This window comes from Olsenella porci, assembly GCF_009695875.1.
Taxonomy (GTDB): domain Bacteria; phylum Actinomycetota; class Coriobacteriia; order Coriobacteriales; family Atopobiaceae; genus Olsenella_H; species Olsenella_H porci.
This window is the reverse complement of record NZ_VUNC01000004.1, coordinates 171,823-229,493: the sequence shown is the minus strand read 5'-3', so window position 1 is coordinate 229,493 and position 57,671 is coordinate 171,823. Positions and strand designations below refer to the sequence as shown.

The window sequence follows — 57,671 nt, the reverse complement described above, 5'->3', positions numbered from 1 at the left end:
CCGCTCGTCCTCCACGGTGGCTCCGGCAACCCCGACTCCGAGGTTGCCGAGGCGGTCAGGATTGGCATCCAGAAGGTGAACATCTCCTCCGACTACAAGAGCGCCTTCTTCACCAAAGCCCGCGAGATTCTGGCACAGCCCAACTCCGGCTGGGATCCCAACAACTTGTTCCCCGAGTGCATCGAGGCCGGTAAGCAGGTTATCAAGCACAAGATGGAACTCTTCGACAGCAAGGGCAAGGCGGCGCTGTATCGTGAGAGTGGCGTGAAGCAGTGGAGGCAGGACCAGGAGTAGGACCTTCCCCATACGGCCCCGCCGGCGGTTGTTGGCGGGGCCGTTTTTTGTGGGAGGGTGTGGTCCCACGGAAGAGAGAGGCGGTTCTGATGGCAAGGATTGGCGCCGTTGAGGCGGGTGGCACCAAGATGGTGCTGGCCATCGGCGACGAGGCGGGTCACGTCACCGAGCGCGAGGAGATTCCCACGACCACGCCCGACGACTGCGTGGCTGAGATGGTCGAGTGGTTCAGGACTCGCGACGTCGACGCGCTGGGCATAGGCGCGTTTGGTCCCACGGCGGTGAACCCCAGTGACCCGAGGTTTGGGCAGATCCTCGAGACCCCCAAGACGGCTTGGAAGTACTACGACCTGCGTGGCGCCTTCGTCCGCGGGCTCAACGTTCCCGTGGGCTACGACACCGACGTGAACGTGGCCTGCCTGGGGGAGGTCGTGTTTGGCTCCGCAAAGGGCCTCTCCAACGTGGTGTACGTCACCATCGGTACCGGAATCGGCGCGGGCGTGATGGTGGAGGGCAACCTGCTCCATGGCATGCTCCACGCGGAGGCGGGCCACATCATCGTCCCGCGCGTCCCCGGTGACGACGCCACCTGCGTGTGCCCGTACCACGACTGCTGCTTCGAGGGCATGGCGGCCGGCCCCGCGATCGAGCATCGCTGGGGGAAGAAGGGCTACGAGCTCGCCGACCGCGACGAGGTCTGGGAGCTGGAGAGCACCTACCTTGCCGAGGGCGTCTCGACCTACGTGTTGTGCTACTCTCCGCAGAAGATCGTGCTGGGCGGCGGTGTCATGAAGCAGGAGCAGCTGTTCCCACTCGTGCGCCAGAAGACGCTCAAGATGCTCAACGGGTATCTGGTTACTCCCGAGCTGCAGGACATCGACAACTACATTGTCCCCGCTGGTTGCGGTGGCGACCAGGGCATTCTGGGTTCGCTGGAGCTGGGTCGCCGCGCGCTCGCCGCAAAGTAGTGCTTCGCGTCGCAGTCGGGTGCCACACAGAAGAGAGAGGAAGAGGTATGGGTTTCCTGAGCAACAAGAACGTGATGCTGGAGCAGCACGAGGAAAGTCGTCTGGACGTGCTCCGCGCGGTGGCAAACAAGGCTGCCGAGCTGGGTGTGACGGAGGATCCCGATGCCGTGTACCAGGCGTTTCTCGACCGCGAGGACATGGGTGCCACGGGGATGACCGAGGGGTTTGCGATTCCCCACGCAAAGAGCCCCGCGATCACCGCGGCGACCGTCGTGGTGTTCAAGAACGACAAGGCGCTGGAGTGGCCGTCGTTTGACGAGCAGCCGGTCGACATCGCCATCGCCCTCCTGGTGCCCGACGGCGAGGCGGGGACCACGCACATCAAGCTGCTGTCCAAGACCGCAGTGCTGCTGATGGACGACGCTTTCAAGGAGATGGTCCGCAGCTCAAACGACGCGGACCAGATTGCCGCGGCAATCAACGAAAAGCTCGAGGAGGAGTAGGGCCGAGGCAGCTCTCCCTTGCTGGCGGGTCGGGGGCCTTTGCTCCCCGGCCCGCTTTTTTCATGAGCCTCCGCGCTTACTTGGAGCGGCCCGTATGGTCGAGAAGCCCGTACTCCTCGTACAGCGAGAGGACCGCGCGATACGTGAGCCGGTTTGCCACCAGCTGTCGGTAGGTTGCCGTGCGCGTGAGTCCCTCCGAGCGCAGGCGGTCGAGCTCGATGCCCTCCTCGCTCTCGCGGCGCTGGACGTCGGCGAGCATGGTCTCAAATGCCTCCAAGCGGTCCATCTTGCCTCCTCTTGCGGTAGTGCGGTCGGAAAGGCGGGGGAGAGGGGCGCTGCCATTGGGCTGTCCGGCTGCCTCCACGGTTGTCACCAGGTGGCGAACTCGACGTTGTCGAGCGACCAGTGCACGTCGCGGATGTAATCCTGGAGCGCCTTGCCGTCACCCGCCTCGAACAGTTCGAGGATGTGACGGTGCTCCTCGTTTGCCGCCCGCATGTTCTGCAGCGCCTGCGGGTCGTCGCGCTGGTACGAGCGGGACGACAGCTGGCTCATGAGCTCGCCGAGCGCCTTCATCAGGCGCCTGTTGCCGCAGCGGTCGATGTAGTGCTGGTGAAACTCGTGCTGCAGGTCGTAGTAGCGTGCGGTTAGCCCGCCCGCGATGGCAAGCTCCATCGACTCGCACAGAAAGCCCATGTCTGCCAGGTCGTCCCCGTTCATGTTGGGGAGGGCGAGGAGTGCCGCGCGCCCGTCGAGCGGACCCAGCATCTCAAAGACCTCGCGCGCGCTCTGCTCATCAAAGCTCCGCACGCGGAAGCCGCGGCGCGGGATGCCCTCCAGGTACCCGTCCGCCTCCAGCTGTATCAGGGCTTCGCGCACGGGGGTGCGGCTCACCCCCAGGGAGTCGCACACGGCAAGTTCCGCGACCCTCTCGCCTTCCTTAAGCTCCCCGCGCTCAATCCGTGCCCTCAACTCGTCGTACACGCGCTGCTTAAGCGACGTCGATGCCTGTCCTGCCATGCCGCCTCCTTTGTCAGCAAGATTGTATACATGTATGAAGTAAGACACAAGCAATGCGTGAGCGATTGCACAACCATTTGTGGCTCACAAGTAACCGCTCGTAAAACAGATGGTAGACAGAAACGGAAGTGCTTGACTGAGGCGAATTGTATTTTGTATACATAACTCAGCAAGGCAAGCAGGCGAGAGGTGCGGCCCACGTCGCGGCAACCAGCTCCGTGAATCGCGCCTCATGTACAGAAGGGACTCACCATGGCAAGCAACTTCACCCACGCTATCGTCCGTCGCCCCTCCCACTCCGTGATCGACGGCATCGCGGACTTCACCGACAAGGGCAAGCCCATCTACGAGAAGGCGATGGAGCAGCACGACCAGTACGTCGAGGCGCTCAAGCAGGCGGGGCTCGAGGTCACCGTGCTCCCTGCGCTCGAGGACTACCCCGACTCCGTGTTTGTGGAGGACACCGCGGTCATCACCCCCAAGGGCGCCATCTCCGACCGCCCCGGCGCGCCGACTCGCCGCGAGGAGGCCGCGCTCATGCTGCCCACGCTGCACGAGTTCTTTGACGACGACCAGATCAAGGTCATCACCGACCCTGCGACCCTCGAGGGCGGCGACGTCATGATGGTGGACGACCACTATTACGTGGGCCACTCCCAGCGCACCAACGACGAGGGCTTCCGCCAGTTCAGCGGCTTCCTCGCCGAGTGGGGCTACACCGCCGAGCAGGTTCCCGTGGAGCACATCCTGCACCTCAAGACCGGCGGCACCTACGTGGAGGACGGCAACCTGCTGGTGTGCGGCGAGTTCAAGACCAAGCCTGCCTACCACCGCGGTCAGTTCAACCTGTTCGAGGTCCCGGACGAGGAGGCCTACGGTGCCGACTGCGTGCGCATCAACGACTACGTGGTCATGGCCAAGGGCTATCCGCGCGTCAAGGCCCAGCTCCAGAAGTGGGGCTACAAGATCATCGAGGTCGAGATGACCGAGTTCGAGAAGATCGACGGCTCCATCACCTGCCTCTCGCTCCGCTGGTAGCCATAAACCCATGGGGGCGGGCGTCGTTCGCGGCGCTCGTCCCTCTCTCCCACGAACGGAGGCAACATGTCTGACGCAGCCGAAGGCAAGGCAGGCGAGAGACAAGGTGGCATCGGGTTCTTTGGCCTGGTCGGCCTGGTTGTGAGCTCGTGCATCGGCACCGGCGTCTTCGCGCTGACCGGCCAGCTGGCCGGGGTGGCGTCCCCCGGCGGCGTGCTGGTCTCGTGGCTGGTGGTGGGCGTGGGGTTCCTCATGCTTGCCTTCTCACTCAACAATCTCGTGAGCAAGAAGCCCGAGCTCAACAGCATCTACGCCTATGCGCAGGAGGGGTTTGGCCCCTTCACCGGTTTCGTCTCGGGCTGGGGGTACTGGCTCTCTGCCTGGCTGGGCAACGTGGCGTTTGCGACGATCCTGGCGTCCACCATCGGATACTTCTTCCCGTACTTCCTCCCTGGCAACAACATCGGCTCCATCCTCATGGGCTCCCTCATCAACTGGGTGCTTGTGGCGCTGGTCATCCGTGGCGTCGAGAGTGCCTCGTTCCTCAACGCGCTCATCATGGTCGTCAAGGTCGCTGCACTGGCGGTGTTCATCGTGCTGTGTGGCGTGAGCTTTGACGCGGGAATCTTCACGGCGGACTTCTGGGGCAACGTGTACAACAACGCCGTCGCGGCGGGCACTGCGGGCGATGGGGCGGTGTCTCTCGGCAGCCTCTCCACGCAGATTCAGAACTGCCTCATCACCATGATGTGGGTGTTCATCGGCATTGAGGGCGCGAGCGTCGTCACCTCTCGCGCCCGCAAGCGCTCCGAGGCCGGCACCGCGACCGTGGTGGGCCTCCTCATCGTTGTCGCCATCTACCTGGGGGCCTCGCTCCTGCCATACGGCGTGATGCCGTACACCGAGGTCGCCAAGCTCAACTATCCTGCCATGCTCTACGTGTTCGAGAAGGTCGCCCCTGGCTGGGGTGGTGCGTTCATCGCCATCGCGATGCTGATCTCGGGCTTTGGCTGCTGGCTCTCGTTCACCCTGCTTCCCGCCGAGGTCACGCAGCGCATGGCGGACGACCACCTGCTGGGTTCGTGGTGGGGCAAGCTCAATGCCAACCGCGCGCCGCGCAACTCGCTGATCGTGGTTGGCATCTGCACGCAGCTTTTCATGGCGTCGCTGCTCTTCACCGAGGACGCCTACAACTTCGCGCTGTCCATGTGCACCGTCTCTATCGCCATCACCTGGGCCCTTGCGGCGGCATACCAGGTCAAACTCTCCGTGCAGCGTCACGAGGCGGGGCAGGCGATAATCGGCCTCATCGCCACGGTGTTCCTCGTGGCGGGAACCGTGCTCAGCGGCTGGCAGTACCTGCTCATGTGCTGCCTGGGCTACATTCCCGGCCTGTTTTTCTTTGCTGCCGGTCGCAGGGAGAACGGCAAGAGCGTTTTCGGTCGGCAGGACGTCGCGGTCGCCGTGGTGATTGTCGTCGCAGCCGTTGCGGCGGTGGTTCTCCTCGCCATGGGGGTCATGAGCTTCTAGCGAGTAGGGGAGAGGAGCGATTCTCTTTCGGTGCGGCGGCTGCCTTCGGGTTGCCGCCGTTCCCTGTTTGTATGCAGTTCGTGGCCGAAAGGGACTGGGACTCTCGCGTGAATAGAAAACTCTAGTTAGAGGTAAAAGCAGAACAATGAAGCGACGAATGATGAGGAGGGGAGAGCATGGAAGAGGGGCTCAACGAGAAGTCGGGTGACGTGACCGAACCCACTGCCGCTGGGATGACGCGCCTGGATTCCCAGCTGGTGATCGGGCTGCATCGCGTCGTGCAGGACCTTGACCGTCGTACGGCTTCGATTGCCCGGGCACATGGGCTCACGGTTTCGCAGTTCGCCGTGCTGGAAGCGCTTCTCAACAAGGGGCCGCTCCCGATGGGCGAGCTGAGGGAGGCGGTTCTCAGCAGCGAAGGCACCATCCCCGTGGTGGTGCGGCACCTCCAGGGGCGCGGCCTGGTCGAGCGGCGGAGGGATGACCTCGATGCCCGCCGTAGCATTGTGAGTCTGACGTCGTCGGGATGCGAGCTCGCCGAGCAGGTGTGCCCGGACAACGCGAGGGAACTGGAACGGTCACTCGCGGCATGGTCGCCAGAGGAGCGGAGCGAGGTAGTTCGTCTCGTCCGTGCGTACCGGAGGGGAAATCGGTAGTCGCTTTTCTCACTTAGTAAAGCCTCTATGTAGAGATAAAAATTCGTAACTTTGTGCCAACGGGCGCAGAATAGGAGACAACAATGCTTCGCAAGGTCACGAAGGCAATCAAGGGCGTTCCGGTGCAGGATGGCGCGGGCGTCAAGCTCACGCGCGTGCTGGGAAATTGGACCACCGATGCGTTCGACCCGTTCCTGATGCTCGACGCATTTGATTCGACCAACCCCGACGAGTACATGGACGGGTTTCCCATGCACCCGCACCGCGGAATCGAGACGGTCACGTTCATCTCGCGTGGGTCGATGGTTCACCAGGACCACCTGGGCACCAAGGCAACCGTCACCGACGGCGAGGCGCAGTGGCTCACCGCTGGCTCGGGGGCGTTCCACTCCGAGATGCCCGGTCGCTCGCCCCATTTTCTGGGCGTGCAGTTGTGGCTCAACCTTCCCGCGCGCGACAAGATGACGGCGGCGCCCTTCTATCACGGGATCACGCGCGACCAGATCAGGGAGTTCGACCTCGATGGCGGAAAGCTGCGGCTTCTGACGGGGAGCTACGGAAAGGCGCATGGCTTCCAGGGAAAGTACCTTCCGCTCGACTACTACGACATCCTGCTGGAGCCCCATGCAAAGGTCACGCTGGACGTTCCCGGTGACCGCTCGGTCATGGCGTTCACGCTGGTGGGGGATGCCACGGTGAGTGGCACTCCGGTGGGGGAGAAGACCGCTGTCCGTCTTGGCGAGGGAGACCAGGTGATGATTGAGGCTGGTGATACGGCAATCGAGTTCCTGCTGATGAGCTCCGTTCGCCTGAGCGAGCCGGTGGCGTGGCTCGGCCCCATCGTGATGAACACGGACGAGGAGCTTGCGGAGGCGTTCAACGACATCGACGCGGGAACCTTCGTTCGCCAGGAGGCGGGATACGACAACCGTCGCTGAGTGAGAGGTGCGTCGAAATCGTAGGAGCGAGAAACGCATCGGAAGGCGAGCCGCAACCTTTGGAAGGGGGAGGGAACAGGCTTGGGAAAGTTCCTGCTGCGCGTCACGGAAGCGCGTCGGTGATGGCTGAAGGTGTCTTCGAGTCGCTCCTCGTGGCGTTACCTGCTGGGGAAATGCGACCTGTGGCAATCAGGAAGCGTTGGGGACCCAACGGCTGCTGAGGAAATGCGACCTGTGGCAATCAGCGGGGTCCCAAGGGGTCTGCCTGCCGATGAATCATGAGTTGTGGCAGCGATTCGGTTGCTTCCGCAGCCCGAAAGCCGACGTTTCTCAGTCGGAGCGGCCTTGGGATTGCCACAGGTCGCATTTCCTCAGCACCCTCGGACACGGACCTCGCCCTGCCGCCCCAACCAACCCCACAAAATAGGAGCCCCGCGGGCCAGACGGCCCGCGGGGCTCCCCTCGCTTGGGTTCGTGGCCTGCGCCGTGACCCTCGCTACTGCTTCACGCCGTACCAGGCGATTCCCTCCTGGTTCCAGCCGGCGTTGGCGAGCATCTCGTCCTCTGCCTTGTTGGTCGTGAAGTTGTGCGCGCCGGCCTTGGCGTTGGGGTTGTACTCGCGGTACACGGGCTCGCCCTTGGCGTCGTCGGAGTACCAGCCGATGCCCTCGTACCTCCAGCCGGCCTTGACCAGCGAGTCCTTCTCGGCCGCGCTGGTGGTGTAGTGGTGGTCGCCCGCGTTGGGGTTGTACAGGCGGTACACGGGGGTGCTGGAGCTGGTGGGCGCCATCCAGCCGATGCCCTCGTACCTCCAGCCGGCCTTCACGAGCGAGCCCGCCTCGTAGGAGCTTGCGGTGTAGAAGTGCTCGCCGGAGTTGGGGTTGTACAGGCGGTACATGGAGCCGGCAGGCTCGGGCTCGACGGGCTTGGACACGCTGATCGTCGCCACGTCGGACTCGGTGGAGAGGCCGCCCTCGTTGGTCACGACGACCTTGTACTGGGCCTCGCCCTCGTCGGTGGTGGCGGGGGTGTAGGTGTCAGACGTCGAGACCTTCTTCCAGGTCTTGCCGCCGTCGGTGGACTTCATCCACTGGTACGAGAGGCTCGTGCCGGCGGGTTCGGTCGCCTGGACGGACAGTGCGGTCGCGGCGTCCTTCTGTACGTAGCTGGCGCTCGCGGGCTGGGTGGTGATGGTGGGCGCGACGACCTTGGACGCGTACTGCAGCGGGTCCTTGAGGGTCTTGTTGGTCGCGTCGTAGTCGCTCGGGGTGAAGGTGGTGGAGCCATCTGCGTTCTTCTGGCCGTTGTTGTAGAAGTCGCGCATCTCGGTCAGGAGCGTCTGCAGCTTGGCGTAGGTGGCCTTGCTCACGACGTCAAACGCCTTGTTGGCCAGGTCGGTGCGGCCGGAGGCGTCGGTCGCCTGCATCTTGGCGTCCACGACCTCCTGCTGGGCGATGATCTCCTTCTGCAGCGCGTCCAGGTAGGCGCGGGTGCCGGAGGCCATGGTGGAGCGGTTCTGGAACGCCAGCGTGTTGATGTCCATCAGCACGTAGTCGAGCGGCATGCCGTTGACGTCGCCTGCGAGGGCGGACGAGACAAGATCCTGCTCGTAGTCGTTGTTGGCGTTGTAGGTGGAGTCGAGCGTGTTCCAGGTGCTCGCGTCGTCCTCGGGGAAGATCGTGGTGTCGACCTGGGTCAGGAGCGCGGAGTAGCTGGGCAGCGCGACGCTGAACTCGGCGCGGCTCAGGGCCTCCCACTGCACGGTGGCGATGGAGGAGTCAAGCCCGGAGCGGATGTCGAACATGTGGGTCTCGACGGTGTGGTCGTTACCCACGGGCCAGATGCTGGCGTTCTCGTTGGAGTTGAGGCCAGAGACGTTCTCGCCGCGGGTTGCGTAGGAGCGAAGCGCGGTGAACAGGCTGATCTTGTCGCCGCTGGGGGTGAAGAACAGCTGCGGGTCGGTCAGCGTGGCGACGCCGGACCAGCCGTCGGAGCCCTTGCCCAGGGTGTAGTCGGTGCCCTCGGTCAGCGAGTCGCCAAAGTACAGGTGAGCCTGCACGTAGCGGGAGTACTGCGCCGCGCCGGGGTCGGCCAGCCCGAAGGAGGTGCCCACGTCCAGCTGCCCGTCGTCAAAGTACGTGGCGCTGCCTGCGGTCTTGGCGGTCTCCTCCAGGTTGGCGGAGTGCAGGCACACGCTGGTGTCGCTCAGGTTCACATCGTACTTTAGGTTGCCCATGTTGGGGTCGACCGAGACCTTGTCGGGGGCGACCTTGGTCATGTTGACCGCGCACCACTGGGTGCCAGAGACCATGAAGAAGTCCCAGGTCTCGTTGGCGTCCGCGATGATGATGGAGTTGCAGTCGTAGGCGCCCTTCTCGTCGATGATCTTGCCAAGCAGCTCCACGCCCTCGCGAGCGGTGGAGGCACAGCTCAGCACGATGTCAGCGGCGTTGTACTCGCCCAGGCCGGTGTTGGTGCCCTTGTCGGCGCCGGTTGGGTCAACGGCCTTGACCTTGTCGTTGTAGTCGCCGGTGTCGGTTGCGGAGACGCTCACACCCTTCTCGTTGGTGCCCGCCTCGCCGTAGGCATCCGTGTGGTTGTCCCAGCCGGTGGGGCTGTCGCGCACGAACGTGTAACGGTACGTGGTGCCCTCGTAGGTCCAGACAAAGTCACCGTCGTTCCAGTTCTCGTAAGAGCTGAAGGTGGGGTTGGTCTGGGGCTGCTTGATGCCAAACACCTTGGAGTGACGGTCGGAGTAGTCCTCCGAGCGGCCCACGTAGGTGTCGCCAGAAGCGGTGGTCTGCGGACCCATGTAGATCTGGGTGCAGGCGAGGGCCGCTGTGGGCATGGCCACCATGATGGATGCGGCGACGGTCACCGCCTTCCCAAAGTTGAGGAACGCCCTCTTGGCGCCCCCGAGTCTGAAGTGCCTCATAGCCCTTTCAGTCTCCTCCCTTTAAACGGATAATATGGACAAAACAACACATGCATATTCTGCGATTGGGATATTTTGGGTTCAATGGGTTTAATCCTGGTTAACTTAAAGTTAATGCAGAATACCTGCAGGTAACAGCATAACTACCGTTGGCGGAAAAAGTTGCTCATCTCGCCTGTAAATTGCTGTTACGTCCGCAAGAATAGCCCGTTAAGACGGATTGTTTGACGATGCCCCCCCCACTCTGAAACAACGATTAGAAAACCTTTAGTTCTGCATATAGATTAGTTTCAGTTTGAGCTTGTCACATGGTCAGGTGCGATTGTCAACCAATCTAGCCATTACCACTATATGCAATAAAGTGAGTAAAACTTTACATTAAGATGAGAAGTGCGGCACCATCCCTTTGACGCGTTTCGTCGGCAGTCTCGGGCCTCTTGCCTGTTGCCTTGCGGGTAGATTCGCCGGGCTTGTCTCCGTTGGCTGCACGGTGATGGGCATGTCTGTAGCGGCGTGCGTGCGGAGGAATAAGCACAGCAACGGATAGCGTAGGAAGATGAGAAAAGCCCGGGGTGCAACCGGGCTTTTCGAATCGATGCGCCTGCGCCGCCCACATCAGCCTTAACAGAGGACGGGCATCGCTGGTGTACCTACACCATACCCGACGGGCGGACCCATAATCCAACCCTTCGAGGTTTGGAATGCGCTGCTTGTTTGGGCTTGTTTCCTGATGGCTTTCCAGGAGGGTATCCGTCACACCGACTACCAGGTAGCAGGTGGTATGACCGCAGGGGAGGGCGAGGACCTGTTCGTGCGTGGCGAGCTCTCCTTAAGATGCGTGGGGCTGCCGTGGCTGCGAGAGCTCAAGCATACGCGGCAATGCGAACGCGCGTGAGGCATCCCTACCGCAGCGCTTCGGTGACGCGGCTCCGCAGGTCGGGGAGCACGTCCTCCTCAAACCAGGGGTTCTTGCGCAGCCAGATCTGGTTGCGCGGCGACGGGTGTACGAGCGGGAAGTACTCGGGCAGGTAGGCCCTGTAGCCGTGGACCACGTCGGTGAGGCGATCCTTGCTGCTCAGGTGCAGGTACCTGCGTGTGGCGTAGTTGCCCACCAGCACGGTCAGGCGCACCTCGGGCATGCGGGCGAGAAGGACGGGATGCCACTTCTCGGCAAACCCCTTCCGCGGCGGAAGGTCTCCCGACTTCCCCGCACCGGGGAAGTAGAAGTCCATGGGCATGATGGAGACGCGCTGCGGGTCGTAGAAGGTCTTGCGGTCGATGCCCAGCCAGTCGCGCAGCCGGTCGCCGCTCTTGTCGTTCCAGGGGATGCGCGTGTCCTGGGCGATGCGCCCCGGCGCCTGCCCCACGATCACGATGCGCGCGTGCGACCCCGCCGTGAACAACGGGTCAATGCCCCGCTCCGTGTAGTCGCGGTTCTGCTCGTCGTTGCGGATCGCCTGGAACACGTCCGCAAACTCCTGCCCCAGGTCGGGGGCCTCCTGCTCATCCATTGCCATCTCTTCTCTCGCTTGGCTTGCCGCACGTTATCGTAGGCGGCTATGCCCCAAAGTGGTCCCTCGCAAAGCCCATGCGCTGGACCACTTCCAGGGTCCCAAGGTAGGCGCCCGAGCGGTCGCGCACGGCCATGTACCGCACCAGCACGGGCTCGCCCTCCTTCTGCATCCACACGTCAACCGAGTCCTGGCTCCCGCTCCGGAGCGTCTGGATCACCGAGCGCACCATTGGCTGAATCTTGGGCGGGTGGCACGACCAGACCTCGCGGCCCAGCGCCGAGGGCGGACGCTTGAAGAGCTTCTTCTCTCCGTCGTCGTTCCAGTAGCGGTTGATGTCGTCGCCGTCCACAAACGTGACCTCGAGCGGCAGCGTGTTGAGCATCGCGTCCAGCTGCGCCACGGTCAGGCTTCCCGATGCCAGGCGGACCTCGCCGGGCGTCGCAACGCCGTCGGAGTCGCTGGCAGGCGAGACGCCCATGCCACCCTCGGCCGCCTTGGACCACTGCGTCAGGTACCTCTCACCCGTCTGCCAGGTTCCCGCGTCCTTGATCAGGCACAGGTCGTACCCCCTCATGTCGACGTACATCTGCAGCCACTCGTCGTCCGTGAGGTTCTGGGCGCACAGCGGGAGCAGGATGTTCGCCTCCTTGTAGGTCATCTCGTCAATGCGTGTGAGCAGGGCGTTCGCGCGCTCGAGCCAGCTTGCGTCGCGCTCGCTGGCGGCAAGCAGCGAGCCCAGCTCCGCGCGGATCTCGTCGTCCACGCCCCACATGACGTCGGAGGGGCCGGAGTAGCCGTGGCGCAGCTTTAGGATGGGGTAGATTAGGTCGCCCTTCTTGGCGTAGTGGATTCCTAGGGCCGACAGCGTGCGCAGCTCGTCTGTGGCGGCATCGGTCCCAAGTGCCTTGCGGGTGCGTGTCGACTGGCTTGCGATTGCCTCGTTCTCCGCCGCAAGCACGTGGACGGGGTGGCCGGGGATGGCGGAGAGGACCTTGGTCTTGAAGTCGTCCGCGCCCGATCCGCTGGCGAGCGACCCCATCACCGCCTCCTCGGCGTTGGCGATGCGCTCCTCGCGCGTGGAGCCGTGGAACAGGGCGGAGTGGACGTCGCACAGGCGCTGCACGTCGTCGATCCTGGCGCCGCCCTCGATCAGCGACTGCTCCGCGCGTGCGATCTCTCCCGCGTCGACGTCCGCGAAGTTTGCCACAAAGTCAGCGCGAACCGACTCCAGCCGCTCGCCTGCCGAGAGCCTGGCCACATAGCTCTCCAGCAGCTTGGCGCGACCGGCCTCGTCCAGGCCCTCGACCTTCTCGCCCGTGGCAGGAGCGTTGTGGGACGCGGCGTCCGAGGGACTGGGGGAGAGGGACGTGGGCGCAGGAGCTGCTGATGCCGATTCCGTTGGCGCCGCGTCGTCCTGGGCCGCAGCCGGGTCTGCCGCGCTGCCAGCGGAGGCGGATTCTGCGGAGGTGCCCGCGGGCTTCTCGCCTGTGGTGGAAGGGGTGGCGCCTGACGCCTCGCCGCCACGTTCGCCCGCGTTCACCACCGTGAAGCCGGCGTCCTCGAACGCCCTCACGGCGTCGTCCAGGCTAATGCCCTTGATGGCGCAGCCCCTGGGCACGGTCATGACCCGCCCGACGGTCTCGAGCGCGGCGGGCTTGGTGATGTCGGTGAAGCCGATGCTGGCCATCACCTGCGTGAAGCCGGGGTTCTGGCTGGCGAGGTCGTGGACGCTCCTGCTGAGGTCGAGTTCTTGCGGCATGTGAGCCTCCCTGTTCTGTCGTGACGGGCTGCGCGCCCGCGTTGTTCGCGGTTGGGGCGCGTTTGGGCAAAACGGGTCCAGGCGTGGTGGCCTTGTCTTGCATGCGCCCCCTGTTTGGCAAGAATCCTAGTGAGATTAGCCGTGGCAAACTGTTGTGATTACAACAAAACTGGCATCCAGTAAAATTAGGCGCGTTTAGACCCTTCCTAAACGCGCCAATCCTTACGAGACTCCTTGGCGGGAGGGGGCTCTCCAGCCCGAATGTCCGGGCGCGCCGAAGTACCTCCTGGGCGCATCACCCCACCGGGGGCTCTGCTGGGATCGGGGCCGATGAGATTTGCAGCGGTTGAGGACACGACCGAGCGTGGCAATCCTTACGAAGTTCGGAATCAAGTGAGACTTGCCACGGCGACGCGGGGAAGCGGCGAGGGACGAAGCGGGGGAAGGGTCGCTCCGCCCCATCACCAACGAAATCGTACGTTGCGTGTTAGGCCAGAGGGCGGATCGACTTTGGAATCGACCATCTCCCTACATTTGTTTAAGTGGGCGTTCGGCCTGCAATAGTTTCCCGGCCAAAGCCGCAGATGTCTTTGCGTCTGAGAGAGGGGCGCCGGTGGCTGGTGCCGTGTCCTCGAATTGTTTTTGGCAGCACAAAACGGGGCTATCCCTGATGGGGTGCATTAGGTGGCCGTCGGATACGCGTTGGGCCGCGCGCGTGGTCTCGTGGCTCCTTGAGTGGCAAGCCGCTCGCCAGAAACGACGCGGAGGAACAGCTAGACATCCAAATGCATAAATGTCTGGAAAATGCCTGAAACAATCATAAGGTTGCATACAGATTACAGCATAACAACCTCAGAAGAATCTCCGCTCAGCGAATGTAAACAGGCTATGAAATGGTAAAACTCACTCCTTTGTTAGACTCAGACCTGTGTGTTTCCGTACTATTTCGTCAACGTTTTAGGAGGAGAGAATGCGCAAGAAGTATGCCGAGAGGCTGCGTCTCTTGCTCAGCGTCGCGCTGAGCCTGAGCCTTGGCTTCGCGGGAATGCCCGTCCGGGCAATCGCGGAGACGCAGGCCGTCCTGGCGGAGCAGGCGGGCCAGCAGGACGAGGCCACCCAGGGGGAGCAGGCTAACGACAGCTCGGCAGCCCCAGAGTCCAAGGCGGCGGGGGAGAGCAACGACGCCTCTCAGCCCCAGGCCGATTCCGCCGGCAGCCAGCCTGCCGCCGACGCCAGCGAGCCCGAGGCGGAGGTCCCCGCGCCCACCTCAGACATCGCCGCGACCGACGACCCCATTACCGTCGCGCAGCTCAAGTCCGCCCTTGGCCAGCAGCCCGCGGAGGGTGACGACCAGCAGCAGGCGACTCTGGGAACCGCAATCGACGCCGTAATCGGCAGCGTGAACCTTGGCGAGGACCTCACCGGATACAAGCCCGAGGACAACCGCGGCCTTGCCATTAACATGGGCATCGTGGACTACGGCACGGACCTCTCCGCCCCATGCACGGGCAAACAGTTCCTCAAGATGAGGGAGACGGTCAACACGTTCAAGGCCGCCGCCCACGCTCAGGTGAAGAAGCCCCTCTTCCTCAACGGCATGGCGCAGCCCATCTTCCCCTTCACCACTGGCGCGGTGGAGGAGGACAAGTACTCCAACGCCGACTCCAACATTATCCGCTACAGCGTGTGGGTCGAGACCAACTACGACACGGACGGCGACGGCAAGCAGGACATGGTTAAGGCCGTGGTCCAGCTCCCGCGCGCCGCCGCCCGCGGCGACTACAAGGCGGCCACCATCTTCGAGGCGCGCCCCTACATCTCTGGCTGCACCCCGTTCGGTGATATCTCCGAGGTCCCCGGCGGCGACGGCTACGACATGGCCAAGCTCCACAACAAGGGGGCGGCGCACGTGCCGAGCAGCTCCACCACCACCATGGAGGCTGCCGCCAAGGCAAAGTCCTCCGAGTGGTACTACGTCAGCCCCTACGAGTCCGGCTACGACGACAAGGGCAACCTCACCGATCCGTTCATGGACTACGAGACGCTTGACTGGTACGACTACTACCTCTGCCGCGGCTATGCGGTCGTCGAGGCGGCCGGCCTGGGTACCCGCGGCTCCGACGGCTTCGAGACCTGCGGCTCCGACGTCGAGATCGACGCATTCAAGTGCGTGATCGAGTGGCTCCACGGCGATAGGCAGGGCTTCGCCGATCGCGAGGGCACCTGCCAGCTCTCCGCCGACTGGTCCAACGGCAACGTGGGCATGACCGGTCGCTCCTATGGCGGCACCACCGACTTCGGCCTCGCGCAGACCGGCGTCGAGGGCCTCAAGACCATCGTCCCCGTATCGGGCATCGCCAGCTGGTACGACTACTACAACTGCCAGGGCACCAGGACCTCCGACTTCCCCGGAGACCAGCTGAGCTCGCTCGCGGTCTACTGCGCCGGCCGCTACATCGACCATGACGACTGGGAGACCATCGAGAAGGGCTACGGCAACTACCTGCACCAGCTCCAGGACGACACGCTGCGTGGCGGGTCGGACTACTCCGACGTGTGGGCAAACCGCGACTACACGGTGGGCAACAACAACAACTTCAAGTGCCCCGCCCTTGTCGTTCACGGCCTCAACGACCAGAACGTGACCACCAAGCACTTCGAGATGATGTATCGCAGCCTCAAGGCGGCGGGGGTCAACACCAAGCTCCTCCTCCACCAGGGTGCGCACATGACTCCCAACTCCAACAACAGCTACCTGGTCATGACCGGTGACCAGAGCTACGACGATCTGCTCAACCGCTGGTTCACGCACTACCTGTATGACCTGGACAACGGTGCCCAGGACATGTCCGAGGTCCTTGCTCAGAGCAACCTTGACGCCAACGTGTGGAACGCGTACGACAGCTACTCCACCAACACGGCGCTTAAGCTGGGCACTTCCGCCGACAGGGACACCATCTCGCTTAGCTCCGACTACGCTGGCGCGGGCCTGACCCTGGACGCGTCCTCGCCCGACTCCTGGCGTCCGTTCCACGAGAAGGTCGCCAACGCCTCCAGCCCCGTCAACGCCACCTTCGTCACCCCGGCGCTCGACCAGGACGTGACCATCAAGGGCACCGTGAGCGTGAAGTTCGACGCCGCGTTTGGGGATGTCATGGGCGAGAAGGACGGCGCCTCTCCCCGCAGCGCAGCCACCACGCCGGAATCCGACAACATGCCTGTGACCGCGATGCTGCTCGACGTGTCCGACCAGGACTTTGGTGCCTACGACTCCACCAGCAGCCGCTGGGGCAAGGTGCCCGTTCAGACTGTTAAGGCCAACGACTACTTCATGGCGTGCGGCCTGGACATCATCGATGTTAAGCAGTTCTCCGCCACTCCCACCAAGGCCAAGGTTATCGAGCGCGGCTGGGTCGACCTCGCCAACCCCCAGAGCGGATTCGAGAGCCAGACCGCCAGTGGCTCCATCAAGCTCGAGAAGGGCAAGTACAACAGCTACACCCTGTACCTGCAGCCCAACGTCTACACGGTGGCGCAGGGGCACCGCATTGCGCTCGTCCTCCTGCCCTACGACCAGGAGTACGTGAGCCACGACGGCAACTACACGTTTGATATCAACGCCGCCTCGGTCAGCGCGAGTATCCCGACCAACGGGTTCGACGGCAGCCTCACGGCAGGCTACCTGCCCACCGCAAGCAAGCCCGACAATGGGAACTCCGGCAACAACAACGGTGGCACCACGGACAACCCCAACATCAACAGCAACCCCAACCACAACGAGGGCGGTGCCGAGGACGAGAACAACGGCAACGCTCCCGCCAAGACCACCACGGGTGGCAAGGCGGCCAAGGGCACTGGCCTCCTGCCCAAGACCTCCGATCCCACCAGCCTAGCCGCGTGCGTCGCGCTGGCTGGGCTTGGCGCAGGCTCGGTCGCGCTCGGCGTGCGCGCCCGCAGGCGTCGCCGCTAGGGAGAGGACGAACCCCATCGACCATCGGGGCCCGGACTGGGATGCCAGTCCGGGCCCCTTTTTCCTCGATCGCTTCTGACACCGTGCGGTGCAAAGGAGGCGTTTGCCGCAACAATCGCATATAGACACGGCCGTATTCCCGGACGGAATTCATGCCGTAAGACGAAAATAACGGTCGCAAAGTATCGTTCCTGGCTGGAGTCGGGCCACGGCTTCCATTCGGTGACGTGGCTGCTTAGCAAATCTATGTTGTGGCAATCCTGTTGGGCGAGAGAGCGGGCGAGGTGCTTAGAAAACTTGAGTTGTGGCAGCTTCTGTACGCCTTTGGGCGCGAGGGGTGCTGAGGAAAATCGAGTATTGGCAATTGGGGAGTCGTTGAGCGCTGAGGAATGTCGGGTATTGGCAGGCAGAGCGCCCAGGACCGCCCCATTCATTGCCAATACTCGGTTTTCCTCAGCTGAAACTCCCCTCCGATTGCCAATACTCGACTTTTCTCAGCAGGCATCCGCCGACGACCCCATCGCAGGCCGAAAATACCGCGAACCCCCCCACCGCCGACGTGGCCAGCCTCGTCAGTCACGACCGCGTGCCGTATAGTCATATCTCGGCCGGCGGCAGGGAAGAGGTGCAAGCAAGTCATGAAGCGGGTCACGTTCTACTACGTCCGTCACGGGCGGACCGAGTATAACCGCGACGGAATCATCCAGGGCGGTCGCGTTGACGCGCCCCTGGTCCACGAGTCCATCCCCGCGATCGAGGCCACCGCGCGCGCCCTCGCGCCCATCCCCCTTTCCCGCTGCTACAGCTCCCCGCTGGGTCGCGCGATGGAGACCGCCCGCATCGTGACCGCAGGGCGCGGCATGGAGGCCGAGCCCCTCGACGACTTGCGTGAGTTCGACTTCGGTGACCTCGATGGAAAACCGTATGCTGGCAACAGGCTCAAGTTCGCGCGCTGCTTCGTTCGGCAGGACTTTTCCCCCTACGGAGGAGAGACGGGCGAGCAGGTGCGTGGCCGGGTCCGCAGCGCGTTCGGGCAGATGTTCGATCAGGCGGCGGACGGCGACAACGTGCTCGTGGTGTGCCATGGGGCGTTCTTTAGATACGTGCTGCTCGAGTACTATCCCGCGAGCCGACTGTGCCGCAAGCTCATGAGCGAGACCATCAAGACCCCCAACGCGGGAATCGCGGTGATCGTGGGGGAGAGTGGCCGCTTCACGCTCGCCGAACTCCCCGTGACGGCTGAGCGCTTCGTCGAGCGGTACCCGTCGCGCTAGCGCACGGACGTGTGGGCAGATGACCGAGCGGGCGTTGTCGGTGGTGCCGGTCGCGGGGTTCGTTCCTGGTGAGGTCATCGCTCTTTGCGGGGCTTACCGAGCAGGCTGGACATCCGTGCGTCTTGCTCGACGCTTGAGCATCCTGCCAGCGAGTATGGTGGATCCATGGGACCCGATTCCCGTCTCGGTAACCTGACTACGCAAAACGTGCGTCCTGCACACACGGAGAGGTCTTGCATATCGGCAACTTGGTTGAACAACATAACCAAAGAATGCCTTAACTAGTGCCTACGACATCAATGGGAAAAATTGACCAAAATTGATAATTAGCACACGACACTAGCAATTAGCACTCAAATACTGCCAAACATTTTTCCAAATATGTAAGAGATGATGGGTTCCCTTTTTGGGAAGCTTGTCGTAGTCTTCAGGATTACTAACAAAACCTGTTTGGTCACAGGGGAAACTAGTCCATTTGTCCAAACCACTTGGGGCCTGCAGGATGTGCCGCTTTGAAGACGGTACGCGCGTTTAGGAGCTGACGAGGAAGGGAGGAGACATGCCCCTAGGCATGGGTCCCACCGTTCTCGGGCTGTTTGCAGCTGGCTTCGGCGTCGGAGCCCTTCTCGTCCTCGTGCCACGCCCATCCGTCGGCAGGGTTGCGAAATACGAAGCCAATGGGTCTGCTCCCTCTGACGGGATGTCCCGTGCCGCCGAGGAACTACGGACTCCTGCCGCGTACCTAGAGGAGAGCGCGAACATGGGCAAGCCGGACGCAACCCACAACGCTCCCAAGCTCAAGGCAAAGGGCAAGCGTAAGGCAAAGGCCCGCAAGGGTGCCGAGGGCGCTTCCGCCGACCCCGCGTCGGACGACGACCTCGACCTCCGCAAGCTCGACCGCGTGCAGCTGCTTCAGCTCCTGCGTGATGCCATGGAGGAGAACGAGCGCCTGCGCACACAGCTGGACGAGACAACCGAGCGCGCTGAGCAGGCGGAGCGCAAACTTGAGGACCGCCGCATCCAGGTCGAGGATTCGGAGTCGCTCGCCGAGGCGTCCCTCAGGCTTGCTGGCGTGTTCGTGGACGCGCAGCGCGCCATCGACCTGTACGGCTATAACGTCGCGATGAACAAGGTCTCGGAGGGTCCCTCATCAGGGCCTAGGCATCTCTGCCAGGACGGTCGAGACCACCAATCCAGTCAGCACGACCCAAGTGGATTAAAGGGGGAGTCTGAGCGGCTCGCCCAGGACCTGAGCGCGGAAGCGACTCAGGTCCCAACTGATGCCATGCAAGCCGAGAGGCAATCGCTAGGCGCGAGCCCCTTGGCTGGTGCGTTGGAAGACTTTGCCTCAAATGAGGGAGGAGACCTGCGTTGAGCGGGGAGAGGCACGACAATCCTCGGAGTGCGGGGTCGTCGGAGGAGCCGCGGCACGTGCGGCTTCCCACCGTCGACGAGGTTGACCGCGAGCTCCAGCGCTCCGAGGGCATCCGGCACAACCACACGCTCAGGCGCAACGCCGCGTTTGCGGTTGCCGCCGTGTTCGCCGCATCCGTGCTGGTCTCTACCTTCGTGCTGCCCACATTCAGGATCTACGGCTCGTCCATGACCCCCACGCTCAACGAGGGCGACATCGTGGTCGCCACAAAGGTGGGCTCCTTCGGCCGCGGCGATCTCATCGCCTTCTCGTACAACAACAAGCTGCTTACCAAGCGCGTCATCGGACTTCCCGGCGACTGGGTGGACATCGACTCCGACGGCAACGTGAGCATCAACGGAGAGTCGCTGGACGAGCCCTACCTCCAGCCTGGTGCCAAGAGCCTGGGGCAGTGCGACATCAGCCTTCCGTACCAGGTGCCTGAGGACACCTACTTCGTGATGGGCGATAAGCGCTCCGTCTCGGTGGACTCCCGCCTCACGCAGGTGGGCTGTATACCGCAGGACCAGATCGTGGGGAGGCTCGCCGTGCGCGTGTGGCCCCTCACAAACGTGGGGTCGGTCGCCTGATCCAGCCGGTAGTCGCTGGCACCCAGTCAAGAGCCGAATGCAAGTGCGCAAGTCATACGAAATGGAGGTTCCCCATGTGGCGTCCCAGAGGTCCCGACCCATAGCGCGGGTCTCGGAAGAAAAAGGGCGGCGGACGAGAGCCGCAGGGACTAGGAGAGAAAGGAAGCAGCAATGAAACACCTGGGCAAGATGCTCACGGGGATCGTCGCGGCACTCGCGTCGGTTGCGATGGCGTTTGCGCTCGCCCCGGCCGCGCTTGCGGAGACGCAGCACACCATCACCATCAACGAACCCAATGGTCAGCAGGCAAGCCACACCTACGAGGCCTATCAGGTCTTCAAGGGCACCTACGACAGCAACAGCAAGCAGCTCACCGGCATCACCTGGGGCTCTGGCGTCGACGGAGACGCCCTCCTCAGGGACCTCAAGGCAGACTCCACCATCGGAGGGTCCTTCGATCAGGCGACCGATGCCCCCACGGCGGCTGCCGCCATGGCTGGCATAACGAGCGGGTCGGCCAATGCAGAGGTCCTCGCTAAGGTCGTGGCGAAGCACCTTACGACTACCAAGTACAGCACGGTGGATAATGGCCAGAAGACCGACAAGATCACCGTTGACTCCGACGGCTACTACTTCATCAAGGACGTGACCGAGAGCCTCTCCAACGGCAACACCTACTCTAAGTTCATGCTCGAGGTCGCCGGCGGGGACGTGACGATTACTGCCAAGGACTCCACCACGACCTCTAACAAGCACGTGAAGGAGACCAACGACTCCGTCGCGGACACCGCCGAGGAGAAGGCTGGCTGGAGGAGTGTCGCTGACTACGACATGGGCGACCAGGTCCCCTTCCAGCTTACCGGCCAGGTTGCTGCCGACTACGGCGACTACGACACCTACCACTTCGAGTTCGACGATACCTACAACCCGGACCAGCTGGGTGTGGCCCAGAACGTCAAGGTCTTCGTTAAGGGGAAACAGCTCAACGCCGCCGACTACACGCTGACACAGAACGATGGCTCCTTCAAGGTCGTCCTCAACGACCTGAAGAAGATCGTGGACGAGCACGGTACCCCCATCGTGCACCCGGGCGATGACATCTCAGTCGAATACACCGCCGAGCTTCTCACGGGAGCCAACATCGGCTCTGCGGGTAACGTGAACACGAGTCACATCACGTTCTCCAACAACCCCAACAACAAGGATTCCAAGGGCACGACCCCCGACCACACCACCAAGGTCTTCACCTACAAGCTCGTTGTGAAGAAGGTCAACGAGGCCCAGAACCCCCTCTCGGGCGCCGACTTCACCCTGTACAAGCTCGACAGGAGCGATGGCACGTACAAGGAGGTCCCCACCCAGGTGGACGGCGTTGACCTCAAGACCGTCGAGAAGGGGACCACGTTCACCTTCAAGGGACTCGACGAGGGTAACTATAAGCTCGTGGAGACCACGACCCCCAAGGGCTACAACACAATGGCTGACGTCCTGTTCACGATTCAGAGCACCACGGACGATGATGCCCAGACGCTCAAGGGACTGAGTGGAGACGTAACGGGCGGCACCGCCGAGTTCACGCCAAGTGTTGCCGACGGCTCCCTTACCACCACCATCCAGAACAACTCCGGCTCCATCCTGCCCTCCACGGGCGGCATGGGCACCACGGTGCTCTACGTGGGCGGCGCCGTCCTCGCGGTGGTCGCGTGCGTTGGCCTCGCGATTCGCCACAACAAGCGTCAGAACGCATAGCTCCAGGTAGGAATCACGCTCCAGGGGCGGTCCCGCCGGGCCGCCCCGCAGGCACGGGGGAGGAGGCGCAGCATGGGAAGGTGGCTCAGGACGCACGTGCCCGAGATTCTTCTCGTCTGCGTCCTCCTTGCTGGCCTGGGGATGATGCTCTATCCGTCTGTGAGCGACTGGTGGAACTCCATGCACCAGACGCAGGCCATCGCCACGTACGAGAAGGCCGTGAGCGACAACTCGGCGGAGCGCAACAAGCAGCTGTGGGACGACGCGGTCGCGTACAACGCGTCTCTCCCCCACGACGAGAGCCGCTTCAACCTTTCGGACGAGGAGCGCGCCAAATACGAGAAGACCCTGGACGTGACCGGCACCGGGATCATGGGCTACGTGGAGATACCCAAGATCAGCGTCTCGCTCCCCATCTATCACGGGACGGACGCGACGGTGCTGCAGATCGCCATCGGTCACATCCCCGGGTCGTCCCTGCCGGTGGGCGGTCAGGGCACCCACTGCGTGATAAGCGGCCACCGCGGGCTTCCGTCCGCGCGCCTCTTCACGGACATTGACCAGCTGCGCGAGGGAGACCTCTTCATGCTCAATGTCCTTGGAAAGACGCTGACGTATCAGGTGGACCAGATACGGGTCGTACTGCCCGACGAGCTGGACGACCTTGCCATAGACGACGGCCAGGACTACTGCACGCTGGTCACGTGCACGCCGTATGGGGTCAACACCCATCGGCTGCTCGTGCGCGGACACCGCGTTCCCAACCAGGGGGCTGCGGTCGCGGACGGCGACATGGTCCAGGTGAGCCCGGCGATAGTTGCCGCGGCCATCACCGTGGTGGTGCTGGCGGTGGCGCTGCTGGTGCGGGAGGTCGCCCGTGCAGGTAGGCGCGGAAATGGCAGGTCGCTCGGAGGGTCGGGCCTGGAAGAGGGAGCGGAGAAGTGACACGCACACAGGGTAGACGGCATGGGGCGCTGGGGCTGGCCCTTCTCGCCATCGTCGCGATGATCGCCACGCTTGCGGTGGCACCCGCGACCCAGGCCGGGGCTGCGCAGCGGATCGCCGACGGCACCACCTGCTCGCTTACGGTGGAGAAGTGCCCCGCGGACGGGCAGACCTTCCGCCTGTACCGCCTGGCGACCATGGCGGGGGACGGCAGCCTGACCCTTGTCCCGCAGCTGGCGGACGCCGTGAGCCAGACGGGGATCGACCCCACCACGTTTAACGAGAAGACCGATGCCACCACGCTCGCCAAGGCTGCGCAGAGCCTGCAGGGCTACGTGGTCGCAAGCCCCAAGGCGTTTGGCGAGAGGGTTGCCACCGCGTCCGGCGGCACGGCACACTACCAGGGCCTGGAGCCGGGCATGTACCTGCTGTGCGCTGACGTGGCGACGGTGGGCGGCTCAACCTACACCGCGCTGCCCAACCTGGTGATCGTGCCGCGCATCGACGGCTGGACCTACGCCACCGACTGCACGGTGAATGCAAAGTTCGAGGTCACGCCGGTGGAGGCCCCCCACAACAGTGTTACCAAACTGTGGAGGGGCGACACGGCGCAGGGCCGCCCCGCGTCGGTTAGGGTTCGCATCTACAACGGGACCAAGCTCTACCGCGAGGTCACGCTGAGCGCGGACAACAACTGGACGTTCTCGTGGGACGGCAGCGGGAGCTGGTCCGTGCGCGAGGTGGGCGTGCCGAGCGGCTATACCTTCTCCGTCACGGTTGCCAAGGCCAAGGCGGGATCGGATAAGACGGCCGGAAGCACCTTCCAGGTCACCAACTCCAAGGGTGGGCAGAACCCCAAGGGAAGCCCCAAGGGCGACACATCCCACCTGCCCAAGACGGGTGACCAGACCTCGCTGGTGCTGCCGGCGGTTCTCCTCTGCGCGGGTGCGGCACTCGTGCTGGTGGGCCTGCGCTGCCGTCGCAGGGAGGGGGAGCGCTAGTGTCCGGCAGGCTGGCACAGATGGGAGACGAGAGGGGCCGCACCCCTCGCTGGAGGCTCGCCCTGCTGGCAGGGCTGGCGCTTCTCGCCTGCGGACTCCTGGTCTGCGTACACGGCGTGGCGCAGGCAGCGACGGAGCGGAGCGAGGGCACCGCCACGTGCGAGGCGATCTTGTGGTCGCTCGACCAGCTGGTGCCCGCGCCGGGCGAGGCCTCGGAGGACGACCCGGCATCGCTCCCCGTGCTCCAGCTGAGGGGCGTGGACGTGGTGGGCAGGCTCACGGCCAAGGACATTTCGCTTGACCTGCCGGTCGCGGCGCTGGGAACGGATTCCGCCACGGTCCCGTGCCTGGAGCAGGGCAACGGAAACGAGCTGGTTGTGCGCTGCCAGCCCTGGCACCAGGGCGCATCTGCCCTTGGCTCCCTCGCCAAGGGCGACGAGGTCACCTTTACCCAGGTTGATGGTGCCACGAGGACGTACAGGGTGGCGGACTCCGGCGTGACGAGCCAGGAGTTCGACGACCACTTTGACCTCCTCGTCTACTACGAGGGGCAGTTTGGGGGCAGGCACTGGGTGGGTTGCTCACAGTCCTCCTGACGGGAGGCTTGCAAGCAGCGCGCGCGGTCAAGGCGACGATTCGAGGATACGATGGACCGACTCTTCATTCGCAAGGTCAGCAGGATGCTCCGGGACAACCGGAGGAGGCGCGACTGGCGCGGGATCGCGGCGGTTGCGGGCGCGGTGGTCGCCGTTGTCTGTGGCGTGCTGCTGATGTATCCCGCCCACGCCCTCACCGGCGGGGACAGTCTCCGCAACGCCATCACGGACCAGTCCGCCGTCTTCTCAAAGGCTGCTGGCACGGGTGACGACGCGTGGCAGGCAGGGGATCCCACCACACCAGTGAGCGCGGACTCGTCATTGAAGCTGCGCGTGGCCTTCAAGCTGCCCGCCGGCACGCTGGCAAACGGCTCGGTGCTGCAGTACCAGCTGCCCGAGGGCGTGAGCATCGACACGAGCAAGGCTCCCGTCTCCGGCGACGTAGTCTCCGGCGTCACCGTAACGGACCCCACCAACGCCAATGCCACCAAGATCGGCAGCTACCAGATTAAGGACGGGGTTCTGACCCTCACCTTCAACGACGACGTGACCAAGGCAAACGCCGGCACCCCCGCGGGAGACGCGAGCGACAGCGCTGCAGCGGAGCAGGCGCAGGTGGGAAGCGACCTCTCCGGCTACGTGGACATCGACCTGGGCTTTGACCAGCTAGCCTGCGACGACAGCGGCCTTGTGACCATCAAACTGAATGATGCCGTCACTCTCAAGGTCACGAAGGCGGCGGAGCAGAAGGACCAGGAGGCCGTTGCCGACGCCACGACGGACGGCACGGGCGAGACGGACGATTCCTCGTCGCAGGACGCAGACGCACAGGCTGATGCCATCTCCGCGGCTGCGCCTGTCGCACGTGTCGGGGCCCGCGCTGGCTCCGGCTCCGTGGACCTTACGAACTACATCACATCCGTGTCGGTCAAGAAGAAGAATGACGATGGCTCGTACAGTGACCCCACGACGGAGTTCACCGACGGTGACTACGTTAAGACGACCATCACCTTTTCGGTTCCCATAAGCACAGACAACCATAAGTATTCCTATAAAGTTCCGACAGGATTGAATCCAAAAGATGTGAAAGGTGGCAATCTCACCACGCCTGACGGGAAGAACGTTGGCACCTGGACCTGGAACTCGAATGATGGCACCATTAACTTGGACTTCAACAAGACCGCCATTGCAGAAGGGAGTACGTATGGTGGCGGCGTCTACTTCCAGGGCATCGTTAGCAAAGATGGCGGCGGCGAGTCTACCGACATCAACTTTGGTGGCCAGGGTGGGACCATCACCGTCAAGAAGAAGGAGAGCGGCGGTGGCGGCGAGGACACCAGCCACGACATCAAGGTCGAGAAGACGGCGACAAAGAGTGAGGACGACAGCAAGATCTATTACACGGTGACCGTCTCAACGGAGAAGGGCACCCCCAGCACGGTAAACATCTCTGACTGTCTGAGCAGGTGGAATACCAGCAACGCCACCCCTGCCTACGAAAAGGGGACTCTCACGCTCAAGAAGCTCTCGAACGGGGCTGAGCAGTCGCTTGACAATTCCGCCACCTGGAATGACAGCAGAATAGACGGCCCGACCTTCTCGTATTCCGACCTCCCCCAGCTTTCCGCAGGTGAGAAGTATGTGCTCACCTATACCGTGGACACCAACCAGACGTCCAAGAATTCGGACACGAACGTGGTAAACCAGGCTTCCGCCACCTCCGGCGGCAAGAATGGCAGCTCCTCTCAGACCGTGAGATTTGAACAGGACGCCAAGAAGTGGGGTTCCTACGATCCCAAGACCGACCACGTCATCTGGACGGTTGAGGTCAACCCCAACGGTAAGGACATCTCCAACTGGAAGGTGTCCGACAGCCTTCCCAAGGGCACCAAGTTGACGCAGCAGTACGTTGTGAGGGATTCTAACGGCAAAGAATACGGCCGTTTTGGCAACGTCGGTGACTCTTCAGTAGACTTCAACTTCTCCCAGCTTGGTCTAAGGGATGCGCAGAAGACCCAGAAGTACTACATCGACATCTACACGGATGCCCCTTCGAGCGATGGCCAGATCTCGAACACGGCTACCACGACGACAAATAATGGCACCGTCGACTCTGTTGGAACTGTCGATGTAAAGCACCGCACCACCGAGGTCAGCAAGCAGCACAAGACCGATGGCGCAGCGGACGAGAAGGGTGCGGGGGTCCGAAAGGAGACGTGGTCTCCAACGGTCACCCTGCCTGGCGGCGCGCTCTCGAGCTTTACCTATAAGGACACGATCGAGGACGCCACGGATGGCAATGGCGTGGGCCTTGGTGCAGACAGCCACTATGCGATAGCGGCGGAGCTCGACAAGGTGTTCAGGAGCAGCGCCCAGAACACGGGCGTCGACGCCACGACCGGCCTCTTCATCAACGTTGACGGCTATAGCAGGTACCTTTACCAGGGTAATGGCGAAGCGTACTACGATGACTACTGGCCGCAGCAAGATGGAACGAAGCACGACGTCACCTTCACGGTGACCTACTACGATGATAAGGACGCCACCAAGGGCCACGAGGTTGCTGCGACCGACACGACGACGCATGTGAAGAGCTTCACGGTACATGTCGACATCGCAAAAGGAGCTACTGTCAAGGCGCTCGACATGAGGACCGGCGAGTACCCCACATACGTGGATACCACCAAGGTTGATGAGGGTGGGACGATCTCTGCCAGCAACGAGGGCAAGGTCGGAGACGTGAAATCCACCCCCAGCTTCACTTACACGAGGCCGCATCGCATGCTCAAGGCGGTCAAGACGGGCGACCATGCCTATACAGACGGCAACGCGTCTCTTGACTTCGACAAGATTCAGGACGGCAAGCTCACCTATCGCATTGCGCTTACTCCCACCGCCTCGGACAACGGTGACCTTGTGATCACCGACGTCATTCCCGAGGGCATGACGTACGTCGACGGTTCTGTCTCTGCGAGGTTTAACGAGTACTACGACGACAAGACGTTCAGCGGTGACAAGGCACCGAGGGTCGTAAGTACTCCGGTGGATGGTGGAACCAAGCTCGAGATCACGCTTCCGGGCTACCAGTACGATGCCAGCAAGCCCACCCTCTACCTGTATTACGACGTCTCGATCGGGTCTGACCCGTCCTGGAACAACGGATCGACCAAGAAGACCTATGAGAATACTGCCACGTGGGGAAAGAGCACCTCTACGCAAAAGACGGAGGTAAACCGCAACTACGAGAAGGTCTCGAAGAGCGGCGAGCAGCTCTACGACACGAACGGCGAGCCCACCAACAACCTGCGCTACTACGTGGAGATCAACGCTGCGGGACAGGACCTCGACCCCAACTCGGACGTGCTCACGCTTACTGACAAGTTTGACTCGGGGAGCGTCGACAGCGACCTTGACCCGTCCTCGATCAAGCTCTATGCCTATGACTACTCCAAGGAGCACCACTACGACCCTGACCGTCCCATCGAGAACTTCAAGGCAACGTATGACGCCAAGACTCACACCATCACGGTGGAGGTCCCGGACAAGCGCGCCTGCGTGCTGACCTATGAGTACACGCTGGACAACTCCTTTGGCGATGGTATGAAGGTCACCAACAACGCCTCCCTTAATGGCAAGTACTCCAAGTCAGGCTCCATCAGCCTTAAGGAGGCAAGCGGTGGTGCCTTCATCCACATGGGGCGTCTCGTTCTCTACAAGGTGGACGCCGCGGACATAAGCAGGACGCTCTCGGGCGTGGAGTTCAAGCTCTCGTATTGGAACGGCAACACGTGGGTGGACAAGCAGACCACCAATCAGCTCGTCACGGATGCCCAGGGTTCTATTACGTATGACTACGAGCTCAACGAGGATAGCCTGCAGCCAAACACCCTCTACAGGTTGACCGAGACCAAGGGGCAAGCCGGCTACGCGACCGATGCCGAGCACTTCTTCATCGTGAAGAACGTTCCCACTACGGGGTCCCCGATCTCGGACGATGCGGCCTTCTCAGCAGCAAACGCGAGCAACGCTACGAACAAGTCGGGTGGCACGCTGACGGCATCCGACGTGGACTTCTTCAAGGACAACAAGACGAGCACGATGTATGTGACCAACGAGTACAAGCGTCTGACGGCGAAGAAGGCCTGGGCCGATGAGAACGGAGTTGCAAAGGATGCTCCCGCCGATGCCTCCGCCAAGCTTGCCCTTTATCGGTACACGAAGATGGTCGACAACGACAACAGCGTCAACGTTACGGTCACGGCGAAGGGGAACCAAGACTGGAGCAATGAGACGAAGCTCACGGGCAATCGCGTGAGCGACGGTACTGTCGCCATCAAGAAGGGCAGTGACTTCACCTTCAACGTCGGTGGGCTTTGGGGTGGATGCAGCTTCGATGTGTATGTAAACGGACAGAAGTACGGTGACACTCACACGTTCACCTCGAACAGCGCCATATCGGTAACGATAAGTAACGTTACGGCCGATACCACAATCGAGGTCAAGCAGAACCTTGGCAATGACGTGACGCTTACGGAGGACCCGAACAACCCCTGGGCCGAGCCGCCCCAGATACTGGACGATGCTGCTGGCGTGCAGGTGGGAAGCTCCGTGGACGTCTCCGCCGCAAACGGCTGGACGTACAACTGGGACGACCTGCCAAAGCAGGTGGATGGCAAGGACGTCTACTATGCCGTAAAGGAGCTGAGCTACACCGTCAACGGCACGACCTATGACGCTGGCACGGGCTCCTACGACGTGTCGTACACCAACAACGCCGGCATCCAGACCGGCACCATCACGGTGACCAACTCCGCCAAGAAGAACCAGGGGTACGAGCTGCCCTCGACGGGCGGGACCCCAAGCTCGCTGCCTGCCATCGGAGGGGCTTTCGCTCTTGGCGCCTGCGTGCTTCTCGCCCTAAGGTGGCGTCGGCGCAACGGCTAGGCGAGAGGACCATACGGCGTGAACAGTGACGCCCCGGGACGGTGACTCCGCCCCGGGGCGCCATGCTGCGTACTGGTTGGTTACCCTCCAAGCCTTGGGGGAGGGAGTCGGTCCCGTTGCCCCCGACCTCTCCCATGGCGCGAATGGATTCTGACCTGGCGCGGGCTGATGTTACGTTGAGGAGCCGTAGCCCGTATCCTTCTTATCCTGGCGCTCCCGCGGTTGAGGCTGGCCCTTATGAGGGGACGCCAAACTTGCACACAAACGCCGCTAACCCAAGGGTTTATCCAGAAAGTTCTGGGAAGATTGGAAGCAGAATTCCAACGATGAGGGACGCACATGATTGAGCTCAGGGACATCCGCAAGACCTACACCACCGGCGGGACCACGACGGTCGCGCTGGACGACGTCAACCTCCGCTTCCGAGACAGCGAGTTCGCCGCGATTCTGGGCCCCTCGGGCTCGGGCAAGACCACGATGCTCAACGTTATCGGCGGTCTTGACCACGCGGACTCGGGCGACATCGTGGTGGGCGGCGTCTCGACCAAGGACTTTGGCTCCAAGGACTGGGACACGTACCGCAACCACCGCATCGGCTTCGTGTTCCAGAGCTACAACCTGATCCCGCACCAGACCATCCTCAAGAACGTGGAGCTGGCGCTGACGTTGGCGGGCGTGGGCTCGGGCGAGAGGCGCCGCCGCTCTGTGCAGGCGCTCGAGCGCGTTGGCCTGGGGGAGCAGGTCAACAAGCGGCCCAGCCAGCTGTCGGGCGGGCAGATGCAGCGCGTGGCCATCGCCCGCGCCCTGGTGAACGACCCGGACATCGTGCTTGCGGACGAGCCCACGGGTGCCCTGGACACGGTGACGGGCGAGAACGTGATGCAGCTGCTCAAGGAGGTCTCGCAGGACCGCCTGGTGGTCATGGTCACCCACAACCCCGAGCTCGCCGAGCGCTACGCCACGCGCATCGTGCGCTTCCGCGACGGGCACATCGAGAGCGACTCCAACCCCGTCTCCGACCAGGAGCTGGAGGCGGAGGCCCGGGGCGAGGGCGACGCGACTCCGGCGGAGGAGGCCGCGACCGTGGCTGCCGCGCCCGTCTCGCTCGGGGCTGCACCCGAGGACGTCGTGCCCGACCAGACGGTCGTCCTCCCCGCGGCGGTTTCGGCGGGGGAGAGGGACGGGGCCCGCGGCTCGCGTCGTAATCCCAAGGCCGGCCGGGCGTCGATGTCGTTCCTCACCGCGCTGTCGCTCTCGTTCAGCAACCTCATGGCCAAGCGGGGCCGCACGTTCATGACGGCGTTTGCGGGGTCCATCGGCATCATCGGCATCGCGGCAATCCTTGCGCTGTCCAATGGCGTCAACAACTACATCGAGGACACCGAGCAGAGCGCCCTGTCGTCGTACCCGCTCACCATCACCAAGAGCAGCTTCGACTTCACCAACCTCATGACCGCGATGGGCAGCATGGGGATGGGAACGTCTTCCTCGTCCACCACAAGCACGGCGTCGTCGGGTGGCGACGGGACCATCGGCCAGACCAAGATCATGTCAGACATGTTCGCCGAGGTGAAGAACAACGACCTGGGCTCGTTCAAGTCGTACGTCGACTCCCACAAGGGCGAGTTCGCCCCCTACGTCAACGCCATCCAGTACTCCTACGGGGTGACGCCGCTGGTGTACGAGACGGACACCTCCTCGGGTGCCGAGCAGCTCAACCCGTCGAAGATGGCACAGACCCTGCAGAGCGGCATCGCGGGCTCGGCGCTGACCGGCGGGAGCTCGTCGGGCTCGTCGTTCAACGAGCTGGTGGGGAGCCAGGACCTGCTCGACTCGCAGATGAGCGTGGTCGCCGGCCGGTGGCCAAAAGCCTACGACGAGGCGGTGCTGGTCCTCTCCACCGACGGCACCATCACCGACTACACCCTGTACAGCCTTGGCTTCTACAACATCGACGACATGAACAAGATCACCGAGGACGCCCTCAAGGGCAACAAGGTCACGGTGCCCGAGGTCGACTCCAAGTTCACGATCCAAGACGCGCTGGGCATGACCTTCAAGGTGGTCCCCGCCTCGGCGAGGTATCAGAAGAACGCCGAGACCGGCGGCTGGACCGACATGTCGTCGGACGACGCGTTCATGCGCTCCGCCGTGGACAAGGGGCTCACGCTCAAGGTCGTCGGCGTCGTGAAGCCCAAGGACGGCGAGTCCACCACGCTGATGCAGGAGGGCATCGCCTATACCAGCGACCTCACCAGCTGGCTCATGCAGCAGGCGGCCGACTCGCAGATTGTGCAGGAGCAGAAGGCGAACCCCGACGTGGACGTGTTCACGGGCAAGACCTTCGAGGAGCTGCAGGACAGCCAGGGCGAGCAGCTGGACATGGGCAAGCTGTTCACCGTGGACGAGGACGCGCTCAAGAAGGCCTTCTCGTTTGACACCTCGGCGCTCGAAGGGTCCAACATGGGGAGCCTGGACCTGTCGGGCGTGAGCCTGGACGTCTCGGGCTTTGACGCCAACGGCATGAAGCTTGACACCTCGCAGCTCCAGAGCGTCTTCAGCACCGAGACCATGACCAAGATCATGAGCGGGGCGCCCAAGTTCAGCCTGGAGGACTCCGGCCTCGCCGACGCAATCACCGGCATTACCGATGAGCAGCGCCAGGACATCCTGGACGCGTCCGAGAAGCTGGGGTCGAGCTTCTCCGCCTGGCTCATCGCCAACCCCGACGAGGTCCAGAAGATGACGGGCGAGAACCCCGACTACCAGGGCGTGCTCAACGACTACCTTGCCACGGAAGAGGGGAAGGCGGTCACGGACGACCTGCGGCAGAAGCTGGGCGGTACGGCGGACGACGTGGTGAACCAGGCCATGTCCAAGTACCTTACCGAGCAGTTTGCCCCGTACTTCTCCCAGCAGATGCAGGCGCTCATGACGCAGGCGGCGCAGGTGATGGCAACGCAGCTTGCCCAGCAGATGCAGACGCAGGTCTCGGCCATGACCTCCAAGCTGGGGACGCAGCTCTCCGCTGCGATCTCGGGCCAGCTGCAGAGCCAGATGGCGCAGCTGCAGAGCTCGCTCCAGAACGGGTTCAAGGTCGACACCACCGCGTTTGCCAACGCCATCCACGTGAACATGACGCAGCAGGACCTGGCGTCGCTGCTCAACAACTACATGAACGCCCAGGACCTGAGCTACGACTCCAACATGCAGACACTGGGCTACGCCGAGGAGGAGCAGCCCGACTCCATCCAGGTCTATCCCAAGGACTTCGATGCCAAGCAGAAGGTGCTCGACGCCATTGGCACCTACAATTCCAAGATGGAGAAGGATGGGAAGAGCGACGCGACCATTCAGTACTCCGACATCGCCGGGACGCTCATGTCCTCGATCTCAAACATTGCCAACATGATCTCGACCGTACTGATCGCCTTTGTCTCGATCTCGCTGGTGGTGAGCTCGATCATGATCGGGATCATCACGTACATCTCGGTGCTCGAGCGCAAGAAGGAGATTGGCATCCTGCGTGCGATGGGCGCCTCGCGGCTCAATGTGGCGAGCATCTTCAACGCAGAGACGATCATCGAGGGCCTGCTGTCCGGCGTGTTCGCCATCGCGGTCGTGTACGTGGTCGAGGGGCCGGTCAACTCATGGGTGTACTCGTGGCAGGGCGTTCCCAACGTGATGTCACTGCCAGTCACATCCGCGCTGATCCTCATCGGCATCAGCGTGGGGTTGACGTTCATCGCGGGCATCATCCCCGCGCTGTCCGCCTCGCGGCGCGATCCGGTGGAGGCCCTCCGAAGCGAGTAGGACGGCGGCGCCGCTCGACGGTGTCCGAGTCTTGTTGGTGGCCCCCTTCCGCGTGTGCGGGAGGGGGCTTCGCGTTCTGGTTTGGCGTCTTCTTCCTGCGATGGGGCCACGTGGTCGGACGCGCTCCGAAGGACTCAAAGAAGGGGAGAGCGGGGCATCTCACGGAGAGTGTAGGCTCATCGACCGGGAGGGATGTTCGGTGGAAGCTCACGCGGGCGGTTTGCTGCCAGCCGACCGTTCCCCCGGTCCTCGATGGCAGCTGTTTCCCGTAATGAGCACTCACGTCGGGAGTTTGCTGACGGCAGGGATCCCAGTCCCGGGGGCACGGCGCGTAGCGGCAGTCGACCGATCCGGGATTGGCCCCTCCTCCCGCGGGGAGGCTGCGCCTGCGTAAACGTACCAACCCGGTGGGGCCACCCCTTCCCCTTCTTAGACCATGACAGCTCGTCAGTTGTGGGGAGTACGGGCTTCCCACTCTTCTCTCCGCTTGGGAGTGAGTCCCTGACCTGCACGACGAACTTGCTGCATGGGAGGGGGGCGGTCACATTCCATTCTTTGACTTTGAGGGCTCACCGGTTTTGGTGAAGCTTGGCCCATCCGTCTTCCCCCGCAAGAGAGAGAGGGACGGCCCGCGCGAGCAAACGCGCGAGCCGTCCCGGGTCTGGGCCACGTGGCCTGCGATGCCGGCGAGAGGGGTATCGACCGGTTTGCCCTGCCCTTCTCTCCCGGCGTCTACTCCGAAGCGGAGGTCACACTGACCTCGTAGTCATCCTCCCCAGCTCCCTTGAGTACGGCCTCGACCTGCGCCTTCACGAGCTCCTGCGCGTGGGAGTCTGCCTTGTCGAGCAACCCGCCGTCCACGGCCTCCTGCGACGCCTTCTTCTCCTCGCTGGTAAGGAAGGTCGTGACGTCGTCCACGGTGATCTGGTTGATGGGATTGAACGACTGGTCGTACGTCTGGACGCTCGACGGGTCGATGCTACAGGAGAGGACCTCGGCCTTGGGCAGCGTGACGCTGACCTTTTTGGCGGAGTCGTCCACCGTCACCGTCGCCTGCGAGATGTCCTTGATCCCCGCCTTGGCGGTTCCCTCGTACGTGACCAGGAACGAGCTCCCCGTGAACGGGATGCTCAGGCCCAGCACCTTGAGGTCGTCCTCGGTGTACTTGCCCACGTTGGCAAAGTTGTACTCCTCGGTTGCCAGCTCGGCGACCTCGGAGAACGAGTTCTTGATCGTAGTGGAGTCCACGTGGCTCTCGCTGCCGGACACGAGCCCGCCGTTCTGTGTGGCGAGGACCACCACGATGGCCACGACCGCCCCGACCACGAACGCCAGCAGCGTCTGTCGCAGTCGGGGGTGGTTGCCCAGCCGGTGCCGTCGTACGAAGTGTCTGGGGTCGCCGGGCTCCCCGCCGGGGGCGGTGCCGTTGGCTTTGGTCGTGGTGTTGGCGGGAAGGTCCTCTCCCGTGCGCTTGTTGTCCAAGGTGCTCATGCGTGCTCCTCCCTGTGACCTAGCGGGTGGCGCTTTGTGGCTACTGTGCCCCTTTGCGGGCGGAAAGCTGCGCGAGAAGTCGCGTCGTGCGCAAAGCTGCGTGCGAAGTGATGATGCCCCGTGAAGGCCGCCCGCACACCCCGTGGTCGCGCGTCAGCCCTTCTTCATATGGCTGAAGCCCTGGGGGAGAGAACCGTCCCGACCAAAGCAGCCGCCGCACCCGGTGGCATCGCGTGACGCCCGCGTGGTGGCGTTTCTCTCCCGCCCATCCCCGTGTCCCAACGTCAGATGACCGTGCGCGTTGGATAGACTGCCGCGTGCAGAAAAGGACTTGACACAATTGGAGTTCATACTATGCACAGGTAGACAAAGGGCTTACCACCGACCCCCCTCCTCGAGAAAGGCTCCAGCGTGTTCAAACCCATCATGGCCGAGTTCCTTAGCACCGCCCTCATGATCGTCTTTGGCGTGGGCGTCCACTGCGACACGGTCCTCAACGGGACCAAGTACCACGGCTCCGGCCACCTGTTTGCCATCACCACCTGGGCCTTTGGCATCTCGGTGTGCCTGTTCGTCTTTGGAGGCGGCGTGTGCATGAACCCGGCGATGGCGCTGGCGCAGTGCATGCTCGGGCTGGTGCCGTGGAGCATGTTCGTGCCCTACGCAATCGCCGAGATGCTCGGCGGCCTCGCGGGTGCCGTGGTGGCGTGGCTCATCTACGCGGATGCCTTTGAGGTGTCGGCCGGCAAGGTCGATGGCGTCGCCGTCCGCAACATCTTCAGCACCAACCCGCTGATCAACGACCTGCCGCGCAGCTTCTTCATCGAGGCCATCGACACCTTCGTGTTTGTCTCGGGTATCCTCTCCATCGCCCACTTTGGCGGGGACAACCTGCTGCTTGTCGCGGTGTGCGTGGGCATCCTGGTGTGGGCCGTGGGCATGGGCATGGGCGGCATGACCGGCTTTGCCATGAACCAGGCGCGCGACCTGGGGCCCCGCATGGCCTACCAGCTTCTTCCCATCAAGGGGAAGGTGGACAACAACTGGCGCTACGGGCTTCTCGTCCCCGGCATCGCCCCGTTTGTGGGAGCTGCCTGTGCCGCGCTCTTTGTGCACGGATTCCTGGGTATCTTCTAGGGAGAGGGGCGAGGTCGCAATGCTGTCCGCATCATCCGGCGGGGGCGTCCAGCGGGCGTCCCCGCCTTTTTGTGGCGGCGGATTCGCTTGCGCGCCGCGGGCCCTCCCCTCGCATGTGAAATTGAACTCGGCGCCGCGCGAAACCCCACGTCGGGCCGCATATGCAATATTCTTGAGGGGCAACCTGTGAAGGGACGGATATGTCACGAAAGCTGAACGCGCAGGAGCGCGCGGACATCGAGGCGATACGCGACGCCCTGTGCAAGGCCATGTCGCCCGCGCAGCGCAGCCTGGCGTCGGGGATTGCGAGCGGGCTCGTCCGCTCGCGCGGCAAGCGGGTCACCGAGAAGGACCTGGACCTCATCCTGGGCAAATACGAGGACACGGAGGCCGGGAAGGGGCTGCGCGACCTGGTGAAGTCCGAGGCCCTTGGCCCGGCGGAGGACGGAGACGGCTTTGAGCTCGCCGTCCACGGCGTAGTTGAGGAGGACGAGGCGGACGCGCAGGCGGCGGACGAGGCCGAGGCGCAGACGCAGGCGGGCGACGCGGGGGAGAGGCCCGAGGACGGCGACCCCGAGCCCGTCTCGCCGGCAGAGACGGCGGACGTCACGGCGGCCGATGGCGCGCCCGACGCGGCGGACGCCGCGGATGGGGACGATGACTGCCAGGCGGAGACGTCGCAACCCGAGGCGGCGGGACCCTCTCCCGTAGGCGGCGCGCCGTCCTCGGACCAAGGCGAGGCGAACGAATCGCCGTCGCAGGCCACCCCCTCCGCCGGCGATCAAGCCGCCCCGAAGGCCGACGCGGCCCCCGCCCAAGACGGCGTGAAGCCCGCGCGCGAAGGTGGCAGGCACTCGCGCCGCTCGCCCCGACGCCTCCGCAAGCGCGGCCGCGACGAGGACTCCGTCCAGGGCAAACCCGCCGGAACGGGCTCCGGTCCCAACGCGGAGCGGAGTCTCTCCCACGTTCCCTACGTTCGTCGCGGCGGTGAGGCGGACGTCGAGGCCCGCGAGAAGATCCTGCAGCTTGACCAGCGCTTCTGGCTCAACGGCTGGCTCCTCTCGCACCCCTCCGCCTACACCATGTACGAGCCCGAGCTCAAGGCCATCAACGAGGCGCTGAGCGACGGCATGCTCCCCGGTGACATCACGCGCCGCCAGCTTGCCTACCAGATGGGTGGCGACGAGAAGTTCTTTGAGTATGGTTCCGACGGCTTCAAGCTGCTCCGCGCCATGGGCGTGGAAGACATCGTGCGCCACCGCCCCATGCCCAAGGCGGACCTGATCTTCCATGCGCCGCGCCGCCGCAAGCACATGCGCGTGCTGGTTACCGAGAACCTGGATCCCTGGCTCGACGTCCACGACCTGATGTACGAGGACGGCCGCACGACCGTGCTGGGCGAGCGCATCCACGCCGTGGTTCTGGGCGGTGGCACGCCCGTGCTGGAGCGCAACCGGCTCGCACTGCTGCTCGACAGCCTGGGTGCCGACTCGGTGGAGGTCCTGTACTGGGGCGACATCGACCGTGCGGGGCTCGAGATCATGGACAAGCTCCGTGCCGTGCTGGGCGAGAGGTACCCCTTCGCGTCGTTTGTGCCCGCCTACCGGCTGATGGTGCAGCGCGCGATGGAGCGCTACCCCAACCCCGAGGACAACGAGGCAACTGGCCAGATCAACATAGAGGTGGGCGACCTGTCGCTGCTCCTTTCGGGCATGTCCGAGGAGGAGGCGGCGTACGCCACGGCGGTCATCGAGGGCTGCCGCCTGATTCCGCAGGAGATCCTCACGCGTCGCGACCTGTAGGGACGACGCGACGGGGTTCCCGAGTGATACCTGCTGAGGAATTGCGAGTATTGGCAATCTCCGGGGGAGACGTGAGGGGTACCTGCTGAGAAAACTCGAGTCGTGGCAATGGAGGGATGCTGAAGGAGGTGCCTTTGCCACTGACACACCGATTTCAGCGCTGGCAGCGGCTTTCAAATTGCCACAGCTCGAGATTCTTCAGCACCCCCCAGCCGCTATTGCTCCTCGGGGACCCTTCCGATTGCCACAACTCGAGTTTTCTCAGCACCCCTGCGCGCAATCTCCCGCTCGGGCTGCCACAGGTCCTCTTTTCGCAGCGGGCTGTCGCATCTGCGGGGTAGCCGCCCCAGCTCAGGCGGCAGTGTCCAACCGCAGGCAGCAGCCGCTAGCGGGCGCGGTAGTCCAGCACGCCCGCGACGGCGATGCCGACCACGATTGCGACCGAGGTCGGCAGGTTGTTGCCCGGGAACATGAACGAGAGGATCAGCGCGATGCCGGCGGCGAGGCAGATGATGCCGCCGGGGAGCGCGTGTCTGCGGTCGGCGGCTCCCAGGGCGCCCTCGCGCTTGCGGGCGAACGGCTGCCGACGCGTCACGATCATGAACACACCGATGGTCACCAGGACCGCTGCCAGCACGACGCTCAAGAACTTGGAATCCAGCATGGGACACCTCTCCCTAACAAGACATTGAAGGCGGACGCACGGTCGATTATGACCCATGCGCCCGCCCTTGGCTCAGGGAAGTGCAACCCTGCTGCAGCGCCAGGTGAGAGAAGCCCGGCCACGCGCCAGTGCCCCCTCCCGCCGGCGCCACACGCCCGACAGCTAGCCCAGCTGCTCCAGCAGCTGTCTCATCTCGGCCTGCACGCTGTGCTCGGCGTTGGTTCCGATGACCTTGTCTGCCACCTGTCTGATGGCGTAGCGGCCGTTGCCCATGGCCCGCGAGTGACCCACCATGCGCAGGATCTCGTAGTCGTTCATCGCGTCGCCAAACGCCATGACCTCGCTCGGCTCGATGCCGTGAGCGAGCATTACCTGGCGCAGCCCCGTCGCCTTCGACACCCCGCGCGGAATCACGTCGATCCAGCGCTTGCCCGACGGTGCAAAGGTGAACGCCGAGCCCATCTCGCGCTGCAGGGCATAGGCCATGTCCATCACCACGTCGTCGCGGTCGCAATAGATCGACGCCTTGATCACGCTGACCTCGGGCCCCGGCACGTAGCTCGCGCGCTCGGCGTTGGGGAGGTCCTTGTCCAGCTCCCGCTCGTAGCTGGCCATCTCGTCCAGCAGGTAGCTCACGCGCTTGTCAAAAACGGCCAGGTGAAGGCAGTCGAACATCCCCACGGAGCGCTGCAGCCGCCGCAGCGCCGCGGTGGAGTAGACCTCGCGGTCGACCATCCGACCGTCCACGTACACCTGGGTCCCGTTGGAGGCCACAAAGTCCATCTGGTCCCTCACGGGCGCAAAGAACTCGCACAGCGTGTCGTAGCGTCGCCCGGAGCTTGCGCAGAAGTGGACTCCGTGGCGACCCAGCGCCCTGATGAGGTCATACGTCTCGGGCGGGACCTTGGAGTCTTGGTCCAACAGGGTCCCATCCATGTCCGATGCAACGAGCTTGATCATGCTACCTCCGGCTTCCTGGGCGAGACGAGCCTCACCCATCGTCGTACCCCCTCGTCATGACTGCGTAAGTTCCGCGCAAGGTCTGGGCGCGTCTCGCCAGCCATGGTTGGATGCATCGCGCTGGAAAGGCGCGAACTTGTCCTGTCGGGCCTGGCTGAACGCATCGCACTAGTAGGGCCCGAATGCGTCGAGCCGGGCGTGGCGCGCGTGGTCGGCCCCTCTCCCACAAGTGTTCCCGCTCCACGGCACAGGCCGTTTGGGGCATGAGGCAATTTCGGGAGTGGTCGCCCCCAGGCGCCTGACGGGGTAGACTCAGGAAGTAATGACACTAATTTGATAGGAGATAAGCATGTCGCCAGTCACCACAGTCCTCGCCGTCCTCGTTGCGGCCGAGTTCCTCTTCATCATGTACCTCGAGACGTTCGCCACCACCTCCGACCGTACCGCCAAGGTGTTCGGGATGGGGACCGACGAGCTTGCGCGTCCCAGCGTCAACGTCCTGTTCAAGAACCAGGGCGTCTATAACGGGCTGCTCGCCGTGCTGATCCTGGTCGCCGCCCTCGCCTTTGCGAGCAAAGCCGCCGTCATCGCGCTCATGCTGTACATCGTTGCCGTTGCGGCGTACGGCTCCGTCACCAGCAACCCCAAGATCATCCTCATGCAGGGAGGGCTTGCCATCCTCTGCCTTCTCAGCTGCCTGCTGTAGGGCTGGGATTGGTCGGCGACGCGTTTGCTGGGGGACTCCCATTCGCGACGAAGTCCCACCTCAGCCAAGAGCAGGGGAGAAGGGCGAGCCCACGTGCCCCAAACCCCACCCGCCGGCCCCGCGGGTGACGTCCTCCGCTCCAAACAATCCGTTCCGCAATCTCCCGGGGGACGTAAGGGATTACGCCCCCCGGGCTGCTCAAAAGAACTCAAAGAAGGGGTGGACATGGCGGTGTCTCGTAATCGTGGACTGGTCCTTCCCGTCTGGCTTTCGTTCGTCGTCCCTCTTGGTGGAGGAGGCTCAGCGCGAGCACTTTTTCGGAAGGGCTGCCGGCGGAGTCCTGTGATCACATGCCATCGGTGCAGGTAAAAGCCTCAAAGAATAAACGGATGTCCCTGCCCCTGGCAGCAAACGGCTCGCGTGAGCACTCACGTGAGCGAGTTGCTGCCAAGGTCCATCTCCGGGACCGCGCGCAGGTGCTCGCTCGAGCGATTTGCCGCCAGCCGATCGTCTGCCCTCCCTCCGATGGCAACTACTTCCTGCTATGAGTACTCACATCGGGAGTTTGCTGCCAGCGGGCATTCCGCGGTAGGCCCCCAATCCGCGACGGTGGCCCTCCCCTGCAGGGAAGGGCTCTGGGAGGGGGGATAGCGATCCGCTGCACGTGGAGGGGCTGGCTTGCCCGGAAGGCGGTTGCCCGCTCCATTCTCAGCCAATAGATCCCCCGTCACGGTCGTCGTGGCGCGGAGCCTGAGGTCGGCGGTATGCCAAGGGGCCCCGCGTCGGAAAACGCGTGCCGTGTGTACACACGCGAGGCGTTTTCCGACAGAGAGGGTAAGTCCAACCGTCGAGAGACGGGTCCGATGACAGAAAGTCCGCCCCGCGTGTACACGCGGGGCGGGGTTCTAGGCAGGGAAGACCCTCGCGGCCTAACGGCTGCCAGAAAGTGCGCCCCGCGTGTACACATAGGGTGCGATTTCCGACGGGGATAAGACTTCCGCCCGCTGGGAGATGGGGCCCATGTCAGAAAGTTCATCCCGCGTGTACACATAGGGTGGACTTTCTGACGGGGTCCTCCAGGGGGAGCAGCAGGTTGGGGCAAGCCATTTCCTGAGAGGGCCTGGGCTGGGAGGACGTACTTGCAGGGCTGGGCGAGGGTTAATCCTTCCCTCTCCTAGCCCGCTGATACTCCGCCATGACCGGTGTGGCTTCGGGCCGAAGCAGACTGGACGACACTGGGCCGAACATGTGCGGGGGAGCTTCGAGACAGGACGGGAACCGACCCGTCCCTTCTTAGACTTGAGTCCGTCTCGCGTGCGTTGACCTCGGAGCTTAAGGTTTGCCCTCTCTTCCTCCGTCGGGACAACGTGACCCGCGATGCCGGTGGGTGGGGTTTGGGCCGCATCCCTGCGCTCTTCTCACCCAACAAAAAGGCACCCCCGTTCCCAAAGCTTGGGTCTGGGGGTGCCCGCAATTCGCTTGAATCGTGCCCTTGGCTACGCGATGAACTCCAGGAAGGCGTCTGCCTGTGCCGCCAGTGCCGCCTCGTCCTCGGGGGAGAGGGTCAGCTTGCCGGACATCCAGGACTCGCCGGACAGGGCGATGCCGGTCTCGTGCTCGCGAAGGGTCTTGGCCCCCACGAACTCGAGCAGGTTGTCCAGTGCCTCGCGCATCTCGGCGGTGGCGGTGCGTCCGCCCGCGCCAGAGACCGTGGTCTTGACGCCGCCGATGGCCGCGGAGTCGCGACCCTTTCCGGGCAGCGGGCGGCTCAGCCAGTCGACCAGGTTCTTGACATGGCCGGGGAACGACGCGTTGTACTGCGGGCTCACAAACCACACGCCGTCTGCGTCGCGCACGGCCTGGCGCACCTGGGCAACGGCCTGGAGCTCGGGGTCCTCCAGGTCCTGGTTCATCAGCGGAAGCTGCGAGTAGTCAAGGTAGCTCACGTTGGCGCGCCCCTTGAGCAGCTCCTCGATCCTCTTTGCCAGCTGCAGGTTGAACCCGTCCCTGCGCAGGGTCCCCACCACGATGAGCACGTTCTTCTCTGCCATGTTCGATCCTTTCCCTTTGTTCTGCGAATCCGTCAACTCCCCGCGATAACACCGCGGGTTTGTCACCATTGCGCGGGGCCGCTCTGGCCCTGCCTCGCTCCTACCCAGCAAGCCCAAAGGCGTAGCTGGTCATCGAGATTGCCCCCAGGTTCCTCACGTCGTTGAAGACCTCCGGGGCCTCGCCCTCTGATGCCCCCAGCACGGTCAGGAGCGGCAGGTAGTGGTCCGGTGTAGGCACTGCGTAATCCCACGAGGGAAGCGCCTGGTAGTCCACCGCCGCCTGGTCGTCGCGCGCCTCGACCGCCTTGCGCACCGCCTGGTCAAAGGCCACGTTCTGTGGCGTGCCGTCGGGGTTGTCCCACTCCACCTGGCGGAGGTTGTGGACCACGTTGCCGCTCCCCATCACCACAAAGCCCTCGTCGCGGAGAGGGGCGAGCCTCCTGCCCAGGTCGTACGCGTACCGGGCGTCGCGCAGGCCGTTCACGGAGAGCTCCACCACGGGCACGTCCGCCTTGGGGAGCATGTGGTGCAGCGGCGTCCAGACGCCGTGGTCGATTCCCCAGGTGTCATCCACCTGGACGTCGTCGCCCAGAAGCTCCCGCACGCGCTCGGTCAGCTGCGCGTTGCCTTCGGGGCGGTAGTGGATTGCATACAGCTCCTCGGGAAACCCGTACATGTCGTTGACCTGGCGCGGGTGTGGGTCGCTCTGCACCAGCGTCCCGCGCGTGTACCAGTGGGCCGAGACGGCCAGGATTGCCCTGGGCGCCATCGCCTTCATGCGGGCACCGACTCTCCCGAGCGCATGCGCCACGTCGTCGTCCCGCAGGGCCATCATCGGGTCGCCGTGTCCCACGAACAGTGCGGACTGCCTCGTGTCAGCCATCTCGAACCTCCTTGGTTGTTGCTTGCTAGTAGGTAGTGACTTTGTACTATAGCAAGCATAACTGCTACAATTGAGACAGCAAATAACGTTTTTTCTCGCTACCAGGTATCTTCTGGCATACCAAGGGGAGGGGAGATGGACAGGGGACAGGACGGCTTTGGCAACTGCCCGTTCGTGACGGCGCAGAGGCTCCTGCAAGGAAAGTGGGCCATCCTCGTGATGCACCACCTGAGCGGGGGCACCCTGCGGTTTGGCGAGCTCCAGAGGCTCATGCCCAACCTCACGCACTCCACGCTGTCGTCGCAGCTCAAGGCGCTCGAGGCAGAGGGGCTCGTGAAGCGTGAGGTGTTTCCCGAGGTCCCGCCGCGCGTGGAGTACTCGCTCACTGCAATCGGCCGCGACTTTGGGCCGGTGCTCGACAGCATCCAGACGTGGGGCGAGCGGTACATCGACTACCTCAGGGAGAGGGAAGGCAAGGACCAGTAGGCATGACTCGCCGTAGGGGAGGGGCGGACGAGCGGCCCCGCGTCCCTTCGCCGGGCGAGACAGGTGCGGCTGCGTGTGGTCCGAGCCATCCGCGTCGGCCGAGGCGAGGTGACTTCCTGAGCGGCACGGGCGGGCCACCAGAGTCTCCCTTTCCAGGTGAGACGAGCGCGGCGACCTGCTCCCGCCCCCTGCCAGGGCGACACGTTGGGATGCGCGTGTCGCGTATTTCTCACCCGCGCTTGCACACTCGCACGGGTGGGTACCATGTTGGTTACAGCCGCCCCACGGTGGGGCGGAAGGGGCAGCCATGGCCCAGACAGATGCCACGACCAAGAGGAGGTGCCATCCATGGACGGCGACAGTTCGCATCGAACAGCCACAACGTACTCACATGGGATGGCGGCCGCCGGTCGGGGTGGCGGACGCCGCCGGTAGTCGCGCCCAGCGCCCGCCGGTCCCCGCGCGTGCCAGATGCCCATGCGGGCGGCCACGTGCCAAGCCCCGTGCAGGGGAGGTGCCGCTATGGCGCTGCACACCAAGAAGACCGTAACCGACAAGAGGGCGCAGGAGCGCAGGGAGTTCCAGTTCGACTGGCTGCGCAGGATATCCGCTCTCGACGTGGACCACGCGCTCGCCGAGCTTAACTCGCAAAGAAAGGGCCTCTCCCAGGCCCAGATAGAGCTCTCGCGCGCCTCGTACGGGGCCAACGAGGTCTCGCATGGCCACAGGGACTCCGCGCCGGTCCGCTTCCTCAAGGCGTTTCTCGACCCGTTCACGGGCATCCTCGCGCTCCTTGCGCTGGTCTCGCTGCTCACCGACGTGATCTTCTCCGCGCCGGGGGACCGCAACCCGTCCACGGTCATCATCATTGTGGCGATGATCCTGCTTTCGGCGACGCTCCGCTTTGTGCAGGAGGGCAGGAGCGGTGACGCCGCGGAGGCCCTGGCAAAGACCATCCAGACCACCTGCTGCGTGGAGCGCGCGGACGGCGGCCGCAGCGAGGTCCCGCTGGCAGACGTGGTGGTGGGTGACATCGTGCACCTGTCCGCGGGTGACATCGTTCCGGCGGACGCGCGCGTGATATCCGCTCGCGACCTCTTCCTGGGCATGTCTTCGCTCACGGGCGAGAGCATTCCGGTGGAGAGGACCGCGGCGGCCTGCCCCCAGGCGGCATCCGACGGGAGCATGGCGGCCACGGACCTCTCCAACATCGTGTTCATGGGTTCGACCGTGGTCTCGGGCAGCGGCGTCGCCGTGGTGTGCGCGGTGGGCGCCAACACGATGTTTGGCAATATGGCCTCCAGCCTGGGGGTCAAGCGCGGCAAGACCGCCTACGACGAGGGCATCGCCTCGGTCAGCAGGCTGCTCCTGCGACTCATGGTCGTCATGGCGCCGCTGGTGTTTGTGATCAACGGCATCACCAAGGGAGACTGGCTTTCCGCACTGCTGTTTGCCCTCTCGGTGGCCGTGGGCCTGACGCCCGAGATGCTGCCCATGATCGTCACGACCTGCCTGGCAAAGGGGGCAGTGGACCTCTCGCGCGACCGCGTGATCGTGAAACACCTGGACTCCATCCAGAACCTGGGTGCCATGGACGTGCTGTGCACCGACAAGACCGGAACGCTCACCGAGGACCGCGTGGTCCTGGAGCGCCACCTCAACGTGATGGGGGAGCAAGATAGTCGCGTGCTGCGCTACGCCTTCCTCAACAGCTTCTACGAGACAGGCATGCGCAACCTCATCGACTCCGCCATCATCCGGCGCGCGACCGAGGAGGGGCGTGCGGGCACGCCCGGGCTGGACGTGGACGCACTCACCAGCGAGTGGCACCTGCTGGACGAGGTCCCCTTCGACTTTGAGCGCCGCCGCGTCAGCGTGGTGGTGGGCGACTCCCACGGCAACACGCGCATGATCACCAAGGGCGCGATCGAGGAGGTGCTGCAGGTCTGCAGCGACGTTGAGTTTGACGGCGAGGTCGTGGAGCTCACCGACGACATGCAGCGCATCGTCCTGCAGAAGGCCTACGACCTGGCGGACAAGGGCATGCGCGTGCTGGGCGTGGCGCGCAAGGCCGACCCGTCGGGCGTCGGGGTCCTCTCGGGCAGTGACGAGCGGGGGATGACGCTGATTGGGTACCTGGCATTCCTTGACCCGCCCAAGCGGAGCGCGGCCGATGCCGTGGCGGCGCTGACCCAGCACGGGGTCACCACCAAGGTCCTCACGGGCGACTCCATGAGGGTCGCGGCAAACGTGTGCCGCACCATCGGGCTCGACGTGCGGGGGACCCTGGACGGCGCGCAGATCGCGGGGATGAGCGACGAGGAGCTGGATGCCCGCGTTGAGGACGTGACGGTGTTTGCCAAGCTCTCGCCCGACCAGAAGGTACGCGTGGTCAGGGCCCTGCGCGCCCGCGGTCACGTGGTCGGCTTCATGGGCGACGGCGTCAACGACGCGGCTGCCATGGGTGCCAGCGACTGCGGCGTGTCGGTCGACTCCGGTGCCGACGTGGCCAAGGAGGCGGCGGACATCATCCTTCTGGAGAAGGACCTTGGTGTGCTGGAGCGCGGCATCGTCGAGGGGCGCCGCACCTACTTCAACATGAACAAGTACGTGAAGATGACCGCCAGCTCCAACTTTGGCAACATCTTCTCGGTGCTGGTCGCCAGCGTGTTCCTGCCCTTCCTGCCCATGACCGCCGTGCAGCTGCTCCTGCTCAACTTCATCTACGACTGCGCCTGCACGGCCATCCCCTGGGACAGGGTCGACGGCTCGGAGCTCATGCACCCGCGTGCCTGGCAGCCCGGCTCCATTGCGAGCTTCATGCGGTGGATTGGGCCAACCAGCTCGGTGCTTGACATCCTGACCTACGCGCTGCTGTTCTTTGTGGTGTGCCCGACGGTCGCGGGCGGCACCTGGGCGCAGGTCGCGGGCAATCCGGCTGCCGCCGCCCTGTTTGCGGGGACCTTCCAGGCCTGCTGGTTTGCCGAGTCCATGTGCACACAGGTGCTCTTTGTGCACCTGGTCCGCACGGAGCGCATCCCGTTCTTCCAGAGCATGGCCGACTGGCGCGTGCTGCTGCTCGGCGCCGTCGCCATCGCCCTGGCGCTGGTCATCCCCTTCACCGGGGTGGGGACCGCACTGGGCATGGCGGCGATCCCCGCGGCGTTCCTCGGCATGCTGCCGCTCATCGTGCTGGGCTACGTCGCCCTGGTCATGGTGATGAGGGCGCTCTACGTGCGCCGCTTTGGCCACCTGATGTAGGGGATGTGGGCGGTGTGCCGGCGCGCGGCGCCTCGGTGGGGTTGCTGCGGCCCCTCCGTCCCGGTGGCGGCCCCCCGCAGGCACCCCGCGCCTCCCGAGCGGTATGCTGTGGCGCGACGGAACACAAGCCTGGCCCCCAGGGGCCCAGTTGGGAGGACACATGGAGAAGGACTACCTCGACCTCGCCCGCAGGCGCTTCTCGGTGAGGAGGTTCGACCAGCGCCCCGTGGAGGACGAGAAGCTGGACAAGGTCCTGGAGGCTGGGCGCATCGCGCCCTCCGCGTGCAACTTCCAGCCGATCGTGGTCTATGTGGTGCAGTCGCCGGAGTCTCTCGCCCGCCTGCGCCAGGCGACCCGCATGGCCTTTGACGCACCCGTGGTGCTGGCGGTGTGCTGCGACCTCTCGCGCGTGTACCACAACAGGCACGAGACCCTGTACGAGGACTACACCACGCGGGAGATGGACGCCTCCATCGCCTGCGACCAGATGATGATGGAGGCCACCGACCTGGGGCTGGGGACCTTGTGGGCCCGCGGATATGACACACGCGCCGTGGCCGAGGCCCTGGGGACCCCGGACGGTGTCGTGCCGGTGTGCCTGCTCGACCTGGGGTATCCCGCCGAGGGCGTCGAGCCCAGCCACCATCACGGCGACCGGCGGCCCCTGGACCAGATGGTCGTGAGGATCTAGCGAGAGGCCCGTTCCCCTCGCCTGCGCAAGGCGAAAACGGGGGAGGCCCCAGTGGGACCTCCCCCGTGTTGTGCCGATTGGCCATGTGGGAGCCGCGCCCGTCTCCCCTGCCAACGCTAGGCCAGGAGCTCCTTGGCCAGGGCGTCGAGCTGGCCGCGGGAGTCGTCGTTGAGTGCTCCCTTGAGGGTCACGACGTTGTGGGCGAACGCGATGTTGGGCAGCCCCTCCAGTGCCTCGCGCATCTGCTTGGCGGCGACGGGCATCCAGCTGCCGTTCTCGACCATGCCCACGGTGCGGTTTTGGTAGTTGTGCTCCACGAGGTCGGTCACGAACGTGTGCATGAAGGGGAAGTAGCTGTTGGCGTAGGTGGTGGTGGCCAGGACCAGGCGGTCGTAGCGGAACGCGCTCGCCAGCGCCTGGGCCATGTCATCGCGCGCCAGGTCGAAGGTGGCAACCGTGGCGCCGCCGTCGCGCAGCTTGGCCTCGAGCTCGCGCACCGCCTCCTTGGTGTGGCCGTACACCGAGGTGTAGGCCAGCGTCACGCCGCTCTGCTCGGGGCGGTAGCTCGACCAGGTGTCGTACAGGCGCAGGTAGCGCGAGAGGTCGCCCGTGAGCACGGGTCCGTGCAGCGGGCAGATGGCCTTGACGTAGCAGCCTGCGACCTTGCTCAGCGCCATCTGGACGTTCTTGCCAAACTTGCCCACGATGCCAAAGTAGTAGCTGCGGGCGTTGGTGACCCAGTCGTCCTCAACGTCGAGCGCGCCAAACTTGCCGAAGGCGTCCGCCGAGAATAGCACCTTGTCCGTCTCGTCGTAGCTGAACATGACCTCGGGCCAGTGCACCTGTGGGGCGGCGACAAAGCTCAGGGTGTGCTTCCCCAGCTTGAGGGTGCTGCCCTGCTTCACGACCACGCCGCGGTCGCTGTAGTCCACGCCAAAGTAGGCCTGCATCATCTTGAAGGACTGGGCGGACGAGACGACCTGGGCCTCGGGATAGCGGTCCATGAACGCCGCGATGTTAGCGGAGTGGTCGGGCTCCATGTGGTGGACCACCAGGTAGTCGGGCTTACTGTCGCCCAGCACCTGGTCCAGGTTGGCAAACCACTCGTCGCGGAAGGCGGCGTCCACGCTGTCCATGACCGCGACCTTCTGGTCCAGTATCACATAGGAGTTGTAGGACATGCCGATCTCGCGCACGTCGTACTGGCCCTCGAACAGGTCGATCCTGTGGTCGTTCACGCCTACGAAGGCGATGTCGTCAGAGACCTTCACAGCTTCCTCCTTTGGGAAGGGGAGAGACTCCTTCTCACCCGCTCACACATAGTCCACGCGATTCTACCGCGACGGGACGCGTGGGATCTTGGGCGCGATTAAGGCTCGGGCTGCGGCGGGGTCGAGGATGACAACGGTGCGGAGGCGTGTTTGCGTGGGCAGGACGGCGTCCGACAACGGGAGCTGCTGAGGAAATGCGAGTGTTGGCAATCTCCGGACGGATTCCGCTGAGGAATCGCGAGTGTTGGCAGAAAACAGGCGTCTTCGACTGCCAATACTCCGCTTTCCTCAGTTGCGTGGCCTTCCCAATTGCCAATACTCGCATTTCCTCAGCAGACAGGCGCCAACGCGCTCGGTGGAAGCCGTTGGTGAGGGGCAAAGGCCATCGGATGTCAAAGAAGGGGGAAGCCCGCCCATCTCACGGGAGGGCCTCCGTGGACGTGGAGCGAATTTCCCTTGAACGTAATTTGACGCCTGCGGACAGCATCGGAGTTCAAACCATGGCATGTAGCGCCCGATGTGAGTGCCTTCGTCGCGAGTCCCCTGTGTCCCTGGCCGGTTGATTTCAGCGTAACCGCAGGTAATAAGACCAGCCATGATTCCAGGTATAAATCACTGGCAGCCGAAGCCTGATGTGAGCACTCACGTCAGGCTCCCGTCGCCATCTGGTTTCGACTTCCAACCCAATTGGCAAGAGGAGTCCGAAGTGAGTGCTCACATCGGGAGTTTGCTGCCATGGGCTGGCCCCGGTGACCCAAGGCGACCCAATCACCTGCAGAAACTCGGCGCTCGTCTCGCGGTCTGAAGGAGATGGCCCGACAAAAGTGCTCACATCGGGAATCCGTTGCCACGGCTCGACCCTTGATGCTGGCCCATGCCGATAGAAGGGCTCAGAGAAGGGAAAGGGCACGGTCCCCGGGGAAGCTTCCGACAGAGGACGCGGCCCCTTTCCCTCTTTGGCCATTGGGGGCTTTTCCGGCGGGAGCCAAGGCACTTCTGGTAGAGGAGCGCGTGTGAGCACTTTGTGGTCAAGAGAGGCCTGCGGGTGAAGCGACGTTTTCCAGGTGGGCGGCTCAAGGAACATATGTGGCTTCGTCCTCTGGCAACGAACGCCTCGCGTGAGCACTCACGCGAGCGAGCCCCAGTCAAACCGGTCCCTTTCCCACCCTGATTGGCAGCGGAAGCCTTGCACGAGTGCTCGCACGGCGACCTTCCGCCAGTCGGTCCGTCGAAGAAGGGGGTGGCCAAGGTCACGGCCCCATTCTCGGGCGGAATGTCGCTCGAAGGGGCATGGAGACGGAATGATCTGCGGGGTGGCTGCCCGTGCTGGGCGGCAGATGCCCGATCCATTCAATGACCCCGATTCCCCGGTCACGAGCGGCGTGGTCTGTTGAGGCGGTTGGCCCCATCTTGAGGAATGCCCTGGGCTGCCCGCGCATTCCGAGTGGAGGATCGGGGGCGATTACCCTTCCCCGAGGGCCACCGGCCACTCTCCCTTCCTTGACTTCCACCGCCCCTCAAACTGGCAGTTGGCGTGGGATATCCGGTCCATCCCCAGATGGAATGTCCGACAGCGGCCCGCGGGTGAGACGAGGGACGGGCGACGACGGTCTCGACGGCTCCCGTCCACGCCGCGACGACGTCGTCTGCCCGTCCCCGAGGCAGCCCCGGCAGCGCAGCTCCCTCCCCGCGTTCGTCGAGCCCTCCACTTTGACCAGAGGCCGGAATCTGTTGCGAGGACAACGGAAAGACATCCCGCGCTCTGATATCTTCACAGCATCTTTAAGGTTCTTTTTGAAACCAGGCGGCGGTTGTCCGCCAATGGGGGAGGCCCCGTGCTCGAGAGAAGAGATTTCCTGCGTCTTGCCATGGTGCTTGGCTCCGGCGCCCTCGCCGGGTGCGCCGCGCAGCGGTCGGGTGCCGCCAGCGCCTCCGACTCCGGCGGAGGGGACAGCGACTCCCAAAGCTCCTCCGGCAACCAGCGCGTGGTCGCGACCCTGCGCTCCCTGGCGCAGATGGCGGTCCTCGCGGGGCTGCCGCCGGTCGGCGTCTCCAAGGACGCGACCGACCTCGACGGGCTGCCGTCAGACGTGCAGGTCGTGGGCACCAGCGCCCACCCCAGCCTGGAGAAGATCGTCTCCCTCCAACCCACCCTCGTGCTTCTCACCGGCGAGGTCCCCACGCAGCGGGAGCTCGAGTCCGGCCTGGACGACGCGGGGATCGCGTGGCGCGAGGTGGACGTCAACTCCTTTGACGACTACGCCAGCAACATGCAGGAGCTCACCCAGCTGAGCGGCCGCGGCGACCTGTACGAGAAGAACGTGGAGGACGTGGCGAGCGCGATCGACGGCGTCAAGGCGAAGGCGGGGGACCTCCCCCAGGTGAGCTACCTCGCGCTGCTGGTCTCGTCCACCAAGGCCAAGGTCGCGAAGTCGGACTACTTCGCCTGCGAGATCCTCGACAACCTGTCAATGCACAACATCGCGGACGACGGCAGCGCGCTCGATGACCTCTCGGTAGAGGCGATCGTGGCGGCAGACCCCCACTACGTCTTCGTGATTCCCCGCGGGGACGAGGACAAGGCGCGCGAGGCCTTTGAACAGGACTTCCAGTCCCAGCCCGCGTGGTCGTCGCTCGCAGCCTCCAAGGAGGGAAGGGTCGACGTCCTGCCCAAGGACCTCTTCGAGTACAAGCCCAACGACCGCTGGGCCGAGGCGTACTCCTACATCCTCGACCTCAGAGGGAAGCAGGGCTAGCCATGTCCGCTGGCGGGGGAGAGAGGACGGGCACGCGGTGCCGTGTGGCGCTCGCGTTGGGTGTGACGGTGCTCGTCGCCGTCGCGCTCGCCTCCCTCGTCACGGGAACCGCTGCGCTCGGCACACTCGACTCGCTGAACGCGCTCGGCACACTCGCCCTGGGAGGTGACGCCGGAGCCACGGCGTCCCTCGTCCTGCTCGGCGTGCGCGCCCCGCGCGTGGTCGCGGGTGCCTGCTGCGGCGCGGCGCTCGCCTGCTCCGGCCTGCTGCTGCAGGCGTCGCTCGACAACGACCTTGCCTCCCCGGGCGTGATGGGCGTCAACTCCGGGGCGGGGCTGTTCTGGCTCGTCGCCGCACTGCTGGTGCCGGGGCACCCGGTCGTGCGGCAGGGCATGGCGTTCGTCGGCGCGCTCGTCTCCACGCTCCTGGTGTACCTGGTCTCGCGTCGCGCCGGCAGCAGCCGCGGCACCGTGGTGCTGGCCGGGGTGGCGGTCTCGAGCCTCATGGGCGCGGGCATCGACGCCGTCGTGACCATCTGGCCCGAGTCGGTGGCGGACCGGGTTGCCTTCACCCTGGGCGGCCTCTCCGGTCAGACCTTCCAGCGGCTTGCCCTCGGCGTCCCCGCGATGGCGGCGGCGCTCGCGGCGGCGGTGGCCCTGGGCCGCGGCATCGACCTTCTCGCCCTGGGCGACGAGACGGCGCACGGCCTGGGGCTCAACGTTCGTGCCTCCCGGCTCGCCGCGATCGTGTGTGCGGCGGTCCTCGCGGCCTCCGCGGTCTCGGTCTGCGGGCTCCTGGGCTTCGTGGGTCTGATCGTCCCCAACCTCGTGCGCATGTGGGCGAGTCCCGGCACCCGTCCCGGACTCGCGCTGTGCGCGGTGTGGGGCGCCTCTCTCCTGGTCGCGTGCGACCTCGTGGCGCGCACGGTCGCCTTCCCGTACGAGCTGCCGGTCGGCCTGGTGCTCTCGCTCCTGGGCGCGCCGTTCTTCATCTCGCTGCTCGTGCGCAGGGGGCGTGGCCGCCGCTCCCACTCCGTCGCCGCGGCACGCGGGGGTGATGCCCGGTGATCTCCGTGAGCGGGCTCTCGTTCAGGCGCGACGGCGGGTTCACCCTGCGGGTCGACTCCCTCCAGGCGGCGGACGGCCAGGTCTGCGCCCTCGTGGGCAAGAACGGCTGCGGCAAGTCCACCCTGCTCAGGTGCCTCGCGGGGATCCTCCCGTACGAGGGGAGCGCGCTCGTCGACGGGAGGGAGGTCCGTGGGCTCGGCCACCGCGAACGCGCTCGCAGGCTCGCATACCTGCCGCAGGACCCGGGATGTCCCCACATGGACGTGCGCACCCTGGTGAGCCATGGCCGCTACGCAACGCTCGGCGCTGTCAGGACCATGGGCGAGAGGGACCGGGCCCTCGTGCGCCGAGCCATGGGGCTCACGGGAGTGTGGCAGCTTCGCGACCGGTGGCTCTCGGACGTGTCCGGCGGCGAGCTTCAGCTGGCGTACATCGCCATGGTCGTCGCCCAGGACAGCGGGACGCTCCTGCTCGACGAGCCCTCCGCCCACCTGGACGCCCTCAGGTGCCGGGAGCTCGCCGACCTTCTCCGCCGGCTCGCGGGGGAGGGGCTCGCGGTGGTGGTGGCGACCCACGACGTGGAGGCGGCATTCTCGTCCTCCGACCAGGTCTGCCTCATGGCCGAGGGGGACGTGGTCGCCCGGGGGACCCCGGAGGAGGTTGCCGCGAGCGGGAGGGTGCCCCAGGCGCTTGGCGTTGGCGTGGAGCGGCAGGAGGGCCCCGGGCTGCTGTGGGGGTATGCGCTCACGCGCACGTGATGGCGCGCGGGATACGGAAAGGGAAGGGCGCCCCGTCGGGGCGCGAACGAGAGGGGGATGCGTGGGATACGTGCTTGATGGGGAGGGGCTGGACGGGCTGGTCCGCGAGCTTGCGCGCGACTACCTGGTCTTTGCCCCGGTGCGGAAGGTCGGCGCGGGCCGGTTCACCGACGTCGACCAGGTGATCTACGACTTCGTGGACGACGCCTCGCAGATAGAGCTCGACGCCAAGAGCGACTACTCGTTCAAGGAGCTGCTCACGCCCCTCTCGCAGACGCTGTTCTACTTCACCGAGGACCAGGTGAGAGAGGCGCGGGGCATCGGGCCCGCCGGCGGCTCCGGCCAGGGCGGCGACGACCGCGATGTCTTCGTCCTCATGCGCGCGTGCGACCTGCACGGCGTCAGGCGCCTCGACGACATGTACCTGCACAACGGGCCCGAGGACAGCTTCTACCGCCGGGTCCGCGAGCGCGTGCACTTTGCGCTCATCGGGTGCCCCGAGGGCTTTGAGCACTGCTTCTGCGTCGACATGGGCACGAACGTGGCCCCCGACAACTGGGAGTTCTCGCTCGAGCGCCGGGGCGACGGCTACGTCTGCGCGGTCGAGGGAGAGTCGCTGCGCCCGCTGTTCGAGCGCCACGCCAAGGGGGCCAGCGAGGTCGTGCCCGCGCACGTCTCCCAGAACGAGGTGCACGTGAGCGTTCCCGGGTCCATGCCGATGGAGGTGCGCACCAGCGACCTGTGGGACGAATACACCCGCCGCTGCATAGGCTGCGGAAGGTGCACGCTGGTGTGCCCCACCTGCACCTGCTTCACCATGCAGGACGTGCTCTACACCGAGAACGGCAGGGTGGGTGAGAGGCGCCGCGTCCAGGCCAGCTGCATGATCGACGGCTACTCCACGGTCGCGGGCGGCGCGAGCTACCGCAAGCGCAACGGGGAGCGCATGCGCTTCAAGGTGCTGCACAAGGTCTACGACTTCCGCCAGCGCTTTGGCTACGACATGTGCGTTGGCTGCGGGCGCTGCGACGACGTCTGCCCCGAGTACATCAGCTTCGCGGCGTGCGTCAACAAGGTCACGGACGCCGTCAGCGCCTGGGATGCCCAGCACGAGGGGAGCGTGGTCTCAGATGACTAGCAGCAACCCGTACCTGCCGTTTCCCTCCAGGGTGCTCCAGGTGATCCAGCACACGCAGAAGGAGTTCACCTTCCGCATGGCGTTTGGGGGAGAGGTGCGCCCGGGCCAGTTCTTCGAGGTGTCGGTTCCCAAGTACGGCGAGGCCCCCATCAGCGTGAGCGGCATCGTTCCCGGGGAGTCCGTGGACCTCACCATCCGCCGGGTGGGCGTGGTGACCAACGAGGTGTTCAAGGCCTACGAGGGGCAGTCGCTCCTCCTGCGCGGGCCGTACGGCAACGGCTTCGACGTGAGCCGCTACGTGGACGGCGAGTGCGTGGTCGTTGCCGGTGGAACGGGGGTGAGCCCCGTGCGCGGGGTCGTCAACGCCCTCGCGGAGAGCGCGACGCCGCGGGACAAGCACGTGATCGTGGGCTTCCGCAGCCCCGACGACATGCTGTTCCGCGATGACCTCGCACGGTGGGACCAGGCACTTGACCTTATCCTCACCGTGGACGTCGCCCCCGAGGGATACCAGGGCAACGTCGGCCTGGTGACCAAGTTCATCCCAGACCTGCCGCTGCGCGACCCGTCCACCACCCAGGCGGTCGTCGTGGGCCCGCCGCCCATGATGCGCTTCTCCGTGAAGGGGCTCCTCGAACTCGGGCTGGCGGAGGAGAACATCTGGGTGAGCCAGGAGCGCAAGATGTGCTGCGGCCTGGGCAAGTGCGGCCATTGCCGCATAGGCGAGAAGTACGTGTGCCTGGATGGGCCCGTCTTCAACTACACCCAGAGCAAGCAGTTGCTGGACTAGGAAGGAGGCCGCCGTGATACAGGACGTCGACGTCAAGGCGATGAAGAAGAACGCCTTCCGCGTGAGCAAGGAGCGCGGCATGACCGCAAGCCGCGTGCGCGTTCCCGGAGGGCTCGTGAGCGCCAGGAGCATGGCGCGCATCGTGGAGATCGCCGAGGAGTACGGGAGGGGCGAGATCTTCCTCACCAACCGGCAGGGGGTCGAGATCCCGGGCATCCACATGGAGGACATGCCCAAGGTCAACGAGCTCCTGCGCTCGATCATCAAGGACACGGGGATCAACCAGGGTGACAGCGAGCACGGCTACCTCGCCAGCGGCACGCGCAACGTCGTGGCCTGCCCCGGCAAGAGGCTGTGCCCCTTCGGCTGCTACGACACCACCGCCTTCGCGCAGCGCATGGACCGCGCGATCTTTCCCAACGACCGCCACGTGAAGGTCGCCTTCACCGGGTGCTCCAACGACTGCGCGCACGTGGCCCTCAACGACTTTGGCGTCATCGGCATGACCGAGCCCCAGTACGATCCCGCCCGTTGCATCGGCTGCGGACAGTGCGTCGAATGGTGCAGGCGCAGGTCGGTGAGCGCGCTCAGCCTGGTGAACGGCAAGGTCGTGCGCAACGAGGACCGCTGCATCGGCTGCGGCGTCTGCGTGGTGTACTGCCCCACGCGCGCGTGGACGCGCAGCAGCGAGCACTACTTCCGCGTCAAGATCATGGGCCGCACGGGCAAGCAGAACCCGCGCCTGGCCCAGGACTGGCTGCGCTGGGTGGACGAGGACTCCATCGTGAAGATCGTGAAGAACACCTACGCCTTCATTGACGAGTACATTGACCCCAACGCGCCCGAGGGCAAGGAGCACATAGGCTACATCGTGGACCGCGTGGGCTTCGACGAGTTCTGCAAGTGGGCGCTCGAGGGGGTGGAGCTGGGGGAGAAGTGCCAGCGCGCCACCCGCGTGTACTGGGACTCAAGGCGCTACGACCGGGACAACGATTTGCGTTAGGGCACCCTTTTCGGTGGCGCGCCCTCGGGTCGCGCCCCGTCCCCATGACGGCACGCGGCGTGGGGACGGGGCGCCCGGGGTTTACGCCGACGCGTCCTGGCGCCCAGCCCCTCTCGCCCTGCTATCGCACCTCGTCGACGCCGTCGAGCCACTCCTGCAAAAGGGCCAGGTAGCGCGGGTTGTCGTCCACATAGCACATGTGGCGGCAGTTGGGGAAGATCTCCCACCGCGCGTTGGGGATGGCGTCATACATCTGCTTGGCGATGAGCGGCGAGCACAGGTCCTGCGTGCCGTTGATCACCAGGGCCGGACAGGTGATTTGTCCCAGGCGGTCGGAGTAGTCGTAGTCGCGCAGGGTCCCCGAGGGCATCAGCTCGTTGTCGCCCCACGCGTGCACGTACGACTCCCGGCCCGTGCGCTTGGGACGGCGCAGGCACTCGGGGCTGTTCTCCGTCACGGGGCCGGAGCAGAAGAGCTCCATGTAGCGCTCCAGCGCCGCCTGGAACTCGGGATCGTCGAAGTCGCCCGTCCGCTCGGCCGTGGCGAACGCGTCCTGCTCCGCATCGCTCAGGTAGCGCAGCCTGCGATGTCCCTCCTCGCCCCACAGGCGGGACGAGGCGAGCGTGCTGCTGAGCACGACCGACCTCACGCCCGCGGGCTTGTGGTCGCACAGGTAGATGATGCAGGTGGCGCCTCCCCACGACTGTCCGAGCAGGTGTACCTCGCCCAGGCCCAGGTGCTCGCGGAGTGCGGCCAGCTCGTTCACCCACGTGGATGCGACCCAGAGCTCGGTGTGGTCGGTCATGGAGTCATCCCACGACCTCCCGCAGCCAATCTGGTCGTAGGTTACCAGCGTGCGCCCGTCGCGATCGGCGAGCGGGTCAAGGGTCTCCAGGTAGTTGTGCGTGGAGCCCGGTCCCCCATGCAACAGCACGATAGGCGCGCGCCCCGCGATCGGGTGATCCGGTTCCACGATGCGGTAGTAGGTCCTGTATCCCAGGTAGGGCATGTATCCCTCGGTGACGCGCATGCTGCTCCCTCCCCGCGACGGCTCTCTGGCATCCCGCCGCGCATGGGTCTCGTGTGGCCCAACCACGATACCGCAGGGCCGGGGGAGAGACGCGCTGGCACTCCCGTGGCGCGGCGCTTGCGACTGGCCGGGCGGCACGTACAATCGGGAGGGAAAACCGACGCCGCCGCGTGCGGCACGAAAGGGGAATGGCATGGGCTCGAACGACCGGCAGGGGGCATACGCCAGCAGGGAAGAGGTCCCGGAGCGGTACAGGTGGGACCTCTCGTCGCTCT

At 64.5% G+C, this 57,671-nt stretch carries 42 protein-coding genes (2 of these 42 only partly in view); 30 read left to right on the top strand and 12 right to left on the bottom strand.

From position 1 onward, the window contains the following. From FYJ68_RS06695 to FYJ68_RS06685, 3 genes are all read left to right on the top strand, one after another. Window positions 1–294: the final stretch of a class II fructose-bisphosphate aldolase gene (locus FYJ68_RS06695; RefSeq protein WP_154435278.1), read on the top strand. 612 nt of this gene lie to the left of the window's left edge; the window shows 294 of its 906 coding nt (coding positions 613–906); its start codon lies beyond the left edge, outside the window; it ends in the stop codon at window positions 292–294. Between the two features lie 89 nt (window positions 295–383). Then, entirely contained in the window at window positions 384–1,262 is an 879-nt protein-coding gene (locus FYJ68_RS06690; protein ID WP_154435276.1) for an ROK family protein, read from the top strand. 47 nt (window positions 1,263–1,309) lie between these two features. Next, window positions 1,310–1,765, top strand: a complete 456-nt coding sequence (locus FYJ68_RS06685; protein ID WP_154435274.1) for a PTS sugar transporter subunit IIA — start codon at window positions 1,310–1,312, stop codon at window positions 1,763–1,765. Window positions 1,766–1,841: 76 nt separating this feature from the next. Here the strand turns inward: FYJ68_RS06685 and FYJ68_RS06680 are convergent, their stop codons facing one another. Both FYJ68_RS06680 and FYJ68_RS06675 read right to left on the bottom strand, forming a co-directional pair. Beyond that, the gene (locus FYJ68_RS06680) at window positions 1,842–2,051 is read right to left on the bottom strand and encodes a hypothetical protein (RefSeq protein ID WP_154435272.1); all 210 of its coding nucleotides are present in this window, start codon (window positions 2,049–2,051) and stop codon (window positions 1,842–1,844) included. An 83-nt stretch (window positions 2,052–2,134) separates the two neighbouring features. Continuing rightward, on the bottom strand, window positions 2,135–2,785 hold the full coding sequence (locus tag FYJ68_RS06675; RefSeq protein WP_154435270.1) for a GntR family transcriptional regulator: 651 nt from the start codon (window positions 2,783–2,785) through the stop codon (window positions 2,135–2,137). Between the two features lie 252 nt (window positions 2,786–3,037). Here FYJ68_RS06675 and FYJ68_RS06670 point away from each other — a divergent pair, with 252 nt between their 5' ends. The 4 genes from FYJ68_RS06670 (at window position 3,038) to FYJ68_RS06655 (ending at window position 6,947) form a co-directional block, all read left to right on the top strand. Then, window positions 3,038–3,823, top strand: a complete 786-nt coding sequence (locus tag FYJ68_RS06670; RefSeq protein WP_154435268.1) for a dimethylarginine dimethylaminohydrolase family protein — start codon at window positions 3,038–3,040, stop codon at window positions 3,821–3,823. Between the two features lie 66 nt (window positions 3,824–3,889). Further along, on the top strand, window positions 3,890–5,353 hold the full coding sequence (locus FYJ68_RS06665; protein ID WP_154435266.1) for a basic amino acid/polyamine antiporter: 1,464 nt from the start codon (window positions 3,890–3,892) through the stop codon (window positions 5,351–5,353). A 176-nt stretch (window positions 5,354–5,529) separates the two neighbouring features. After that, window positions 5,530–6,009: a MarR family winged helix-turn-helix transcriptional regulator gene (locus tag FYJ68_RS06660; RefSeq protein ID WP_229772083.1), complete on the top strand. Its 480-nt coding sequence runs from the start codon at window positions 5,530–5,532 to the stop codon at window positions 6,007–6,009. A gap of 83 nt (window positions 6,010–6,092) precedes the next feature. Next, entirely contained in the window at window positions 6,093–6,947 is an 855-nt protein-coding gene (locus FYJ68_RS06655; RefSeq protein WP_154435264.1) for a pirin family protein, read from the top strand. Between the two features lie 496 nt (window positions 6,948–7,443). Here the strand turns inward: FYJ68_RS06655 and FYJ68_RS06650 are convergent, their stop codons facing one another. The 3 genes from FYJ68_RS06650 to FYJ68_RS06640 all read right to left on the bottom strand — a co-directional run bounded on the left by FYJ68_RS06650 (window position 7,444) and on the right by FYJ68_RS06640 (window position 13,155). Further along, window positions 7,444–9,882: a C69 family dipeptidase gene (locus tag FYJ68_RS06650; protein ID WP_154435262.1), complete on the bottom strand. Its 2,439-nt coding sequence runs from the start codon at window positions 9,880–9,882 to the stop codon at window positions 7,444–7,446. Between the two features lie 902 nt (window positions 9,883–10,784). After that, window positions 10,785–11,393: a uracil-DNA glycosylase family protein gene (locus FYJ68_RS06645; RefSeq protein WP_229772082.1), complete on the bottom strand. Its 609-nt coding sequence runs from the start codon at window positions 11,391–11,393 to the stop codon at window positions 10,785–10,787. A 46-nt stretch (window positions 11,394–11,439) separates the two neighbouring features. Further along, a complete protein-coding gene (locus FYJ68_RS06640) occupies window positions 11,440–13,155 on the bottom strand; it encodes a DUF438 domain-containing protein (protein WP_154435258.1) in 1,716 nt (571 codons plus the stop codon). Window positions 13,156–14,125: 970 nt separating this feature from the next. On the opposite strand from FYJ68_RS06640, the gene FYJ68_RS06635 reads away from it, so the two are divergent. The 10 genes from FYJ68_RS06635 to FYJ68_RS06590 all read left to right on the top strand — a co-directional run bounded on the left by FYJ68_RS06635 (window position 14,126) and on the right by FYJ68_RS06590 (window position 33,451). Then, window positions 14,126–17,125 carry a CocE/NonD family hydrolase gene (locus tag FYJ68_RS06635; RefSeq protein WP_154435256.1) on the top strand — a complete coding sequence of 1,000 codons (3,000 nt, stop codon included), beginning with the start codon at window positions 14,126–14,128 and terminating at the stop codon, window positions 17,123–17,125. Window positions 17,126–17,763: 638 nt separating this feature from the next. Then, window positions 17,764–18,399 (top strand): histidine phosphatase family protein, encoded by a 636-nt coding sequence (locus FYJ68_RS06630; RefSeq protein WP_154435254.1) that lies wholly within the window; start codon window positions 17,764–17,766, stop codon window positions 18,397–18,399. 760 nt (window positions 18,400–19,159) lie between these two features. Beyond that, on the top strand, window positions 19,160–19,774 hold the full coding sequence (locus FYJ68_RS06625) for a hypothetical protein (RefSeq protein WP_154435252.1): 615 nt from the start codon (window positions 19,160–19,162) through the stop codon (window positions 19,772–19,774). A 56-nt stretch (window positions 19,775–19,830) separates the two neighbouring features. Beyond that, window positions 19,831–20,403 (top strand): signal peptidase I, encoded by a 573-nt coding sequence (gene lepB / locus FYJ68_RS06620; protein ID WP_326832255.1) that lies wholly within the window; start codon window positions 19,831–19,833, stop codon window positions 20,401–20,403. Between the two features lie 171 nt (window positions 20,404–20,574). After that, window positions 20,575–22,152, top strand: coding sequence for a SpaA isopeptide-forming pilin-related protein (locus FYJ68_RS06615; RefSeq protein ID WP_154435248.1), 1,578 nt, complete (start codon window positions 20,575–20,577; stop codon window positions 22,150–22,152). Window positions 22,153–22,224: 72 nt separating this feature from the next. Then, the gene (locus FYJ68_RS06610; RefSeq protein WP_154435246.1) at window positions 22,225–23,097 is read left to right on the top strand and encodes a class C sortase; all 873 of its coding nucleotides are present in this window, start codon (window positions 22,225–22,227) and stop codon (window positions 23,095–23,097) included. Continuing rightward, the gene (locus FYJ68_RS10490) at window positions 23,094–24,098 is read left to right on the top strand and encodes a Cna B-type domain-containing protein (protein ID WP_154435244.1); all 1,005 of its coding nucleotides are present in this window, start codon (window positions 23,094–23,096) and stop codon (window positions 24,096–24,098) included. Before FYJ68_RS06610 ends, FYJ68_RS10490 begins: the two co-directional genes overlap by 4 nt. After that, window positions 24,098–24,694, top strand: a complete 597-nt coding sequence (locus tag FYJ68_RS06600) for a sortase family protein (RefSeq protein ID WP_154435242.1) — start codon at window positions 24,098–24,100, stop codon at window positions 24,692–24,694. The genes FYJ68_RS10490 and FYJ68_RS06600 overlap by 1 nt, the downstream gene beginning before the upstream one ends. 51 nt (window positions 24,695–24,745) lie before the next feature. Further along, the gene (locus FYJ68_RS06595) at window positions 24,746–29,638 is read left to right on the top strand and encodes a Cna B-type domain-containing protein (RefSeq protein ID WP_154435240.1); all 4,893 of its coding nucleotides are present in this window, start codon (window positions 24,746–24,748) and stop codon (window positions 29,636–29,638) included. Between the two features lie 339 nt (window positions 29,639–29,977). Further along, complete coding sequence (locus FYJ68_RS06590) at window positions 29,978–33,451, top strand: ABC transporter ATP-binding protein/permease (protein WP_154435238.1); 3,474 nt, start codon at window positions 29,978–29,980, stop codon at window positions 33,449–33,451. Window positions 33,452–34,183: 732 nt separating this feature from the next. On the opposite strand, the gene FYJ68_RS06585 is transcribed toward FYJ68_RS06590, so the two are convergent. Beyond that, a complete protein-coding gene (locus tag FYJ68_RS06585) occupies window positions 34,184–34,942 on the bottom strand; it encodes a DUF4230 domain-containing protein (protein ID WP_154435236.1) in 759 nt (252 codons plus the stop codon). Between the two features lie 411 nt (window positions 34,943–35,353). Here FYJ68_RS06585 and larD point away from each other — a divergent pair, with 411 nt between their 5' ends. Then, window positions 35,354–36,079 (top strand): D/L-lactic acid transporter LarD, encoded by a 726-nt coding sequence (gene larD, locus FYJ68_RS06580; RefSeq protein WP_326832254.1) that lies wholly within the window; start codon window positions 35,354–35,356, stop codon window positions 36,077–36,079. 200 nt (window positions 36,080–36,279) lie between these two features. After that, window positions 36,280–37,881, top strand: coding sequence for a Wadjet anti-phage system protein JetD domain-containing protein (locus tag FYJ68_RS06575; RefSeq protein ID WP_154435234.1), 1,602 nt, complete (start codon window positions 36,280–36,282; stop codon window positions 37,879–37,881). 385 nt (window positions 37,882–38,266) lie between these two features. On the opposite strand, the gene FYJ68_RS06570 is transcribed toward FYJ68_RS06575, so the two are convergent. Both FYJ68_RS06570 and FYJ68_RS06565 read right to left on the bottom strand, forming a co-directional pair. Next, a complete protein-coding gene (locus tag FYJ68_RS06570) occupies window positions 38,267–38,545 on the bottom strand; it encodes a hypothetical protein (RefSeq protein WP_154435232.1) in 279 nt (92 codons plus the stop codon). A 162-nt stretch (window positions 38,546–38,707) separates the two neighbouring features. Beyond that, complete coding sequence (locus tag FYJ68_RS06565) at window positions 38,708–39,505, bottom strand: HAD family hydrolase (protein ID WP_154435230.1); 798 nt, start codon at window positions 39,503–39,505, stop codon at window positions 38,708–38,710. Window positions 39,506–39,854: 349 nt separating this feature from the next. Here FYJ68_RS06565 and FYJ68_RS06560 point away from each other — a divergent pair, with 349 nt between their 5' ends. Beyond that, complete coding sequence (locus FYJ68_RS06560; RefSeq protein WP_154435228.1) at window positions 39,855–40,211, top strand: DUF1304 domain-containing protein; 357 nt, start codon at window positions 39,855–39,857, stop codon at window positions 40,209–40,211. Between the two features lie 1,496 nt (window positions 40,212–41,707). On the opposite strand, the gene FYJ68_RS06555 is transcribed toward FYJ68_RS06560, so the two are convergent. Beyond that, the gene (locus FYJ68_RS06555) at window positions 41,708–42,262 is read right to left on the bottom strand and encodes an NADPH-dependent FMN reductase (RefSeq protein ID WP_154435226.1); all 555 of its coding nucleotides are present in this window, start codon (window positions 42,260–42,262) and stop codon (window positions 41,708–41,710) included. 100 nt (window positions 42,263–42,362) lie between these two features. Further along, window positions 42,363–43,145 carry a dioxygenase family protein gene (locus FYJ68_RS06550; RefSeq protein ID WP_154435224.1) on the bottom strand — a complete coding sequence of 261 codons (783 nt, stop codon included), beginning with the start codon at window positions 43,143–43,145 and terminating at the stop codon, window positions 42,363–42,365. A gap of 135 nt (window positions 43,146–43,280) precedes the next feature. Here FYJ68_RS06550 and FYJ68_RS06545 point away from each other — a divergent pair, with 135 nt between their 5' ends. The 3 genes from FYJ68_RS06545 (at window position 43,281) to FYJ68_RS06535 (ending at window position 47,583) form a co-directional block, all read left to right on the top strand. Next, complete coding sequence (locus FYJ68_RS06545) at window positions 43,281–43,631, top strand: winged helix-turn-helix transcriptional regulator (RefSeq protein WP_154435222.1); 351 nt, start codon at window positions 43,281–43,283, stop codon at window positions 43,629–43,631. A gap of 522 nt (window positions 43,632–44,153) precedes the next feature. Beyond that, the gene (mgtA, locus tag FYJ68_RS06540) at window positions 44,154–46,892 is read left to right on the top strand and encodes a magnesium-translocating P-type ATPase (RefSeq protein ID WP_154435220.1); all 2,739 of its coding nucleotides are present in this window, start codon (window positions 44,154–44,156) and stop codon (window positions 46,890–46,892) included. A gap of 160 nt (window positions 46,893–47,052) precedes the next feature. Next, complete coding sequence (locus FYJ68_RS06535; RefSeq protein WP_195837743.1) at window positions 47,053–47,583, top strand: nitroreductase family protein; 531 nt, start codon at window positions 47,053–47,055, stop codon at window positions 47,581–47,583. A 116-nt stretch (window positions 47,584–47,699) separates the two neighbouring features. On the opposite strand, the gene FYJ68_RS06530 is transcribed toward FYJ68_RS06535, so the two are convergent. Beyond that, a complete protein-coding gene (locus FYJ68_RS06530; RefSeq protein ID WP_326832253.1) occupies window positions 47,700–48,854 on the bottom strand; it encodes an FprA family A-type flavoprotein in 1,155 nt (384 codons plus the stop codon). Window positions 48,855–50,689: 1,835 nt separating this feature from the next. Between FYJ68_RS06530 and FYJ68_RS06525 the strand changes: the two genes are divergently transcribed. From FYJ68_RS06525 to asrC, 6 genes are all read left to right on the top strand, one after another. Next, window positions 50,690–51,610 (top strand): ABC transporter substrate-binding protein, encoded by a 921-nt coding sequence (locus tag FYJ68_RS06525; RefSeq protein ID WP_154435216.1) that lies wholly within the window; start codon window positions 50,690–50,692, stop codon window positions 51,608–51,610. A 2-nt stretch (window positions 51,611–51,612) separates the two neighbouring features. Further along, complete coding sequence (locus tag FYJ68_RS06520; protein WP_154435215.1) at window positions 51,613–52,677, top strand: FecCD family ABC transporter permease; 1,065 nt, start codon at window positions 51,613–51,615, stop codon at window positions 52,675–52,677. Next, window positions 52,674–53,435 carry an ABC transporter ATP-binding protein gene (locus FYJ68_RS06515; RefSeq protein ID WP_154435213.1) on the top strand — a complete coding sequence of 254 codons (762 nt, stop codon included), beginning with the start codon at window positions 52,674–52,676 and terminating at the stop codon, window positions 53,433–53,435. The genes FYJ68_RS06520 and FYJ68_RS06515 overlap by 4 nt, the downstream gene beginning before the upstream one ends. Before the next feature lie 61 nt (window positions 53,436–53,496). Continuing rightward, entirely contained in the window at window positions 53,497–54,573 is a 1,077-nt protein-coding gene (gene asrA, locus FYJ68_RS06510) for an anaerobic sulfite reductase subunit AsrA (protein WP_326832252.1), read from the top strand. Next, window positions 54,566–55,363, top strand: coding sequence for an anaerobic sulfite reductase subunit AsrB (asrB, locus tag FYJ68_RS06505; RefSeq protein WP_154435209.1), 798 nt, complete (start codon window positions 54,566–54,568; stop codon window positions 55,361–55,363). The genes asrA and asrB overlap by 8 nt, the downstream gene beginning before the upstream one ends. A gap of 13 nt (window positions 55,364–55,376) precedes the next feature. Then, the gene (asrC, locus tag FYJ68_RS06500) at window positions 55,377–56,366 is read left to right on the top strand and encodes a sulfite reductase subunit C (protein ID WP_326832251.1); all 990 of its coding nucleotides are present in this window, start codon (window positions 55,377–55,379) and stop codon (window positions 56,364–56,366) included. Between the two features lie 121 nt (window positions 56,367–56,487). On the opposite strand, the gene pepI is transcribed toward asrC, so the two are convergent. Then, window positions 56,488–57,396 (bottom strand): proline iminopeptidase, encoded by a 909-nt coding sequence (pepI, locus tag FYJ68_RS06495; RefSeq protein WP_154435205.1) that lies wholly within the window; start codon window positions 57,394–57,396, stop codon window positions 56,488–56,490. Between the two features lie 193 nt (window positions 57,397–57,589). Here pepI and pepF point away from each other — a divergent pair, with 193 nt between their 5' ends. Next, window positions 57,590–57,671, top strand: the start of a protein-coding gene (pepF, locus tag FYJ68_RS06490) for an oligoendopeptidase F (protein WP_154435203.1). Its footprint extends 1,730 nt past the window's final position; the window shows 82 of its 1,812 coding nt (coding positions 1–82); its start codon is at window positions 57,590–57,592; its stop codon lies off the right edge, out of view.

Coding starts and splice junctions, on each gene's coding strand:
- FYJ68_RS06575 (WP_154435234.1), top strand. CDS start 36,280: ATGTCACGAAAGCTGAACGCGCAGGAGCGCGCGGACATCGAGGCGATA.
- FYJ68_RS06625 (WP_154435252.1), top strand. CDS start 19,160: ATGGGCAAGCCGGACGCAACCCACAACGCTCCCAAGCTCAAGGCAAAG.
- FYJ68_RS06670 (WP_154435268.1), top strand. CDS start 3,038: ATGGCAAGCAACTTCACCCACGCTATCGTCCGTCGCCCCTCCCACTCC.
- FYJ68_RS06640 (WP_154435258.1), bottom strand. CDS start 13,155: ATGCCGCAAGAACTCGACCTCAGCAGGAGCGTCCACGACCTCGCCAGC.
- FYJ68_RS06555 (WP_154435226.1), bottom strand. CDS start 42,262: ATGGCAGAGAAGAACGTGCTCATCGTGGTGGGGACCCTGCGCAGGGAC.
- FYJ68_RS06560 (WP_154435228.1), top strand. CDS start 39,855: ATGTCGCCAGTCACCACAGTCCTCGCCGTCCTCGTTGCGGCCGAGTTC.
- FYJ68_RS06565 (WP_154435230.1), bottom strand. CDS start 39,505: ATGATCAAGCTCGTTGCATCGGACATGGATGGGACCCTGTTGGACCAA.
- FYJ68_RS06610 (WP_154435246.1), top strand. CDS start 22,225: ATGGGAAGGTGGCTCAGGACGCACGTGCCCGAGATTCTTCTCGTCTGC.
- FYJ68_RS06520 (WP_154435215.1), top strand. CDS start 51,613: ATGTCCGCTGGCGGGGGAGAGAGGACGGGCACGCGGTGCCGTGTGGCG.
- FYJ68_RS06685 (WP_154435274.1), top strand. CDS start 1,310: ATGGGTTTCCTGAGCAACAAGAACGTGATGCTGGAGCAGCACGAGGAA.
- FYJ68_RS06650 (WP_154435262.1), bottom strand. CDS start 9,882: ATGAGGCACTTCAGACTCGGGGGCGCCAAGAGGGCGTTCCTCAACTTT.
- FYJ68_RS06570 (WP_154435232.1), bottom strand. CDS start 38,545: ATGCTGGATTCCAAGTTCTTGAGCGTCGTGCTGGCAGCGGTCCTGGTG.
- FYJ68_RS06655 (WP_154435264.1), top strand. CDS start 6,093: ATGCTTCGCAAGGTCACGAAGGCAATCAAGGGCGTTCCGGTGCAGGAT.
- FYJ68_RS06660 (WP_229772083.1), top strand. CDS start 5,530: ATGGAAGAGGGGCTCAACGAGAAGTCGGGTGACGTGACCGAACCCACT.
- asrB (WP_154435209.1), top strand. CDS start 54,566: ATGACTAGCAGCAACCCGTACCTGCCGTTTCCCTCCAGGGTGCTCCAG.
- FYJ68_RS06645 (WP_229772082.1), bottom strand. CDS start 11,393: ATGGATGAGCAGGAGGCCCCCGACCTGGGGCAGGAGTTTGCGGACGTG.
- FYJ68_RS06550 (WP_154435224.1), bottom strand. CDS start 43,145: ATGGCTGACACGAGGCAGTCCGCACTGTTCGTGGGACACGGCGACCCG.
- FYJ68_RS06665 (WP_154435266.1), top strand. CDS start 3,890: ATGTCTGACGCAGCCGAAGGCAAGGCAGGCGAGAGACAAGGTGGCATC.
- FYJ68_RS06595 (WP_154435240.1), top strand. CDS start 24,746: ATGGACCGACTCTTCATTCGCAAGGTCAGCAGGATGCTCCGGGACAAC.
- FYJ68_RS06535 (WP_195837743.1), top strand. CDS start 47,053: ATGGAGAAGGACTACCTCGACCTCGCCCGCAGGCGCTTCTCGGTGAGG.
- FYJ68_RS06630 (WP_154435254.1), top strand. CDS start 17,764: ATGAAGCGGGTCACGTTCTACTACGTCCGTCACGGGCGGACCGAGTAT.
- pepI (WP_154435205.1), bottom strand. CDS start 57,396: ATGCGCGTCACCGAGGGATACATGCCCTACCTGGGATACAGGACCTAC.
- FYJ68_RS06545 (WP_154435222.1), top strand. CDS start 43,281: ATGGACAGGGGACAGGACGGCTTTGGCAACTGCCCGTTCGTGACGGCG.
- FYJ68_RS06585 (WP_154435236.1), bottom strand. CDS start 34,942: ATGAGCACCTTGGACAACAAGCGCACGGGAGAGGACCTTCCCGCCAAC.
- mgtA (WP_154435220.1), top strand. CDS start 44,154: ATGGCGCTGCACACCAAGAAGACCGTAACCGACAAGAGGGCGCAGGAG.
- FYJ68_RS06690 (WP_154435276.1), top strand. CDS start 384: ATGGCAAGGATTGGCGCCGTTGAGGCGGGTGGCACCAAGATGGTGCTG.
- FYJ68_RS06680 (WP_154435272.1), bottom strand. CDS start 2,051: ATGGACCGCTTGGAGGCATTTGAGACCATGCTCGCCGACGTCCAGCGC.
- FYJ68_RS06615 (WP_154435248.1), top strand. CDS start 20,575: ATGAAACACCTGGGCAAGATGCTCACGGGGATCGTCGCGGCACTCGCG.
- FYJ68_RS06590 (WP_154435238.1), top strand. CDS start 29,978: ATGATTGAGCTCAGGGACATCCGCAAGACCTACACCACCGGCGGGACC.
- FYJ68_RS06635 (WP_154435256.1), top strand. CDS start 14,126: ATGCGCAAGAAGTATGCCGAGAGGCTGCGTCTCTTGCTCAGCGTCGCG.
- FYJ68_RS06675 (WP_154435270.1), bottom strand. CDS start 2,785: ATGGCAGGACAGGCATCGACGTCGCTTAAGCAGCGCGTGTACGACGAG.